Here is a 57102-nt window from a genome sequence, read left to right on the forward strand (position 1 = left end):
GGCGAAACGTTGGATCAAGACGGGCAACACTTGGTACTACGTTATGAGTAATGGTGCTCGTCAGACCGGCTGGCTCTGGTTAGGCGTGTGGTACTACCTCGATCCTGCCAATGCGGGTGCCATGAAGACAGGGTGGTATCAAGATACGAGCAAGCGCTGGTTTTACTCCAACAGCTCTGGCGCTATGTTGGCGAAACGTTGGATCAAGACGGGCAACACTTGGTACTACGTTATGAGTAATGGTGCTCGTCAGACCGGCTGGCTCTCTTTGGGGGTAGCAACGTATTATCTCAACCCTGCTCAAGCGGGAGCGATGGTTGTTGGCGACTTCAAAGTGTCGAATGTATCCTATAGAGCAGATGCCTCGGGCGCTCTTGTAAAGAACGCTTGGGTTAGCATGGGCGGGAACAAATTGGCTTTCGCTGGATCAAATGGAGCTCTCAATTCTGGTGCCGAGCGTACTTCAGACGGAAAGATCATCATTAAAGATTCGTCAGGTAAGATCCGAACAGGATGGATCAATTTCGGCGGATATCGTTTCTTCGCTGATCCCAGTAAGGGCGGTCGTCTTGCAACCGGCTGGACAACGAGCAATGGTAAGAAATACTATTTTGATTCGAACTATGCACCTCATAAAGGTTGGTTGCTTCTCAATGGTCGTTGGTATTACTTTGACAGCGACGGAGCTATGGCGACTGGGTGGCGCAAGGTAGGTGGTAGCTGGTTTTGGCTGCGCTCGTCAGACGGGGTCATGCTGACAGGGAGCCAGTATGTTGATAATGCATGGAATTATTTCTATGCAAATGGTGCATGGGACGCTACCGCGTCATATATGATGCGTCGGGCTCAGGGCATCTCAAGTAACACCGGATGGCTCATTTTGGTAGATACCTCAGCATGTCGAACCACTGTGTTTAGCCGTAGCAGCAATAGCTGGGTCGTTAATCAGACTTGGTCCTGTTCCCCAGGAGCATATGGCACCCCCACGAAGAAGGGGTATTTTACGGTCGGGAGCAGAGGGTATTATTTCGATTCTGGTGCATCACGTTGCTTCTATTGGACCCAGTTCAGCGGCAATTACCTTTTCCATTCGGTGCTCTATGCGCGTACGGCCACACCGCAGTATATACGGGATGGACGGTTGGGTATGAATCTTTCTCATGGGTGCGTGCGATTGGATGTTAACTGTGCAAAATGGATATATGACCGTATTCCTTTCGGCACACGCGTCTATACGTATTAGTACAAAGCCCCTTTTGAGTATGACCGCCGCGCTTTCCTTCGGGAGAGCGCGGTTTGCTTTACGGTAGGGAATCGGGAAAGATTCGCTGCATGACAGAGGGAAAGCGTATGCTACCTTACGTTCCGATATGACGTTGATACGTGTATGCGGCTTGGAAGGAGGCTGTGATGAATTTCTTGATCCGTTGGTTGGTGACTGCTATCGCGGTTGGCGTAGCGGTATGGTTGGTGCCTGGTATTGTCATCATTGGGGGAGATGGTGCATGGGTAGCTATTGCCATTTTCGCGCTCTTCTTGTCGCTCATCGATATCAGCATTAAACCCTTGTTGCAGGTGCTGAGCTTGCCGGTAACGGTTCTTACGTTAGGCATCTTCTATATCGTGGTGAATACGTTCATGCTCTATCTTGCAGCATGGCTCGCGAACGGCATTTTTCAAGTGGGATTCTTTATTGAAGGATTCGGGTGGGCATTTCTTGCGTCCATCATCATCAGCATTGTGTCAGCCCTGCTCAATGGCTTGTTAGGTTCGGAAAAATGATGTTTAAGAGGTGCGACGAAAATGAGATAGGGTCACTGTCACTGCGCTGCTTCTGAATCCATAGAGAGTTGATATGAATGAGCGCGCTTGCAAGTAGAGCATGATGGCCAGTGTTCATGCATCGTTCGCGAACAAACACAATAAAGGTTCCAAAGGCATCAAGGAATGCGGCAGAAATGGTGTCTCAGAAGAGGATTTCATCTCGAAGGTGGACCCTCAGGCGAGAGCTCACCTCATTTCACTCTGACAGGGTCAAGTATAGAAAAGACGAACTCTCGAAACGAGAGTTCGTCTCATATCACTTTGGTGGAGCCGCGGAGAATCGAACTCCGGTCCATACTAGATCCTCCATGAGGCGCTACAAGCTTAGTCTGCGTTCATAATTCGGAATCTCGCGGTTCGCAGACGAACGTTGAGGTTCCTAGTCGGTTCTTTCTTTTCTACACCCATACCGACTACGTGGTGCAGAGCATTCCCCTGAAATGACGTCTTGCTAGAATCGGGGAAATTTCTAGTTTGACGGATGGCTGACTTAAGCAGCCATAGCGGCCGGCATGTAGTAGCCGGTCTTAGCATTGTTAGTTTTGCCAATTAATTTTGACAGTACCCCTGTTTAGCGTGGCGAGGAGACCACGGCTTGCTCCTCATCTCAGACCTACCATGTCGAAACCAGTCGGCCCCTGATGTGTGGACTGCATTCTACGCTCTCTGCACAGCAAGTCAAGCGCAGGGGTCGATCTGTTTCAGTTCTGCGATATCTTCTTGCATCTCGGTTATGTTCTTCCAAAGACGCAGGGGCATGAATTGGCGACGCAATTCAGGATTGTAGCGGGCATCAATGGATACTGCGCGATAGAACGTACGCCATGCTTCTTGCATGGCTACCTCGTTTGCTGAATGATGTGGCAAACGAGATACCAGTTCGGCTGCTGAAATTTGTATGAGATGCTGTTGCGCACCATCCCAAACGCCCGCAATGTTATGCGTTTCGTCGAATATGATAAACGGCTGCACGTTGAACCGTTCTACGAAGTGCCCAAGCACAAGTGGTATGACCGCATGCTTTGGATTAACGTTTGCAAACCATACCTGGATATCATCTCCTTTAAGGTGTTCAAAGCGCGCGAACTGACGCATGCGCTCGCATTCGTTCTCAACGCTCAAAACGGCCTCAAGGAGATCTGCGACCGCAGGATGCGCTCGATTCGAGAGTGCGCGCCTTGCATCGGCGTGTTCGTCTATGGCATAGCGGATGAAACGATAGATGATGTATCCCACACGCGGGTCCGATGAGGTGGATGCTTTCGTAATCTGCCAAAATGTGCGTTTGCCGCAGCGTTTGACAATACCGCGTTGCACGCGGCGCGCGAACATATCGTTTGTGGCAACGTGGTGGATTCGTTGTGAGAGACGTGGCTGTACGAGCTCGGAAGAGATCACATCGCTGGGATGCTCTTTGCGGGCGTACGCTTCAAACACGGCAGAGAGCAGCCCCTCGAGAGAGCCATCGTAGAGATAGGCTACCTCGTCGAAGAGGTCTGTGAGGGGGTTTTGCTGAGCGTCCACTATGACGCCTTCTCAGGAAGGAGCGTGGCGGCCTGTGCGGCATCACTTTGGTCTTCACTAAAGAGGCTCAGCTGTCCTGCAAGAAGCCGATCGGCGCGTCTGCCGTGCCTGCCACCTTCGATGGGCTTCTTAAGCTGCGCCAAAAGCCACTCTCTGCTGAAATCTGCTCCGCTGCCACAGTAGGCACCATTGCAGGTGATGAAGTACCGCGCCCGATTGAAGGCGATACCGATCTTGCGCAGTTCCTGTTCACCCAAGGTGCTTTGACGACGAGCGCTCACGATCAGTTGCGCCCCGCGTACGCCGATGCCAGGAACGCGCAGGAGCATCTCACGTGAGCAGGTGTTCACCTCGACCGGGAACAGATCGAGATGGTTTAAGGCCCAGTTTGCCTTTGGGTCGACGCTTTCTTCAAGAAAAGGATGCTCGGCGTCAATGATCTCGTCCACCTCAAAGCCATAGAATCGAAGCAGCCAATCTGCTTGATAGAGCCTGTGTTCGCGATTGAGTTGGATGCGATCGGTTTGGGGGAGACGGGTATCGGTGACCACGGGTATGTAGGCGCTGAAGAACACTCGCTTCATGTGCATGCCCTTATACAACGACGCCGCTAGATTCAAGATATGGTGATCGGTTTCAGGGGTGGCTCCGATGATCATCTGGGTTGATTGACCGGCGGGAGCGAACGCGCGCGCCGCTCGTTTTGGACGGGCTGCCGATAGATAGGTGGTTTGCCGACGCCTGACCAGTGCGTGCGTTTCAGCATCCTCTGCGATGGAATCGGCAATTTGACGCATGGGAGCCAAGATGGTCCCCTTGCTCTTCTGTGGGCACAGCAACTGCAGGCTTTTCTCGGATGGCAACTCCATGTTCACCGAAAGACGATCGGCAAGCAGCCCCAATTCGGAGACAAGTTCAGGTGAGGTGCCTGGCACCGCTTTCGTGTGGATGTATCCACGAAAGGCGTATTCGTGACGGAGGATGCGCAGCGTTCGTATCATGAGCTCGCTCGTGTCGTCGGGGCTTCCGATGACACCACTGCTGAGAAAAAGCCCTTCGATGCAGTTGCGGCGGTAGAATTCGATAGTCAGATCGGCCAACTCACGAGGTTTGAAGCACACGCGCTGTATGGCAGCATTGCTCGCCCGATTCACGCAGTAGGCGCAATCGTAGATGCAGGTGTTGGTCATGAGCACTTTCAGCAGCGTGACGCATCGCCCATCAGGGGTGAAGCTATGGCAGCAACCGGCGGAGCTTGTAGCACCAAGCTGCCCCCGCTTACCAGCACGTGTTACGCCCGAAGAAGTGCACGCTACATCGTATTTTGCAGCATCAGCGAGCACTTCGAGTTTCTGAGCGATATCCATAACGTACCACAAACATTTGTTCTAGCGAATATATGTTTGTATAGTATCGCGTGAGGGAGAATAGGTCAAGCATGCTCTCTTGATTTGGAAGCCATCCGTGCTCTCCACTGTGCAGCGTTCGGTATGGCACGCGAGAGAGCGTCCTCTTTGGTACCCTATGCATAAGGAGTATCCGAGCGAAGAGCAAGCCCAGAGGGAAAATGCTGCAAATGTTAGAGATCCTGCGGGGTAAGGAGGCGGCCATGGAGGGATATAAGCGCGAGTTCATTGAATTCATGGTAGAGAGCGATGTTTTGAAGTTCGGCGAGTTCACGTTGAAGAGCGGCCGCACCTCGCCATTCTTCATGAACGCAGGAGCCTACGTGACGGGGGAGCAACTGCATCGTCTCGGCTTGTATTATGCACAGGCTATCAACGATCGCTTCGGTCTTGATTTCGATGTGGTGTTCGGACCAGCATATAAAGGCATACCGTTAGCGGTGGTAACAGCTATGGCCCTTCAGGAGCTCTACGGCAAGGAAGTACGGTATTGCTGCAACCGTAAAGAGGTGAAAGACCATGGGGCCGATGCGGGAAACCTGCTCGGGTCCGATTTGCATGATGGCGATCGGGTGGTCATGGTGGAGGATGTGACGACTTCGGGCAAGTCGATCGATGAGACCTATCCGCTCTTGAAAGCCGCCGGTCAGGTCGAGGTGGCAGGCCTTGTTGTATCGCTCAATCGCATGGAGGTTGGCAGAGACGGCGTCAAGACCGCCCAAGAAGAGATCGAGGAACGCTACGGATTCCCGGTAGCATCCATCGTTACCATGGCTGAGGTTGTGGAGTGTCTCTACAATCGCGCCATAGAAGGCCGCACCATCATAGACGACGCGGCCAAAGAGGCGATAGATGCATACTATGCGCGTTATGGCGTGCAGGAATCTTAGCGACGCTTTTTGAGGAAGCTCATCTCTTCCCCGATCTCGGCGAAGGTGTCCTTTAGTTCAGCTGCTACTTGCGCGCCCTCTTTGTAGACGGCGTTGAGGTCGGCCGTGGCTTCTGCCACACCTTCGCGCGTGATCCCAAGATCGAATTCCTCGCCATCGCTTGCGCGTACGACTTTCGTGTCCGGTTCGCCAGCGTCGTCGACCACCTCGTACTCGTCCATATCGACATAGTAGTATTCTTGCTCGTTACCATCTTCGTCGATCAGCACGAACCCTATCTCGTTGTCGTCTTCATCAACAAGATAGGCATGGATGTCTCCGTCTTCGATCTCCATCTCAATGACCTCTTCTTCCAGGTCATGAGCGCTCTCTATATGGTAGCCTTCTGAATTCTCGACACGTGCGGCTTCTTCAGCCGCCATCGTCTCGTCAACCTCATGTGGGTCATAGCCATCGTAGTCAGCTTCGTTTTCGGTGATGAAGCTGTCGAAGGCATGGTATTGGTCGCTTTCCTCGGCGTTTTCGCCAAGCAGCTCATCCATATCGCTGGCCACGTCTTCGATCTCGGTCTCTTCGTCGATCTGTTCAGCCTCGGTCTGACCGACCTCTTCCATCGTTTCTAGCTGCTCATCCATGTTCATGATGACCTCCGCCTCTTGTCGGTATCCGTCAGCGCATCCGATCCTTCAACGCCCGATCTATCTCGCGTTTCACGTCGCGCTCGCGCATGCTGCGACGCTTGTCGTGGAGCTTCTTGCCCCGCGCGAGCGCTATCTCCACTTTCACGAGCCCATGCTTGTTGAAGTAGAGCTTAAGCGGTACGACCGCGAGGCCCTTCTCCTGCGTTTTCTCTGAGAGATATCGTATCTGCTTTTTATGCAGAAGAAGCTTGCGGCGACGGTCCGGATCCACATTCGCAATGTTGCCGTTAGCGAAAGGTGATATATGGAAGTTGGAAAGCCAGACCTCGCCGTTGCGCACGAGGGCAAACGCGTCAGTGAGCTGTGCGTTGTTGTCGCGCAGCGAGCGCACCTCGGTCCCCGTGAGCTGAATGCCCGCCTCAAAGGTTTCGAGGATCTCGTAATCGTGGAACGCGCGGCGGTTCTTCGCGATGGTGGTATCGTCCCTCTTTGTCATGGCAAGCCCTAAAAGCGCGGTCGCAGGATGTTGTCTTCGGGCATGAGCGCTCCGGTATTGCCCGTTTCCACTTCGTGAATGCCGCCCATATCTGGGATGCTCGTCGGGCTCGTGCTCGCTTGCGCTGGCATGGTGGCATGTGCGTTCGCGGCCATGCGCTCCTGCGTTTGCTGCTTAGCCTCCTCGGTACGCGCGATGAGCTCTTTCATCTCAGCTGTGTACTCGACCGAATGCTCGGGTTCCTCCGCTTCAAGAGGATCGTCGTGCAGCAGATCATCATGAGCGGCCTGCTCGAGCGCTTCCTCCTGTTCAAGGGCCACCAACAACGCGTCAAGCTCGTTATCGTCGCTGGCATTCTTCGGGATATACGGATCGCCTTCAGCGCGCAAGAACGAGCGGGGCGCCGTCCCATCGATACCGGGGACGAAGTGGGGCTCTTCTTCCATGTCTAAAGCGAAACGCGCGATCAGGCGTACGGCGTGCTGGATATCGCTGAGCGAGATGACCTCAGTGGGCGTGTGCATGTAGCGCAGCGGTATGGAGATGAGGCCGGTGGGAATGCCGTCGCGCGCCACCTGGATAGCGCGCGCATCGGTGCCCGTGACGCCGGGTTCTGCCTCGAGCTGATAGGGGATGCTCTCTGCCTCTGCGGCAGCAACCAGCCGCTCGAACACGACAGGGTTGATATTGGGGCCGCGAGCGATAACCGGTCCGGCGCCCAGTTTGATATCGCCATACTTCGTCTTATCGATGCCGGGATAATCAGTGGCGTGAGTGACGTCGAAGGCGAGCGCAACATCTGGGTCGATCGAATGGGCGCTGGTGATGGCACCGCGCGTGCCAATTTCTTCCTGCACCGTTATGGCGGCCGTGAAGTCGCCTTTCGAGCGTCCAGCCGTCGCCAACTCTTCCATGACGCGACAGGTAACGAATACGCCCACTTTGTCGTCGAACCCACGCGAAACAGCCAGACCGTGCCCGAATCGCTCGAATCCCACCCCGTAGGTGATCGGATCACCAACATGTATGCGACTTTTCACCTCGTCAGGGGACAGGCCAGTGTCAATGACGAGCTTATCAAGGGGAGTAATGGATTTGCGATCGTCTGGTTCGATCAGATGGATGGGCTTGCGTCCCACCACTCCGCGGATGGTGGCGCCCGCTGCATGGATGTCCATGCGCATGCCCGGCAGTATCGCTGCATCTACTCCGCCGATAGCGGCTACCGAGAGAAATCCTTCATCCGAGATGTAGGTGACCATCAGGCCCACTTCGTCCATGTGCGCTGAGAGCATCAAGGTAGGCCCTGACCCTTGACCATCGAGGGTAGCATGCACCGAGCCCATGGTGTCGGTTTCCACCCAATCGGCTACCTCGGAGAATCTTGCGCGCACGAGTTCGGCCACGCGCTCCTCGCTGCCGGTTGCAGAAGGTGTTTCTACGAGCCGCTTCAAGAACCTGAGTTGCTGCTTTTTCATCGTTTGAATCCTCCTATATCAGGCCGCGCTGTGTGTTGCGTTTGCGTCGTTTGGCTGGTTCACGGAAGTCGAGCTGCTGCTGACCGTCCATCTGGTCGGTGCGGGCGCGCTTGCGATCTATCCGATAGATGCTCCACGAAAGCGCTTCGTTACCGAATTCTTCCAACATGCGCAGACGGGCATCGTGAGCATTCGCCTTAGTGCCCAGCCGCGCATCGCTTGTAAAGGAAAGCATTCCGCTGATGTGGCGGCTATCCGAGTCGAGCGATCTGTAGTAGGCGACGTAGTCGGCCAAGGTGTGGCATCCCTTCTGTTTGTGCATCTTATCAATCTTAGCATTAGCCTTGCTTTGCGGGGATGATGAGGCATTCTTGATGATGGGCTGTAACCACTGCCGAGGCTGGAGGGCGCCCGCCGACGAAAGTGTTCGTCGCACACGAAAGGCACACACAAAGCTACGAGGATTTTTGTACAATACCGTCGTTGTAAACCTATGCTTGAAAGTGCAGTATGGCGAAGCGTTCCAAGGGAAAGCATGCGGCTGGCGCAGCTGACAAGAAATCGGATGTGATGGCCGCAGGGTCCTCTTCATCATCGAGCGCTCCCGTTCAGGGCGGCGAGACAAGCGCAAGCGCGCATGAGGCAGCGAAGGAAAACGATGACGCATCAGCGGATGCGTCTGATGATGCTCCCCAAAACGCACCGGATGATACGCCCGACAAGGCTGCCGAACAACCGATCGAGAGCGTACCTGCTGCGACCGCGCTCGAATCGCAACCAAGTTCTTCTGGCGGTGGCTTGCATAGCGCGGCTGCGGTGCTTGATGGTGTGCCACAAGCGTGCGCGCGTGCGCGCAGGATCGCGATCGTGTGCGCGAGCATCGTTGGGTTTTTCGCTATCATCTATCTTGCTGGCGTCGTGCTGTTTTCCTCTCACTATCTTCCCAACACCTACATTGCAGGTATCAACTTCTCGCTCAAAACGCCCGATGAGATGGCGCAAACCCTTGATGAGACGCTTGATGGATACAGCTTCTCGGTGGTTGGGAAGGGCATGAACTTCACGGTGACCTCGTCTGAGGCTGACCTGTCGTCGGATTCGGTGCAGGTGGCCAAGGATGTGCTCGAGGCCGAAAACCCCTGGAAGTGGCCGCTCGATGTGTTCCAAGCGCGCGACCTGACCAACGCGTTCACCCATTCGATCAGCGCGAGCGGGCTGTCTGATCTGGTGAGCGCGCAACTTGAGGCAGTCAATGCAACGGCGAAGATGCCCGTGAATGCCACCATCGCCTTCGACGAGACGGCGCGGGACTACATGGCGGTGCCCGAGGTCAAGGGAACAGCTATCGATAGCGATCGCTTGTTGGAAACGATCATCTCTGGATTGCTCAATTTCGATAATCGCGTTGTGCTTACGGATGAGGTGCTGATTGAGCCTACCATCTTGGTTGACGATCCACGTATCCAGGTGGCTATCGAAGCTGCCAATGCCTTCGTGAAAGCCGATTTCGATCTGACCATGGCAGATCATCTTGTGACCGAGGTTGACCCGAAGCTAATATCTACCTGGGTGTCGGTGGGTCCTGAGCTTGAGGTCGCTTTCGACGATGCGGCGCTCACCGCATGGGCCTCGGAGATATCGAGCGCATGCAATACGGTGGGCAGCCATCGTTCTTACACGCGGCCTGACGGCAAGGCGGTCAGCGTAGCTGGTGGCACCTATGGATGGAAGGTGGACAATTCCGCTCTGGTCGACCAAGTGGTTGCCGCGGTGAAGGCGGGAAGCACGGAGAATATCGCGATTCCTGTCGTGCAAAGCGGCACTGGGTTTGTTGGCGTGGGCGGTCAAGACTGGGGATCGCGCTATGTGGACGTTGACCTGTCCGAGCAGTACGCGCGCTTCTACGATGGCGGCACCATTATCTGGGAGAGCGCTTTGGTGTCGGGTAATCCGAACAAGGGCAATTCCACGCCACAGGGCGTATGGTCCATGAACGCCAAATCCAGCCCAGCTACGTTAGTGGGACAACGCGGTGACGATGGCGAACCTGAGTACGAGACGCGCGTGCAGTACTGGATGCCGTTCAAAGGCAACTCGGTGGGCTTTCATGATGCGACGTGGCAATCGTCTTTCGGCGGGAGCCGATATCTGACCAACGGCTCGCACGGGTGCGTCAACCTTCCTTATAACGCGGCACAGGCGCTCTATGGCATAATCCAGCGCGGCGATGTTGTCGTGGTGCACAAGTAACCATGGCGCAGAGCGAACGCGCTCCCATCGGAGTGTTCGATTCCGGCTTCGGCGGTTTGACCGTGCTTGCGGAATTGATCGGTCAGATGCCCGGTGAGGATATCATCTTCGTAGGCGATTCAGCGCGTTGCCCATATGGTCCGCGTCAACTTGACGAGGTGCGCGGATTCGTTTTGCAGATCTGCTCCTGGCTTGTTGAGCGCGGATGCAAGCTGATCATCATCGCATGCAATACGGCAACGGCTGCGGGGTTGCAGGCTGCTCAGCGTGCGTTTCCGGTGCCGATTATCGGGGTGGTGGAGCCGGGTGCGCGCGCGGCCGTTCACGCCACGCACAGCCGGGCGGTGGGAGTGATCGCGACGCGCGGCACGGTAGCATCGGGAGCTTATGAGCGGGCCATACATCATCTTGATGCAGGAATCGAGGTTGTCTCGCTTGCGACGCCACCGTTCGTTGAGTTGGTTGAGCAAGGGCTCCAGCACCGCAGCGGCGTTGAGCCTGCGGCGGATGTGGCCGAGCTCTTTCCCTATGCCGCATATGGTTCGTTGGTGCGAGAGACGTTGGCACCTCTGCGAAAGCTTCCGCTGGACACGCTCGTGCTCGGATGCACGCATTATCCCGTCATTCGGCATCTGATCGGTGAGGCCATGGGGCCCGGAGTAACGCTGGTGTCATCTGCGGAGGAAGCGGCGCGGGATGCTCATCAGATACTGCATCGACGGGAAGCCTTAGCGGATGACGCGCAGGTCGCTGTTCGGAGCTTCTTCACGACTGGTGGTGATGTGGCGGATTTCGAGCGGTTCGGTAGCTTGGTGCTGGGTTTTCCGATCGGAGAGGTGCACCACCTCGATCTGCCCGCGTACAGAGAGGATGTCTGATGAAAGTTCTGCTTGCGACCAACAACGCGCACAAGGCCGACGAGATACGCAACGCGCTTGATTTGCCTGGATGGGAGTTCGTCACATTGCGTGAGGCAGGAGTTGATTCCGATCCAGCCGAGGACGCCGATTCGTTCACGGGGAACGCGCGCATCAAGGCGTGGGCGGCCCATGAGGTGTCAGGCGGCATGCCAGTGCTGGCGGACGACTCCGGATTAGAAGTGGATGCGCTCGATGGAGCGCCGGGTGTGCGGTCCGCGCGGTTCGCGGGCGAGGATGCCGATGATGCTGCGAACAACGCGCTCTTGTTGAGCAGGCTTGAAGGCGTGCCCGACGCTCAGCGGCAGGCCCGCTTCGTATGCACGTTGGTGTTCGTTGGCGAAGAGGGCAATGAGGTGTGCGCGACCGGGTCTGTGGAGGGTCGCATTGGTCATGAGGCTCAAGGGGCGGGCGGATTTGGATACGATCCGCTGTTCTTCCCGGACGAGTTTGGGGGCGCCGTCTCATTCGCCGAGGTGCCGCAAGATGAGAAGTCGGCGATATCTCATCGTGGATGCGCGCTTCGCGAGCTCAAGAAGAGTCTCGAAGAGGTATATAATCTGCCTATGCAGTGATCTGCTGCGAATGAGCGTGCGCCTGTGGCTCAACGGATAGAGCATCGGACTTCTAATCCGACGGTTGCAGGTTCGAGTCCTGTCAGGCGCACCATATTCATCAGGCTCAAACGCTGATCGGCTAAAGGTGATCATGTGGATACATTGACCGTGCGCAAGGCAACCAAGGACGACATGGATGCCGTTATGGATTTCTATACGAACATGATCGACGAGATGCAAGGAACCGACTTCGACATTCTTTGGAAGCACGACGAGCATCCCAGCCATGCTTTTCTGCGCGAGTCTGTTGAGCGGGGCTACCTTACCATTGGCATCGCCGATGATGGCTGCATTGCTTGTGCGCTGGTCATCGATCATACGCGCGCACCCGGCTATGAACAGGCACCTTGGCGCATCAAAGCGCCGCTTGAGAGCATCGGGATCGTGCATGCGGTAGCCACGAGGCCCGCCTATCATGGGCGTGGGTTCGCCAAGCAGCTTCTCTCAGAGGCGATCGATGCGGCGCGTGAGGAAGGAATGAAGTCGCTTCAGCTGGATACCTTCGTTGAAAACGTGCGCTCACATGGGCTCTACGAGGGGCTCGGGTTCGTCAATCATGGCGCATGGCCCGTTTTCTACGACGATCTCGGCACGGTCGATCTCGATCTGTTTGAATACGTGCTCTGATCGCCGCATGTGAACGGCATCGGTTCGCTTGAGTGCTCTTCGTATGCTAGAATGCAAGGCGCTTTGCGGGACGTGGCGCAGTCTGGTAGCGCGCCTGCTTTGGGAGCAGGATGTCGCAGGTTCGAATCCTGTCGTCCCGACCACGCACTGTCGAAGAGCCGCCTCGTGCGGCTCTTCTTGCGTGAGCGGCCCAGTAGGAATGCGAGGCGAACGAGACGCCGAACTGCGGTCAGAGACCTGAAGGGATGCTCGCACAAGGGCACGAGCGTACCCTGCGAGCGTCTAGCGAACCTTTCGTTCGGGGATGAGACCCTGGCGATACGCTTCAACCAGGCGCCCGAGTTCATCTGCGCGCTGCTGCAGGCGGATGCCGGTATCGGTGTCAGCCACAAGCGTGCGCTTCTCCACTTGCTCCACGACGCGTCGCGATGAATGGATATCCAGCTCGTCGCGGACAGCAGCGGCGGCAGAGCTGAGCGGCTCGTGGGCTGCGAGCACGAACCCGTACGAATTGGAGATCAGCGTATATCCCGCAATGCCGGTAGTTGGTTGATATGCGCGCGAGAAACCGCCGTCGATGGTGAGCATGCGGCCGTCGCATTTGATGGGATCCTCGCCGTCCTTCGCTTTTACGGGCACATGCCCGCAGATGATGCGCGAACTGGCCGGATCCATGCCGAAATCCTCGAAGATGACGGCCATGGCATCAGGGTCGTCCAGCATCGCGTAGAACGGATTCTTGACCTCTTTGCGCGCCGCTTTGTCTGCGATGAGGTATAGCTCGAAGGTGGCCATCTTGCTCTTCGCGAAGAGAGGAGAGGTAGGGCTCAACCACAGCCACCAGAGCACATCGCGGCTGCGCATGCGTTCGTTCTCATCGGCGCTGAAAAAAGCTGCTCTCACCTGCGCTTCGAGCACATCATAGAGCTCACGACCTTTGTAGGGGCTTCCCCAAACATTCGCTTCTTTGAGAGATCCATCCTCATTCAGGGGGACGGCGGCATGGAAGAGCAGATTGCCGTTCGATATCTTGTAGAGATTGCCGCATTCCAGGAACAGCCGCATATGCCGTTGCAGCTTCTCGCTTGCCATGAACGACTGCTCAAGGCGCTCCATGACCGATGCTTCCTCGGGGGTAAGCCGGTAGGGATCGGTGGGGTCAATGGTGGGAAATACGGTGTCGGTCAGTTCGTATACGACGCCGTCCACCTCTACCGTACCCTGTTCATGGTCGATGCGATGGAGCAGCTTGCGATCTTCAAGGCCGAACCAAGGATGCGCGTCGATCAGCTGCCCTTCCACTTTGAATTGGATGATGGCCATAGCCTTCTGTATCTTGATGCTCACCTCGCGTTGACGCTCGGGGAGATCGGGATCGCCTTTCAGTCCGAACGCCACACAAGGGTCGTCGCGATAAGCACTGGTCGCGAAGGAGGCGAGCGGCAAGATATTGATGCCGTATGCGTCTTCCAGGATGGAGAGGTTTCCGTAGCGCGCGCAGTTGCGCACGACATGCGCGATGCAGCCGCGCTGCCCGAGCGAGGCGCCCATCCATACGATATCGTGATTGCCCCATTGGATATCGAGGCAATGATACTTGGTCAAGGTGTCCATGATGGCATCAGGTGCGGGTCCGCGATCGTAGATATCGCCAACGATATGCAGATGGTCGACGGCAAAGCGCTGGATGAGCTGGCATAGCGCAAGCGCGAAGGCGCGTCCGCGTCCGGCATGTATCGCGGCATCGATGATTGCGCGATGATATGCTGATCGGTTGACGGCATGGTTGTTCTCGGTCATCAGCTCTTCAATGGCATATGCGAACTCAGGCGGAAGGGCCTTCCGCACTTTCGAGCGCGTGTACTTGCCGGAGGCTTGTTTGGCAACAGCGATGAGGCGCTCGATCGTGGTAGCAAGCCATGCGCCCTCATCGTTCGTCTCAGCCAAAAGCAGATCCATTTTTTCTTGAGGATAGTAGATCAGGGTGGCCAACTGACGCTTCTCTTGCGGCGTGAGGGTGTCACCGAAGGCATCGTCGATCTTGAGACGGACCGAACCCGATCCATTGCGCAGCAGATGTGAGAACGCTTCATGCTCGCCATGGATGTCTGAGGCGAACAGTTCGGTGCCTTTGGGCATGTTGAGCACGGCATTCAGGTTGATGATCTCGGCTGAGGCGTCAGCGATGGTGGGGAAGGTTTCGGAGAGCAGTTCTAGATAGCGCAGTTCGCGTTCGTCCATGATTCTCCTTGCGGTTGCTCATCAATGCGATCATTGTAGCGTAGCTGCTCGTTTGTAGCGCACGCCGAGCCGTATCACGCCTGCGCTGCGCCCGGCGTGGGCCTCTCGGTGATGAAGCCCTATGCAGGTGGCCGTTTGCTGCTGGTTGCTGATCTCGATCATGCGGTCACTTCTTGGTCGCCGATCGATTCTATGGTGCTTATTGGTCTGTGCGCGCTCGAAGGAATGAAGTCATAAGGCATCTTGCGCGTAACCAGATAGAAAAGGGCAAGCGGCACTACGCTGTAGCGCAGAAATACCAGCAGGAGGAAGAGCACGAGCGCACGCAGGGCATAGAAGGCAACGCGCATTGCGCCTGTACGCTGTTGCGTTTCGCACGACATACGATAGAACATGCCAGCTGGGGTGCTTCCGTGGTGCTTCCACGGAATGATGATCTCGACGAGCGCAAAGGCGATGATGAAGCAGGCGGCGAACACGATTGCGTTCACATGCTCAAGAAGTGCGCTATCGACAGTATCGCCGAGCACCAACGTGAGACCGATCATGATGACGAGGCGGGGAATCACCGTGCAGATATCTATGATCGCCGCATCGGTCCACAGCGCCACTGCCCTCCGCGCGAATCCCGGCTCATGGGTGATCGGCGGCATCTGCGTTGATCCTTGCAGGATAAGCTTTGTCGCAAGTTGTCCGAGCGCCCAGCCGCCGAGGCCGCCAAGGGTGTTGCAGATGATGTCGTCAACGTCAAAGGTTCTAAACGCATAGGGATACATTCCGAATAGCCCTGTGAGCTGTGCGGTTTCGATGGTGCACGTGACGACAAGGGAGAGCGCCAAGGCCGATGGCAGTTTCAGCTTGAGAAGCGTCTTCGCAATGAATCCGAGCGGCACGAAGAGCACGATGTTGAGAAGAAGCTGAAGGGTTGCACGGAGACCGCCTTGTGCAATATCGGAGATGAAGTTCAACGGGTTGAGGACGGGAGGGATGCCATAGGTGATGCCTGGCCCAGAATCGCCTGAGGGTAGAGGATATAAGGTGAAGCAGACGAGACCTGCGGCGTACAGGATGCTCATATAGACAGCAAGTGTTGCGGTGAGCGGCAGCCAACCATCGCGGCGGTACAAATACAGCAGGATCGGAAGGCTGAGCAGCAACGAGAGCAGCGGCCATACCAACACAGCTATGCTAAAACTTCCGCTAAACGTTGAGATATATCCGTCGATCACCGCGCCCATGACGCACAGGGTATCACAAGAAGCTGCTCACGCTCCCATATGATGGTCGCACGCCCGGAGAAGGTGCTGCATGTTCTCAGCGAGCTTCCGTGCCGTTGTGAGCCCTTCTTCGTCGTGCGCCACATCGCCGGGCATCTGCCCGTATGCGATCGGCCAATAGGAAGAACCGACGACGTACATATCTTGAAGCAGAAAGAAATTGGCGAGCGTATCGAACGTGTTGAGAGCACCGCCTCTTCGCGCAACCGCAAGGCATGCTCCGATCTTTCTGCTCAGAAGCGCCGCTTCTCTATTCATGTCGCACACAACAGCCGCGCGTTCGAGAACGGCTTGCAGCGCTGTGGAGATATTGCCTGTATACACAGGCGATGCCAAGAGGATCCCGTCGGCAGCCTTCATCTTCTCGAACACCTCGCAGAACGCATCGTCGTGATGGATGCAATTCCTCGTGCCGTCGCAGCCCCAACAAGCACGGCATCCGTGAATGTCAGCTCTGGCAAGCTGTACGAGCTCGCATTCGATATCGGCATCCTTCAATGCATCGAAAACGGTATTGATGAGGGTTTCGGTATTACCGCCTATTCGGGCGCTTCCGTTTATCGCAATGACGTTCATCTGGTCTCCTGTTCTCAGCGTGGTCTGCGGGATTTTTGCTCGAAGGTGAGCAGGCAACTGCGCGGTGCGTTCTTGTTCGGACAGTAGGCTATCGTTTGCTGTGCTAGAAGTGAAGCACCTATGCGATATGCCGACCCATGCTCATGCGGTATGAGAGGAACAGTGGAAAGGGGACCAGGGCTGCCCTTCTTGTCTGGTGCTTTCCGAAAAGCCTAGAGAGCGCTCGGCGATGAGTTTTCGATGAGCGCTCTCATCTTCTCTAAGAAAGCGTTTGCAGCACGCGATGGGCGCTGCTCGCGCTTCCATACCAAAAACAAGGAAGCGTTGAGACGGGGGGCAAGGGGGCGAAATGTCAGGCCGCTTCCCGCGGTGGCATCAACGATGCCATCGAGCACAACGGCGTAACCGAGGCCCTCCCGCGCGAAACGAGAGACGTTGTAGGCGAGGTCATACGTTGCAACAACATCGAGTTCGGCCTTTTCCGGACCGAACCACGACATGAGATCGCTGCTCATGGCAGCCCGGTACGGAAGGAGCAAGGGTTTATCGACGATATCGGCGCGCTCGATGCGATTCCTGCGGGCCAAGTCGTCATCTTCTTTCATGAGGATGCCCCAGGTATCTTGAACAGGAAGCCTCAAAAAATCGAATTGAGCGCTGTTGACGCTTGATACGACGAGAAGCCCCAGGTCAACGGCGCCATATTCTAGCTTTTCCAAAACGAAATCGCCGTCTCCGCTGAGCAGACGATACGTGATGTGGGGGTGTTCGCTTTGAAGCCGCTTAGCGGCGCGCGCAAGCAGCGCAACGGCATCGGTCTCGCCGCACGCGATACGTATCTCGCCTGCGATGGCCTTGGTATCGGTGGTGATGTCGCACCGCAGTGACTCCGCGAGGTCTACGATCTCCTGAGCCCGCTCGCGGAATACGCGTCCGTCTTCGGTAAGGGTAACGCGCTTGCCACTGCGATCGAGCAGAGCGACGCCTAGCTCCGCTTCGAGCTCGATCATCTGACGCGAGAGCGGGGGCTGCGTCATGTGGAGCGCTTCGGCCGCTTTCGTGATGCTCCCTTCGCGGGCGATGGCTAAGAAGTATTGCATCGATCGTATATCCATCAGGTGTTCCCTTCGTCTCGGGTTACCGCTGCATTATATATATCAACTTTAAATATGAATATGTACAAAATGCAACCTTGATATATGAAGGTGATGCGTGTAGGCTCTGATACAAAAGCGATCGCGAAAAGGAGGCACCCGTGAAAACGATCACGCGACGGGTTTTCGTGGGCGCGACAGGTGCTTATGCCATGCTGGCGCTTGCGGGCTGTAGCGCTTCTTCGCCACATGAAGACGATACGATCGGTCTCGATGGGGATCTCGCAAATTCCGGACGCACTAAGAGTCATCAGCACCTTCCTTGAGGGCTTCGATCTTTTCGGCAAGACGATCCTGCCGTTTTGCACCTCGCACTCAAGCAGCATGGGATCGAGTGCGGAGAGCTTGCACAGCCTTTGCCATGGTGCAACATGGCTTCTCGGAAAGAGATTCGCTGCCGATTCCTCCGCAGACGAAGTCGCCGATTGGCTTTCTTCATCCGGCATTGCGCTGGATTACTCGAACATGGCATCTGCTGAGTGACAGGATGAAGGTCGGTGCACGCGGGCGTCGTCGGGCGGCGGTGGCTGCTGGTGCCGTGGTTACGAAAGACGTGGCGCCGCGCGCTGCTCTGTGCTCCAGCGATCGACGACGGGCTCATTGCTGGTATGCCACGGGGGAGTACGTGCTATAATCGCATGCGCTGCGGGTGTAGTTCAATGGTAGAACCGGAGCCTTCCAAGCTCCTGACGCGGGTTCGATTCCCGTCACCCGCTCCATTTCCCCTCATCCACCACACCTTTGCACCGGAACATCTCTGCTTCGGGTCGATCCCCGCTGCGCGCTCGTTTTTCGCGTCAGACACCATGTCAGCCAGGTAGAATCTCTTCTCAGAATAGGAAACGCAAGGAAGCGTACGGGAAAGGTTCGCCATGGATATCGATGTTCTCCGATCCACCCTTGGATGCGCAGCCGAGCGAGTGCGGGCGGAAAAGCCGCTCGCTGGTTCGGTCACCAACGGCGTCACGATGGACTTCGTTGCAAACTCCCAGCTTGCGGCCGGGGGTTCAGCGGCCATGGTGTATCTGCCCGATGAGGCGGAACGCCTCGTCAACGTCGGTGGGGCGCTCTATCTGAACATGGGAACGCTGCTCCCGGTCTACGAGCAGACCATCCCCACGGCAGCTGCGGCGGCGCGACGCGCGGGCAAGCCGTGGGTGGTTGACCCGGTGGGCATCGGGATCGGCGCGTTGCGCGCGCGCTTGCTGGCCGACTTGAAAGACGACAAGCCCACCATCATCCGCGGCAATGCGTCAGAGATCATCGCGCTTGCCACTCTGTGGGGGCTTGGGGGCGATGCGGGCACGGGCCCGCTTGGTGTGGATTCGGTCGATGAGGTGGAAGCGGCCCGTGCGGCAGCCGTGGCGCTCGCGCGGTGGACCGGGGGAGCGGTGGCTGTGTCGGGTGTCTGCGACCTTGTGACCAACGGGCAGGTGGTCGCGCGCTGTCAGGGTGGTTCGGCTCTCATGGAGAAGGTCACCGGCTTCGGGTGCTCGCTCGGCGGAGTGACGGCGGTGTATGCTGCCTGTGCCGACCCCTTTGCTGCGGCAACGGCGGCGGTCGTGCTCTATAACATTGCGGGTGCGCGCGCAGCGACCCGTACCACGCTTCCTGCTAGCTTCAAGGTGGCGTTCATCGACGAGCTGGCGGCTGCCATCCCGGCGGATATCGCTGAAGGCCCGCTGACATTGGAAGAGGTGTGAGATGAATGTGCTGGTTGCGGTGGCTATAGCGCCTTTCGGAGTGGGTGATGAACTGGCCGACGAGGTGTCCCAGGCGGTGCGTGTCATCCGCGAGAGCGGGTTGTCGTACAAGGTGGGCTCCATGTTCACCGAGATAGAGGGCGAGTGGGATGCGGTGATGGCGGTGGTGAAGGAGGCCACGTTCGCGCTCGCTGAGAAGGGCATTCGCACGGAGGTCGTCTTGAAGGCGGATCTGCGCCCTGGTTTCACCGATACGATGCACAGCAAAGTGGCGAAGGTGCGAGGCATCTTAGGAGATGATCTGCATGCGTGAGAAGATCGACGTATCCGCGTATCTGGTGATCGGGCCGGAGAACACCTGCGGGCGCCCGATAGGTGACGTGGTCGCGAAGGCGCTTGCTGCTGGTTTCACGTGCGTGCAGGTGCGCTCGAAGGAATGCAGCGCTCGGGAGCTCATGGCGTGCATGGCAGTGGCAGCGCAGGCCATCGCCGATGCTGGGCGCACGGGCACGGTGGCGCTGCTCGTGGATGATCGGTTGGACGTGGTGTTGGCAGCGCGCCATGCGGGCATTGCGGTCGATGGGGTGCACGTGGGCCAGTCTGATATTCCACCAGAGGCGTGCCGGGCGCTGCTCGGTCCCGATGGTGTCGTCGGACTTTCGGCGCGCACCGATGAAATGCTCGAATATGTGCGCACCATGCCGACAGGGCTCGTAGACTACCTGGGCGTGGGCCCGCTGCATGAGACGCAGACCAAGCGCGACTGCGGGCTTGATAGCGCAGGCAACATCATCACCAAGAGCTTTGAGGACATTGCGGAATTGGCTCGGGTGAGCCCGGTGCCATTCGTGGTGGGCGGCGGTGTGAAGCTGGCCGATATCGCACCTCTCAAAGCTGCTGGTGCCGATGGATTCTTCGTGGTATCCGCGGTGTGTGCGGCTGCGGACCCGTATGCGGCAGCAAAGGAACTGACGGATGCTTGGAGTCGTGCCTGAGCGGATGGGTCATGAGCGCGATCGTATGGTATATCGAAGATGATGCTGACGTCGCTGAGCAGGTGAGCGAAGGTCTGCGCAGCGCAGGTTTTCAGGTGCGCGTGTTCTCTCAGGGGCTCGATGCGCGTTCGGCTCTTGCTACGATGACGCCCGATGTTTTGCTCATCGACTGGAATCTCCCCGATGATGCGGGGCCGTCCCTGTGCGCGTGGCAGCGTCGGCGCGATGCGCAGCTGCCCATCATGATGCTCACTGTACGCGATGATCCCGAAGAGGTGGTGGAGGGGCTGCGCAGCGGTGCGGACGACTACGTTACCAAGCCCTTCGCGATGAACGTGCTAGTGGCCCGCATCGAAACGCTTCTGAGACGAGCGCCTGCGCAGACGTCGTTGTTCACGTGCGGCGAAATCGCGCTCGATACCGGGGCGCATATGGTGTCGGTTGGATGCGAATCGGTGGCGCTCACGCCTCTCGAATACGAACTGCTAGCGCTCTTCATGCGGAACAAGGGCCGCATCGTCTCGCGCGATGTCATGCACGCCACTATCTGGGAGGCGCGGGGTGACTACGTGAGCGATAATGCGCTGACCGTTGCTATCAAGCGGCTGCGCGCCAAACTAGGGACGGCGTGTCATCTGAGAACCGTTCGCAGCTTCGGCTACCGATTGGAAGAGCCTCTATGACGATAGCGGTGGTGGGTGCTGCTTGTTTCGGCGTTGCGCTCGGCATCGTCTGTGTCGGTTTGGTTGCCTTGCACCGGCGGCATGCGATGCGCCGACGCATCGACGAACTGACGCGGTACTTGGAGCAGGCAGCTCTCGGCACAGCGCCAGCCCTTTTGCCGACCGGCGAAGATGACCTGTCGCGCTTGCAAGACGAACTGGGCAAGACCGTGATGGCGCTCCAGCGCACTCGGACCGACGCGGTGCAGGTTAAAGACGGCTTCGCGCGCAATCTCGCCTACATCGCGCATCAAACCAAGACCCCCCTTGCGGCGCTCTCGCTTGCTGCCGATCGTCTTGATCCGCACGATCCGATTGCACTCGCAGATGCCGCGCGCACCATTCGCGAGCAAGCCGATCGTTTGAAGGTGCTCTACGACGATCTGCTCGTTATGGCGCGTCTTGATGCGGGTGCATTGAACTTGGTGCGCACGCCTCAGGATGTGTTCACGCTCGTGAGCATCGCAGTAGATACCGTGGAGGAGCTGGCAGACGCGGCATGCGTGTCGTTCGAGATCGTCGAGAGCGGTCCGTGCGAGGTTCTTGCCGACGCGCATTGGACATGCGAGGCGCTTGCGAACATCTTGAAGAACTGCATCGAGCATGCTCCCGCGGGCTCTGCCGTGCGCGTCGAATATACGTCAGGCCCGCTTTTCGTCGAAATACGCATTATCGATGAAGGGCCCGGGTTCGGGATGCATGAAACCGAGCGGGTATTCGATCGCTTCTACACTGGTGCGCGCGCAACGGCGAGCGCAACCGGGTTAGGATTGGCTTTCGCGCGTGAGATCGTGGAGTTGCAGCAGGGTAGCGTGCGGGCTTCATCTTGTTCTGGCGGGGGTGCGTGTTTCGATATTCGGCTCTATCGTCACTGAGATGTCACTTGGGCTAGGTACAGTAGGGCTGTGATGCGATCCGCTCGAAAGGAGACAGCCCATGCCCCTCGCAGAATGCATTGGCGTAGAGAAAACGTACGGTTCCGGTGCGGCGGCGGTTCATGCCTTGCGAGGCGTCGACCTGTCCATTGAGGCTGGTGAATACGTTGCTATCATGGGGGCGTCCGGGTCGGGCAAGTCAACGCTTCTGCATATCATGGGTGGCATTGATGTTCCCACAGCCGGCCAAGCGTTGGTGGATGGCCAAGATGTGTCGACGCTGGATGCGACGCAAGCAGCGCTCTTTCGTCGGCGCAAGGTGGGCATCGTCTATCAGTTCTTCAATCTCGTTCCAACGACGACGGTCAAGCGGAACATCCTCATGCCACTGCTGCTCGATAGGCGGGAGGTCGATCCCCGCTTCTTCACAGAGATCGTAGAGGCGCTTGGCCTCGCGTCGCGCTTGGACGCCATGCCCTCCGAACTTTCTGGCGGGCAACAGCAGCGGGTGGCCATCGCGCGGGCGCTGATCTATCGGCCGATGCTGCTGTTGGCTGACGAGCCAACGGGCAATTTGGATCAGCGTACCTCACGCGAAATCATCGACCTGCTGAAACTGGCGCATCGGTCGTTCCATCAGACCACGGTCATCGTCACGCACGACGAGGCCGTGGCGCTCAAAGCCGATCGCGTCATAGTCATGGAGGACGGCCGCCTTATCTCCGATGAATCGAGGCGGTGAGCACGGTGGGACGATATCTGATGCTTGACATGGTGCGCGGCAATCGCGCATCGAGCGCCACCATAGCCGTCACGGTGGGCGTCAGTTCGCTTCTCTTGGCAATGCTCACCTGCGTGCTCTATAACTTCTTAGCCGATTCTGCGGCGCAGGCTCAGGCGGAAGGGGTTAACTGGATCGCTCAGTTGGGCGATGAGCTTTTGGTGAGCGCTGCGCTGTATAGCGTGGTGCTGTTGCTCGCCTGCGTTGCGCTGGTGCTCATCATCCGCAATGCCTTCGCCGCATCCATGCAAGCACGACTGCACCAGCTCGGGCTCTTGGTCACAGCTGGTGCCACACCGCACCAGGTGCGCTCGATGTTGGTATGCGAAGCGCTGCTCTTGAGCCTTGTGCCCGCTGCGCTCGGCATTGGTCTTGGAACACTGGCAGCGCGTATGTTTGTTGCCGCAGCGAGCGACCTTGCACGTCAGATTGGCGTTGCAGAGAACGTGCCGCTCACGTTCCAGTATCATCCGCTGCTGTTGGCAGCTACCGTTGTGCTCGTGCTCATCACGGTGCTCGTATCGGCGGGGTTGCCAGCGCGCAAACTGTCCCACATCGGGCCGCTTGCCGCCATCGCAGGTGGTCTGGAAGCACCGCAGCAGCCCACGCGCCGTCGTTGGTCTTTGGCATGCGCGTTTGGGATCGAAGGCGAGTTGGCCGCAGACTCCATGCGCCAGCGGCGGGGTGCTCTGCGTTCGGCGTCCCTTGCGCTTGGGCTAGCGTTTCTCGTGCTCGGTCTGTTTCTCTCGTTCATGACGGTATCGCATCTGAGCGTCCAGCAGACCTACTACGAGCGCTATGGAATTGCGTGGGATGCCGTGGTGGATGTACCCGATGCTTCGGCAGCCGATCTGGATGCTCTTGCGCATCGGATCGACGAGCTTGCCGCTTCAACCATGGTCGAGCCATCTGATAAGGGCATGCGTCTGTACCTGCAAGCGCGCGATGGTGCAACGGATTCGCTGTATGAAGCGGTGGTGGGAGCGCTGCGCAGGGCAGGATACGCCGATTTCACGTTCGTGGATATGGCAGCTGACGAGCAGCGCTCGCAAGCGATCTGGGATGGCTATACGATGGTAGCCGGTGGATTTTGTGCCATATTGGCACTGATCGGCATCGCGGGCATCTTCGCGCAGGCGCTCGGCTTTCTGTATCAGCGCCGCCGCGAGTTCGCGCGTCTGCGCTCTCTTGGCATGACCCCTTCAGGCATCTTCAAGATGCTCATGGTCGAAGGTCTTTGCACGATCGTAAGGCCGGTCGTGATGGCTCTGCCGTTTTTGGTGGGTGCTGCTGTTCTGCTTGCATATCTTGCACGTCAGAGTCCCCAGGCGGTTCTTGCTGCGTTCCCTTATGGGATCTTGTTGGGCTATCTCGTGGTTGTCGGGGCGCTTGTGAGCGGCGCATATGCGCTCGGCGCGTTCCGGTTGGTTCGCAGCGACCTCTCTCAGATGCTCAGAGATGATACCTTGATGTGAGGACGCCTTTTCTATCGGTTATGCTGGTGTTCCGCTTTCGTATGGCGGGCCGCCAGCACGTTCGTGCGCACCGCATCGATGCCGACGAGCGCCAAGCCCGCCCAGATGCATCCGAAGCACACCGCGTGTGCCACCGTGAAGGGCTCGCCGTTCACGAGCACGCCGATGATGAGGGCGATGGTGGGGCTGACGTACTGAATGAACCCGAGCAGAACGAGCGGTATCGAGTTCGCTGCCGTTGCGAACAGGATCAACGGCACGGCCGTGATCGCGCCGCCTCCGATGAGCAGGGCCGTTGTCGTCCATCCTGCGGCGTCCCCGGTATCTCCGAGAAAGGCGCAACCGCCGGTCGTGGCAGCAAGAACAACGGCGAAGATCACCGCGAAGGGCATCATGACCGCGCTCTCGACCGCGATCGCCTCAACCGGAGGGTAGCCGCCCTTCTTCTTGACGGCACCGTACAATCCGAAGCTGATCGCCAAGATGATCGAGATCCACGGTATCTCACCGTATCCTGCGATGAAGAGCGAAAGGCCGCCGATGCAGAGCGCCACCGCTATCCATTGCAGCGGCGTCATGCGCTCCTTGAAGATGATGAGGCCGAGCACGATGGATACGAGGGGATTGAGGTAGTAGCCGATAGACGTCTCGACGATGCGGTCCATATCCACGGCGAAGATATACGTACTCCAATTCACCGTGATGAGCATAGCGGCGGGAATGAGGTAGCGCAGTGCGCGCCGGTCCTTCAAAAGCCCGATGAAATCCCATCGTCCGATGAAGCAGATGAGGGCGGTGAAGACGAAGCACCAGATCATGCGCTGCGCGATGATCTCAAACGAGTTGACGTGGTCCAGCAGCTTCCAATACAGGGGGAACAGGCCCCACATGATATAGCAGCAGAATGCCGCGGCGATGCCTCGTCGGGTTCGCGTTCGCAGTGTTTCGGCGTTTACCTCCATGAGGCGATTATCTCATATATGCTTGATGCGGCTCGGTTTTATGGCACCGCCGCACACCATGTGCCGCGCGTGCGGCCCGCCTGTTACGTGCGCTTCGCAGCGACGTTGGGATGTGCGTGCGCTGCGCAGGTATGGAGACGCATGCCGATGGTGGGAAGATGCCGCGGCCGCTGGTATAATGCCGCACTATCGAGTAGATACGTCTTCAATGTGAATCGGAGTATGGCGAATGGATATCCGCGAACAGCTTGAAAAGATATTTAGGGCCGCTATCGATGCGGCTTTGGCCGATGGCTCGCTGGCGCTGGAGGGCGCAGCCCCCGAGCCTTCCCTTGAACGTCCGCGCGATGAAGCGAACGGCGACTGGGCATCCACGGTGGCTATGCGCACGGCGAAGCTGGCGCACACCAGCCCGCGCGAAGTGGCGCAGGCCATCGTCGATCATCTGCCGGACAACGACATGATCCAAGCCGTTGAGATAGCGGGTCCGGGCTTCATCAACATCCGCCTCGCCGATGCGGTGCTGCAAGGCGTGGTGCGCGCCGTGCGCACGGAAGGCGAGAACTATGGGCATGGCACTATCCCTGAGGGTCAGCGCAAGGTCAACCTGGAATACGTTTCCGCCAACCCCACCGGCCCGCTTCATGTGGGGCATGGCCGCTGGGGAGCGCTCGGCGATGCTATGGCGCGCGTGATGCGTCATGCGGGCTACGATGTGTACGAAGAGTTCTACGTGAACGACCACGGCACGCAGATGGATGTGTTCGGCAACTCCGTGGGCGTGCGCTACATGCAGCTGCTCGGCCACGACGTAGAGATGCCCGAGCAGTGTTACGGCGGCAGTTACGTGTCCGATATCGCACAGGGCATCATCGATCGCGAGGGCAACAAGTACGAGAGCCTGACCGATCAGGAGCGCATGGAGGCGTTTCGCGAGATCGCCTATCAGGAGATGCTCGACCTCCAGCATGAGGTGCTCGGGCGCTTGGGCACGACGTTCGATCGCTGGTTTTCCGAGCGGAGCCTGTACGTGGAAGACGAGACAGGCGAGAGTCCGGTCAGCCGCAGCCTGAAGGCCATGGAGGACAAGGGCTACGTCAAGGAAGAGGATGGCGCCATCTGGTTCCGCTCATCGGCGCTCGGCGACGAGAAGGACCGCGTCATGATCAAGGCCAACGGCGAGATGACCTACTTCATGAGCGATGTGGCCTATCACTACGACAAGAAGATGCGCGGATTCGACCACCTGATCAACATTTGGGGCGCCGATCACCATGGGTACGTGAAGCGCTGCGAATGCATGCTGGAGGCCTGGGGATGGCCGGGCGATCTGGAGATCGTGCTCGGGCAGCTGGTGAACCTGTTCCGCGATGGGGAAGCGGTGCGCATGAGCAAGCGCACCGGCGAGATGGTCACGCTCGAAGAGCTGATCGACGAGGTGGGCGTGGACGCTACGCGGTATCTGATGTTGTCGCGCTCGTCCGATCAGCCTATCGACTTCGATATCGAGCAAGCCAAGAAGAAGGACTCATCGAATCCGGTCTATTACGTGCAGTACGCGCACGCCCGCATCTGCTCCATCATCCGCCGGGCCTACGATGCCGCCAACGGTGAGGGGGCCGCAGAAGGGAAGAGCATCGCCGAGTTGGCTTGCGCGGTAGCGCCCGAAGGATGCGATCTGTCTGCGCTCACGAATCCCACCGAGTTGGCGCTCATGCGCAAGATGGCCGATTTCGGCAACTTGATCGCGCTTGCCGCACGAGATCGCGAGCCGTTCCGCCTGACGCATTACGCGCAGGATCTCGCAGCGCTCTTCCACGGGTTCTACACCGAGTGCAAGGTGCTCACCGATGATGCGGCTCTGAGCACGGCGCGCGTGGCGCTCTGCGATGCTACGCGCATCATGCTGGCGCTGACGCTGGGGCTGCTCGGCGTTTCTGCTCCTGAGAAGATGTAGGGAAGTGGTGGGCCCTGCAGGATTCGAACCTGCAACCAAAGGATTATGAGTCCTCTGCTCCACCATTGAGCTAAGGGCCCGAGTGGAAAGTGGAACGCTCCGTGCGAAGCGGAGCGTTTTGCTATTGTAGGGGATGGTGCCATAAGCTGCAAGCGTGTGGCGGGTATGCGCATGCCGAGAAAAGCGGCAGGGCGTCAGGTCCAGGCGACGTGCTGAGCGAAATGAACGGAAGCGCCAGAGCGCACAGAACGCTGACGAGATATCTGAACGTGGAGAAAATGGGGTGGCTGACCGGACTTGAACCGGCGACCTCCAGAGCCACAATCTGGCATTCTAGCCAACTGAACTACAGCCACCATACCAAGTGAGTGGTGCGCCATGAAGGACTCGAACCTTCGACCTTGGGATTAAGAGTCCCCTGCTCTACCAACTAAGCTAATGGCGCACATCAAGAACCAGCGCTTAAAAAGCGCTTTGCTATTGTAGGCGAACACCTCACCCCGCGCAAGGGGTCATTCTCTATCTTTTCTCGACCGCTGTTTTTCGACGTTTCTCGCGCGTGCTCCCGGATCGCCCTGCAGGTAATCGGTGAACGGCGCAAATGTTACTCGAACGAGCCGGGATTATGCAGCAAGGCGTGCTATACTCGGAAGGCTTGTAAAAATGCAAGCGAAATATTGTATCGGCCCCGAGTAATGTAAGTTTCTGTCCAAGACGACTGCTTATTGAAAACGGGGTCCCTCATTTCCGAAAGGGGTCCGTTTTGACCGAGATCAAGAACACGTCAGTCATCCAGTTCGACGACGTATCCGACGACCAGCTCAATGCCATGATCGATGGCACGCTGACCGACTTCGACGAGGGCGACCTGGTTGAGGGCACGGTAGTGAAGCTGGAGCACGATGAGGTGCTCGTGGACATCGGCTTCAAGAGCGAAGGCGTCATTCCGTCGCGCGAACTGTCCATTCGCAAAGATATCGATCCGTCCGAGGTCGTGGGTCTGGGCGATCACATTGAGGCGCTGGTTCTCCAGAAGGAGGACAAGGACGGCCGCCTGATCCTGTCCAAGAAGCGCGCCGAGTACGAGCGCGCATGGAACCGCGTCGAAGAGAAGTTCAAGGCTGGCGAAGTGGTCACCGGCGAGGTCATCGAGGTCGTCAAGGGTGGCCTGATCCTCGATATCGGCCTGCGTGGCTTCCTGCCGGCGTCGCTGGTCGATCTGCGTCGCGTGAAGGATCTCGACATGTACCTCAACACCGAGATCGAAGCGCGCGTCATCGAGATGGACCGCAACCGCAACAACGTGGTGCTCTCCCGCCGTGTGCTGCTCGAAGAGGGCCGCAAGGCCGAGCGCACTGAGATCCTCTCCAAGCTCTCCAAGGGCATGCGCCTCAAGGGCACCGTTTCCAGTATCGTGGACTTCGGTGCATTCGTCGATCTGGGCGGCATCGATGGTTTGGTGCACATCTCCGAGCTGTCCTGGAACCACGTGAACCACCCCAGCGAGGTCGTGAAGGTGGGCGACGAGGTAGAGGTCGAGGTGCTCGACGTCGATCTGCAGCGTGAGCGCATCAGCTTGGGCCTCAAGCAGACCACCGACGATCCGTGGGTGGAGTTGGTCGATAACTATCCGATGGGCACCATCGTCGATGGCACCGTCACCAAGATCGTGCCGTTCGGCGCATTCGTTGAACTGGGCAATTCCATCGAGGGCCTGGTGCATATCTCCGAGATGGCCGCCAAGCACATCGATTCGCCTGCTCAGGTGGTCAAGCAAGGCCAAGATGTGAAGGTGAAGGTCATGGAGATCAACCCCGACCGCCGTCGCATCAGCCTGTCCATGAAGGCTGCCGCCGAAGAGCTTGGCTACGACATCGAGATCGACGAGAGCGTTGTCGTGGAAGATCCTAAGCCGCGCAAGAAAGATGACGAGGCTGAGCAGACCGAGGAAGTCGTGACCGACGCTATCGAAGCAGCTGACCCCGCCGCTGAGGTGACCGAGGTTGATGTGGTGGATACTCCCGAGGCGGAGGCTGTTGTGGTGACCGAAGAGGCGGCTGAGGAGCCTGCTGCTGAATAGCGCGCACGCGCGAGCAAGGAGATGCGGTGAAGAAGATCTTTATCATAGGCGGTATGGGAGCGGGCAAGTCAACAGCGCGCAAGGCGCTGACCGATCAGGGTCTGGCCTATATCGACCTTGATAAGGTGGGACACGACATCCTGAAATGGGAGATCGTCAAAGAAGAACTGGTAGAGGCTTTCGGTGACGATATCCTTGACGAGGATGGTGAAGTGGTCAGGCAGCGTCTGGCCGCCAAGGCCTTTGTCAGTCCGGCGGAGACGCGCAAGCTCAACCGCATCACGATGCCGCGCATCGAAGAGGCATACACCGATATGGTCGACGAGCTGGAAGCGCAAGGGGTAGAGGCGGTCGCCGTGGAGTACTCGGTGTTCAAGAACCGCTCAACATCGCTTGCTTGGTCTGCCGATGCGGTGATCGCGGTGCTCGCGCCCATGGACCTTCGTATTCAGCGCGCGGTGGCTTCCGGTTTTGACGAGGATGACGTGCGTCGACGCATCGCTCAGCAGATCACCGATGCCGATCGCATCGAGGCAGCTGATGTGGTGTTCAACAACGATTCCACAAAAGACGAGTTGTACAACGAGGTCACTACGTGGTGGAAGAACTGTCAGCAGTAAACGTGTTCTCACGCTAAGATGAGACCCGGCGTGCCGCAAGGTGGCGCCGGGTCTTTTGGATTCAGGAGGCACATGTCAACACATCTGCGCAATATCGAGGGCATGGAGATGCCGGGGAAGCTCTCTGTGGACGCAGCCTCAAGCGCCGCGCTTGAGGTGGTCTCTCCCTATGAGCCCTCGGGCGATCAGCCGCAAGCGGTGGCGAAGCTCGCTGACGGGGTTCGGGCTGACCTTCGCTATCAAACGCTTTTGGGCGTGACGGGTTCTGGCAAGACGTTCACGATGGCGAAGGTGATCGAGGAAGTGCAAAAGCCCACTTTGATCATGGCGCCCAATAAGACGCTCGCAGCGCAGTTAGCCGCTGAGCTCAAGGAGTTCTTCCCGAATAACGCCGTGGTGTACTTCGTGAGCTACTACGATTACTACCAACCCGAGGCGTATGTGCCAGCATCGGATACGTTCATCGAGAAGGACGCTTCCATCAACGAGGAGGTGGAGAAGCTGCGCCATGCGGCTACCAGCGCACTGCTGTCGCGGCGCGATGTGATCGTGGTGGCTTCGGTGAGCTGCATCTACGGTATCGGCAGTCCGCAGGACTATGCGGGCATGGCGGTCTTTCTTGATAAAGAGGTGCCCGCCGATCGCGATGAGGTGATCTACGGACTGATCGACATTCAATACGACCGTAACGATTACGAGCTGAAGCGCGGCACCTTCCGCGTGCGCGGAGATGCGCTCGATATCTTTCCGCCCTATGCGGACAATCCCATTCGCGTGGAGTTTTGGGGTGACGAGATCGAGACGATCGAAGAGGTCGACAACGTGACCGGTGAGGTAGTGGCCTCCTACCATGCGGTGCCCATTTGGCCAGCTTCGCATTACGTGACGGCGCGGCCTAAGATGGAGCACGCGCTTGGCACCATTCGCGACGAGCTGCGCGAGCGCTTGGAGCAATTCAACGCTGAGGGCAAGCTGCTCGAGGCGCAGCGGCTCGAAATGCGCACGAATTACGATCTTGAGATGCTGGAAACGATGGGGTTTTGCTCGGGTATCGAAAACTACTCGCGGCATCTGGATGGTCGAGCGCCGGGTGAGCCGCCCTATACGCTGATCGATTACTTCCCTGACGACTTCCTCTGCATCATCGACGAGAGCCACGTGACAGTGCCGCAGATTCGCGGCATGCATGAAGGCGACCGCTCGCGCAAGGTGACCTTGGCCGAGCACGGGTTCCGCCTGCCCTCAGCGCTTGACAATCGCCCGCTGCGCTTCGATGAGTTCGAAGACCGGGTTCCGCAGTTCATCTACGTGAGCGCCACGCCGGGCGATTATGAAGAGAAGGTCAGCCAAGCAACGGTAGAGCAGATCATCCGTCCGACGGGCCTGCTCGACCCCGAGGTGATCTTGCGGCCCATCAAAAGCCAGATCGACGACATCATCGACGAGGCGCGTGAGCGCTCGGCGCGCGATGAGCGCGTGCTCGTGACGACGCTGACGAAGAAGATGGCCGAAGACCTGACGGATCACCTGCTCGATCAGGGCATTCGCGCGCGGTACATGCATTCAGACATCGGCACGTTAGAGCGCGTGGAGATCCTCCGTGAACTGAGGCAAGGCAAGTTCGATGTGCTGGTGGGTATCAATTTGCTGCGCGAGGGGCTCGACCTGCCCGAGGTCAGTCTCGTGGCCATTCTCGATGCCGACAAAGAGGGCTTCCTGCGCAACCATCGCAGCCTCGTGCAGACCATCGGTCGTGCTGCGCGCAACGTGTCGGGTCAGGTCATCATGTATGCCGACAAGGTGACCGATTCCATGAAGCGCGCTATCGACGAGACGCGCCGTCGCCGCGATATCCAGATGGCCTACAACGCCGAACATGGCATCGAGCCGACGACCATTCGCAAGAAGATCAATGACATCATGGATTCTATCGTCGATGAATCGGAGGGGCTCTCCGCTGAGGATATCAATCGTGAGATGGCAGAGCTTTCGCGCGAAGAGGTCATGCGCATGATCATGTCGATGGAAGAGGAGATGCAAGCCGCCTCTGCTGGTATGGATTTTGAAGAGGCTGCTCGCTTGCGCGATCAGGTGGTGCAGCTGCGCACGGCGGTCGAGGATGTCTCAGAGAAGGATGTCCTCGCCGATCTAAAGAAGAGCGCGCGCAAAGGCAGTGCATACGGCAATCGCAAGAATGCCGCTTATGGAAGCAGTCGGCGCAGCTAGGCGGCGCTGGGACGGCGCTCGGCCGTGGGAGGAATGCAGATGATCGACGAGATACACGTTCGCAACCTTGCTCTGATCGATGAGGCGACCATCGTGCCCGCCGAGGGTCTGACGGTGCTGACCGGAGAGACGGGTGCGGGCAAGACAGCGCTGCTGATGGCATGCAAGCTCTTGATGGGGGCGCGCGCGGATCGCACGGCCGTGCGCGAAGGGGAGGCTGAGTCATGCGTGGAAGGGCGGTTCTTCTTCGGCGATGACGAGCATGTCGTCTGCCGCCGAGTGTCCGCCGATGGGCGTTCGCGCGTGCAGCACGATGGGCGCATGGCCAGTGTTGGGGAACTTGCGGAGGTCATCGCTCCCACGATCGATCTATGCAGCCAGCACGACAGCCAAGAGCTCTTGCGGCCCGCGAGTCATCTGCGCATGTTGGATGCATGGGCGCAGACGACCTCTCTTACCCACGCCTACCAGCAGGCCTATGAGCGCGCTCAGGCGGCAGCTGCGCGATTGGATGAGGTGCGCATGGGCGCTCGTGCGAGCGCTGACCAGCTCGATCAGGCATCGTTTATGTTACGCCAGATCGAGGCGGTCTCGCCCGACGTGCAGGAATACGACGAACTGACCGCTGCGCTCAAGAAAGCGGAACATGTTGAGGCGCTCGCGCGCGCAGCGTGCAGCGCCCGCGACGCCGTTTCGGGCGACGGAGGTGCTCTGGACCAGGCAGGGGCGGCCCTTACAGCCCTTGAAGAGGGCGCCCGTGTTGACGAGTCGCTCGACACCATAGCCGATGCCCTTCGCGAGGCGGTCTTTCTGTTGGAGGATGCAGCGCGTGATATCGCGGCGTATGCTGGGGGGATCGAATTCGAGCCTGACGAGCTTGCGCAGATGCAGGAGCGGGTGGCATCTTACCAAGGTCTTTTGCGCGCGTATGGGCCGACGGTGGCAGATGTTCTTGCCAAGGCGGCCGAGGCGCGCGCTCGCATTCAAATGGTAGATGAGAGCGAGCGACTCGAAGCGGAAGCGCAGGCGCAGGTTGAACTGGCTGAAGCTGAATTAGCCGAGTGCGCTCAGGCGTTGAGCGTGGCGCGCGCAGAAGCAGCTTCGGAGTTCGCAGAGAGGATCAGTGCGGTGATGGCGCGCTTGGAGATGGGAAGCGCGGAAGTGTCGTGCACGGTCGAGCCGCAGCCGCGCGCGCAGTGGGGCCCCTCGGGCGGCGATCGGATAGAGCTTGCGTTCCGTCCGGCTCAGAACATGCAGGCGCGGCCGCTTTCGCGCATCGCATCAGGAGGCGAGCTTTCGCGCGTGCTCTTGGCGCTTCATGTGGTGATGGAGGATAAAGACGAGGTGTCCACGCTCGTCTTTGACGAGATAGATGCTGGTGTTGGCGGTGCGACGGCGGTCGCCTTGGCGGAGGTGCTCGCTGAGCTGGCGCAAACCCATCAGGTGCTCGTGGTGACCCATCTTGCTCAGGTCGCCGCCCGTGCGACGAAGCATTATGTGGTGCGGAAGACCGAAAAGCAGGGTGTGGCCCGTACGCAGCTCATCGAGGTGCGCGACCAGGCGCGCGAAGACGAGATCGCTCGCATGCTCTCCGGGGGTGGTACGCAGGCTTCCCTTGCTCATGCGCGCGAGCTTCTCGAGCGCTCAGCGCAGTGATGGGTTGCGTTGATGCGGAAACATGGTATCATCGCTTCCAGCTTGCATATCCGAGAAGGAGATAGCTTGATCAACCTGCATACACATATCCTCGGCGCGGGCGCTGCGGCGTTCGCTGGTGCATGGTGGTGGAACAAGCCCGAATAAGACGGATCATCCAAGCTCTGGCTTTCCTGCATGCAAGCCCTCGGTGATCCGCCGGGGGCTTTTTCATGGGCTTGCACCACGTATGCCAAGATGTGACGGAAAGGAATCATCATGAACGACGAGACGATGCAAGCACAGCCAACCGCCCCGCAAGGCGCTCCGCGCACCAGCGCTCCTGCTGCACCGAAGCGCACCGTGCAGGCGCAGGCAAGCAACGGGCTTTCGGTGCGCGACTTGATTTTGATAGCGGTGCTGCTGGCAGCAGGCGCCGTGTTGAAACTGACCGTGTCCTCATTTCTGAGCTTCGGTGGCATGAAGCCGAACTTCATGATCGCCATGTATTGCCTTGCCATTATCCTGGTGCGTCCCAATGTGGGACAAGCGGCCATTATCGGGTTGCTCACTGGTCTGATCAGCCAGATTCCCATGCTGAACGCAACGCCCTGGGTCAACATCGCATCTGAGACGCTTGGCGCAACGGTGTGCGGGCTCTTGATCCTGATCCCTCTCAAGGTGGGCAAGCTCGATCTGAATCCACTGGTGAGCACCTTCTTGTCCACCCTGGTCTCCGGTTACACCTTCGCTCTTATCGTCGGCCTGATGAATGGTCTGGCCATCGGCGCTATCATGATCACCTACGCCATAATGGTATTCGGCACCGCTTTGGTGAACTGCATCCTGGTGGAGATACTGGCGCTGCCGCTCTCCCGGGTGCTGAAACGCTGATGAGCGTATTGGGACAGACGACAGGAAATCACAGATGCTCTGCCTGAAAGACTTTTCATTCAAATACGCTGAAAGCGATCGGTTCGCCTTGCGCGATATCAATCTGGCAGTGCCGGATGGATGCTTCGTCGGCATCACGGGCGCGGCCGGGTCGGGCAAGTCTACGTTGACGTATGCGATGAACGGCATCATCCCACATTGCTATCCGGGAGATTTCTTCGGAAGCGTCATCGTGGGAAGCCTGGATACCGTTGATGCGAGCCTAACCGATATCTCGCGTCTGGTCGGCAGCGTCTGCCAAGACATCGATTCTCAGATGGTTGCCTCCATCGTGGAAGATGAGGTGCTCTACGGCCTTGAGAACTTCGGTGTGCGCACAGACGAAGTGGAAGTGCGTCTGACCGATGCGCTTGAGGCGATGGGCATTGCCGATCTGCGCACGCGCACCATCGACTCGCTCTCGGGGGGTCAAAAGCAGAAGGTGGCGCTCGCGTCAATTATCGCGTTGCGTCCGAAGGTGCTGCTCTTGGATGAGCCGACCGCTGAACTCGACCCTGCCAGTTCGCTCGCGGTCTTTGAATTGTTACGTGAATACGCTCACCATCATCAGACGACGGTGATCGTGGTGGAGCAGAAGATCGCGCTGCTTGCCGATTTTGCCGACAAGCTGGTCATCGTCGAGAAGGGCCGCATCCGCTTCGATGGCGCGCCCGCAGACGTGCTGGCGCATTCTGAGGAACTGCTCGAGATCGGGGTGAACGTGCCACGGGCGACGAGCTTGGTGAACGGGCTTCGCCAACGCGGGCTCTACCGGGGCAGCGCTGTGCGCGATGTGGATGAGGCCGTGGCGGTATGCGAGGAGGTGCTCGCATGATCGAGTTCAAAGCGGTGAGCGCTAGTTATGACGACGAGATGCCGGTGCTCAAGGACGTCTCCTTCACCATCGACGATGGCGATTTCGTGGCCTTCGTGGGAACGAACGGCGCAGGCAAATCAACCACCATGCGCCTGATGAACGGGTTGTTGAAACCCACGGCAGGCGAGGTGCTGATAGACGGGGTGCCCACCACGCAGCTCAAGACGAGCCAGCTTGCCGCACAGGTGGGATTCCTCTTCCAGAATCCGGATCGACAGATATGCTGCAACACGGTGCGCGATGAGCTGCTGTTCGGCTTTCGGGCGCAAGGGCGCGCTGATGCGCATGCTGAGGCGCGGGTGGATGCAATCATCGAGCAGTTCGGCTTCGATGCGGATGCCGAGCCGTTTCTACTGAACCGAGGAACACGCCAGCTATTGGCCTTGGCTTCCATCATCGTGATGGAGACGCCGTATGTGGTGTTGGACGAACCGACCACTGGTCTTGATTTTCGCGAGTGCGCGAAAGTGATGGACATCATCGCGCAGCTGCATGCGCACGGCACCACGGTGATCATGGTATGCCACGATATGGAAGTGGTTGGCGACTACGCGCAGCGCGTGATCGCCATGACGGCGGGGCGCGTGGTGGCCGATGGACCCACGTTCCAGGTGCTTTGTGATAGGAGCGCGCTTGATGCGACGCACTTGCTCGCACCTCAGATACCTCAAATAAGCATGGCGTTGGTAGAGAACGATCCGGCGCGTGCCGATACGGCGCTCGCGCGTGCGAATACGGTCGATGAGATGCTGGATGCTCTCCAGGCGCAGGAAGGAGCGATGAGCTGTGGCGAAGTTTCTTGAATATGTGCCAGGCGAGAGCTTCCTGCACCGCATGAATCCGGTCGTCAAGGTGCTGTGCGCGCTCTTGATATCCATCTCGTGCTTTTGCACGGGCAATCTGATCTTCCTTGGTGTGGTGCTGGTGATGGATTTTGCGCTGGCGGCCAGTTGCACCATGATGCGCCAAGCAGCAGGATTGGCCAGGGCGATCGCCATCTTCTCCATCCTATTGGCGTTGATCGCGCTTTTGACCACGCCGACCGGCCCGCAGTTGGTGGCGCTGCCGTGGGGCTATCTTGGATGGGGGTCGGTGGTGGCGGCCATCACGGTGGTCGTTCGTTTGGTCGCGTGTGCTATTCCACTGTTCTTGGTGATGTATGTCACGCAGATGAGCGACCTTGCCAATGCCTTCTGCAAGATCGTGCATGTGCCGTACAAATACGCCTTCACGTTCACGAGCGCCGTGCATTTCATCCCGGTGTTCATGAACGATATGTCGGGCATCATGGAAGCGCAGACTGCGCGTGGCGTGGAGTTCGATGGCGGTGCGCTGAAACGGATACGCTTGATGGTTCCCCTCTGCGTGCCGCTGCTCATCAGTAGCGTTCGCAAGACGAATTCGGCGGCCATTGCAGCCGAGGTGCGCGGCTTCAACCTGCGCACCTGCGAGAGCGGCTTCAAGGAATACCCGTTCGCGAGGCTTGATGCGGGAGCGATCGTTGCTTGCGTGGCATTGGTAGCTGCCTCCATCGTGGTGAGCATGCTGGTTCCGCCGCTGTTCTGAACGAAGCGTGAGGCATATCCGGTGTCGATCAAGTTCGCACCCGTACGCTTGTTCCCGTATAATCTCTTCCATGGAACAAGGTATGGATACATTCTCCCATGAGGTGCGCGGGTGGTTCCTCGATATGTTCGAGGCGCCTACGGAGGTGCAGACACGTGCCTGGGACACCATCGCGCAGGGAAGAAACGCCCTGGTCGTGGCACCAACGGGCTCCGGTAAGACGTTCGCAGCGTTCTTGCAGGCCATTGATGCGCTGATGTGCGAGAAAGCGGCCGCGCGTCAGTGGCGGCGCGGGGTGCGCGTGCTGTACGTATCGCCGCTCAAAGCGCTCGGAGCCGATGTGGAGCGCAATCTTGCGGAACCCTTGCGCGATATCGCCGTGCGCACCGGTTGCGATGTGGGCGTGGACGTAGGTGTGCGCACCGGAGATACGACAGCTGCCGAGCGACAGCGTCTCAATCGTCGTCCGCCCGATATTCTGATCACCACGCCCGAATCGCTCTATCTGATGCTGACCTCGCAAGCACGGGAGATGTTCAAAGACCTGCAGACGGTGATCGTGGATGAGATCCATTCTCTTGCTGGCAACAAGCGCGGCGCGCACCTGTCGCTTTCCCTTGAGCGGCTTGACGTGTTCGTGGGCCATCCCGTGCAGCGTGTGGGGCTTTCAGCCACGGTGGAGCCACGCGAGGAAGTGGCCCGGTTTCTCGGGGGTGTGCATGCGGTCGAGGTGATCGCAGCTGATGGGCGCACTGACGCGGATATCAGGATATGCGTCCCGGTGCAGGATATGACGGCTATCCCTCGTTTCGGAGACAACCAGAAGGTCTCCATCTGGCCGTATTTGGAGTCAGCCATCTTAGATGAGGTGCTGCGGCATACCTCGACGATCGTCTTCGTGAACTCGCGCGGGCTTTGCGAGCGTTTGACCGCACATCTCAACGACCGCTACGCTCGCCGCACAGAGGGCGCGCGCGGCAAGGTGTTAGATGCTGAGCTCGCAGGGCCCATCCGCTCAGATATCGGTTCGACCTCTGAGCTTACCGGAGCCAGCGCTCAGATCATCGCGAAGGCGCATCATGGATCGGTTGCGAAGGAGAAGCGCGTCCAGGTGGAGCGCGAACTGAAAACGGGTGCTCTGCGGTGCGTGGTGGCAACTTCAAGCCTGGAACTCGGCATAGATATGGGCGAGGTCGACCTGGTCATCCAGGTGGCACCGCCTCCTTCGGTGTCAAGCGGGTTGCAGCGCATCGGGCGGGCGAATCATCGGGTGGCAGGCAAATCGGAAGGCATCATGTTCCCGCGCGTGCGCACCGAGGTGCTCGATTGTGCCGTAGTGGTAGAAGGCATGGTAGCCGGGCACATCGAACGGACCCATCTCATCAACTGCCCGCTTGACATATTGGCGCAGCAAACGGTGGCCGAGGTGTCTTTGTGCACGGAGGGGCTCTCCGCGGATGAGTGGTTTCAGACGGTAAAGCGCTCGGCATGCTTCACGACGCTTGCACGTTCGGCGTTCGATGCGGTCATCCAGATGCTCTCAGGCGTATTCGCTACCGGTGAGGTAGCTGAATTCGCGCCCCGTATCAGAGTGGAGGGGCCAAGCGGTCTTTTGATGCCGCTTCCGCGCAGCCAACGTTTGGCGGTGAGCGCGGGCGGCACCATTCCCGATCGGGGGCTTTTTCCGGTGATGCTGCCAGAAGGGGATGCTGCGCGAGGGCGAAGGCGCGTCGGGGAGCTTGATGAGGAAATGGTCCACGAATCGCGGGTGGGCGATCGTATCATCTTGGGAACGAGCACCTGGCGCATCATCGAGATCGGGCGCGATCGCGTGTTAGTGGAACCAGCTCCTGGTCAAGCGGCGCGTCTGCCGTTCTGGCACGGCGAGAACGTAGGGCGCAGTTTCGATGCGGGGATGCGACGAGGCGCTTTTGTGCGCCAGCTCGTCCATGAGGATGCAGATGCGGTGGAGACGCGCTTGATCGCCGATGGCTTGGATGCGTTCGCGCGCGATAACCTTCGAGCGCTCGTGGAGCAACAGCGACAGGCAACGGGTGTGCTGCCCGACGACCACACCGTCGTCATCGAGCAGTGCGCTGACGAGCAAGGCGATGAGCGCATCATCATCCATGCGACCTTCGGCAAGCGCGTTTGCGAACCCTGGGCGCTGGCTCTTGCGACGCGCGTGCGCGCGCATTATGGATTTGACCCGCAGGCCATGGCAGCAGATGATGGTATCGTACTGCGCATTCCCGAGGCGCACGACGCTGCGCTCGACAGAGAAGCCTTCCTGTTCGATCCAGACGAGATCGAGCGCATTGTCTGCGATACGGTGGGTTCCACCGCGCTGTTCGCGGCGCGTTTTCGCGAATGTGCGGCGCGGGCGCTTCTGGTCACACCGCATCAGCCGGGTACGCGTGCGCCTCTGTGGCAGCAGCGCATCAAGGGCGGTCAGCTTCTGGAGGCAGCGCGGCGTCAGGGTGATTTCCCTCTTCTGGCCGAGACCGCGCGCGAGTGCTTGCAAGATGTCTACGATCTTCCCTCGTTGCGACAGGTGATGCAAGACGTTGCCGAGGGTTCCCTGCAGGTGCATCTGGTACGCACTCAGACACCATCGCCGTTTGCAGCACCGCTGCTCTTCGGGTATGTGGCTGAGCATCTCTATGAGGGCGATCTGCCGCATGCGGAGCAACGACGGGCGTTGCTCTCGGTAGATGCGGGGCTTTTGCGCGAGCTCTTGGGAGGCGATAAGACCGCGGAGATCCTTGATGAGGTAGTGGTTGCTCGCGTGCAGGCCGAACTGCAACATGAGGTGCCTGGCTACCGGATGCATGGCAGCGAAGGAGCACATGAGCTCTTGCGGCGGCTGGGGCCCCTGTCACGTTGTGCCGTTGCGGCTCGCCTTGCTGCCGACGCATCGGCTGTTCGCGCTCTTGACGGTTCTGATCCTCTTGGTGCGGAGGCGGATGAGGCGGCTTGCAGCGAGGAAGAGGCGCAGCGCATGCTCGACGCATTGGATGCGGCGCATCGAGCGTTCCGGACACGGGTGGGCGTGGCGGAGGTGTGGGTTGCAGCAGAAGATGCTGCCCGACTGAATGCGGTGCTGGGCGTGCGTGGCCCCTCGTGGGCACCGAGCGCTCACGCCGCTGCAGACGGAGACGATCTGCTCGATGGTCTTGTGGCGCGCATAGTGCAAACGAACGTGCTCTCTTCTGCGTCGGGCATTGCTGAGAGCTTTGGAATAGGGGCTGCTTTGGTAGAAGAGAGCCTGTGTCGTCTGGCAGCGCAAGGAAGGGCTAGGCGCGTGTCTGCCCCGGGTGATGCAGCGCAGCTGATGTGGGCTGACCCAGCCGTTTTGCGGCGCGTGCGTGCCCGTTCTCTTGCGGCGGCTCGCAAGGCGGTGGAGCCGGTGAGTCAAGAAGCCTACCTGCGCTTTCTCTTCGATTTGCAGGGCATCGGCGTTGCCTTCGACACGGACAGCCTCGATCGACTGGCGGAGGTTATTGCGCAGTTCGAGGGCGTTGCTCTCCCGGCGTCTCTCTGGGAGTCCGCTGTGTTTCCTGCGCGGGTCAGAGCATATCAGCCTGCCCTGCTCGATGAGTTATTGAGCGAGGGCGAGGTGATATGGGTCGGCGGTACCGATGCGGACGGTCATCGGGTCGTTTCATTCTATCCCGCTGACTCGCCGCTGTGTCCGGTTCGTGCGCCTTGGTATGCGGGCGGTGAGCAGGCGAAGATCGCTGAGGCAGCGTGGCAAGGCGGCGTATCGTCCGATCGCTTCACATTCGTGCGCGCTTCCTGTGCCGGTCAGCACGGTCAGCAGACCAGCGCTCCACCGCCTGCGCCCCGTCGCGCCATGAGTCGCCGATCGATGCGGCGCTATTCCGAGCTGTCCGCTGCGCGTCGGGCAGCGCGCGAGCGGGTGGTTGCCCGCAGCGCCCACGATGCGGCTTTCGCTGGTACCTGGTGGGCGCTTAAGGCGCTGCCAACAAACGATACCATGCGTGCGCTCGAGATGGTCGATTCCCTCTTGGAGCGATTCGGCATCATTGCGCGCGACATCGCGTTAGGGGCAGGAGTGCCAGGCGGTTTGAGCGGCATCTATCCGGTATTGCGAAGTCGGGAAGATGCGGGGGAGCTTTTGCGCGGGGCATTCGTCGAGGGGCTTGGCCCTGCGCAGTTCGCGTTGATGGATTCGATCGAGCGCATCCGCTCCTTCGCAGATGCATCGGATGATGCCACCATCGTTCTCGATGCGGATGATCCGGCGAATCTGTTCGGGGCTGGCCTTGCGTGGCCGGATACGGGCAGTGCGAAACGGCTCGTACGTCGCAGTGGCGCCCTGGTCGTTTTCTGCGATGGTCAGCTGGTCCTCTACGCCAGCGCACACGCTCGCGACCTCATATCCTTCGATGCTGATGAGGCCTTGCTCGTGCGGGCGATTCGTGCTCTTGCAGATGAGCTGCGCGCGCGGCTGCGGCGTCCGGGCGCTCTGCGGGAGCGCATACAGGTGCGCACCTTTGACGGTCAGCCTGTGTTGGATAGTCCTGCTGCTGGCATGTTGGAGGAAGCGGGCTTCGCGCGCAACGGTCTTGAGTTGCGCCTGTACGCGCAGCTTTCCTGAGGCATCTTGCCTGAGCGAAGGCGCGACGCGCGCTGCCGTCTCAGCGCAGCTGTGCGCAGATGCGTGTCAGGATGGCCACCATCTCATCGATATCGGCATCGGTGCAGATGAGCGGAGGGAGAAAGCGCAAGGTCTGTGGTCCGGTCGCATTGATGACCAGTCCCGCCTCCAGCGCGGCATCCACCGCTTGCGGAGCCGAGAGCCCTTCATCGAGATCGACTCCTACCATGAGCCCGCGCCCGCGCACGGCACGTACGCCCGGTATCGTTTCCAGGCGCTGGCGCAAAGACGAGCCACGCTCGTTCACGTTCGCCGCGATGGCTGGATCCGAGAGCTCCCGCAACGTTGCACGCGCAGCTGCCATGGCAAGGTTGCTGCCGCCGAACGTGGAGCCATGCGTGCCTGGTGTCAAAACCTCGCCGAGCTCATCGCGTGCCGCGCAGGCGCCGCAAACCATGCCTGAGGCGATTCCTTTCGCCATCGTGACCACATCGGGTACGATGCGCGCGCTTTGGAAGGCGAAGGCATCGCCGGTACGGTAGATACCGCATTGCACTTCATCGCAGATCAGCAGCGCATCTGCCTCGCTGGTCAAGCGACGCGCCTCTTGCAGAAACTCAACAGTGCAAGGATGCACCCCTGATTCTCCTTGAATGGGCTCGAGCATCATCGCGCATATCTGACCTGAAAAGCGCGCGAAGAGCTCCTGGAGCGCATCTATATCGTTGATGGGGGTGTATACGAACCCTTCTGGAAGAGGCTCGAAGCCATGCTGGAGGCTGCTTTGACCGGTTGCCGTCAAGGTGGTCATGGTGCGCCCGTGGAAGCTCTTCACCAGCGTGACGATCAACGATGGCGCCCTCATCTCTTCGTCGCGCGCCTTTGTTTGCTTGTGTGCATGCAGCCGCGCCAGCTTGATGGCGCATTCGTTGGCTTCGGCGCCCGAGTTCGCGAAGAAGGTCTTCCACGTATGATGGGAGGCCGCGTCAAGCCCTGCGTTGAGCATGTCGCTGAGGCCTCGCGCAACCTGCCCGCGGTTCTCGATATAGAAGTAATTGCTCACATGAATGAGCTGCTCAGCTTGGGATCGAAGAGCGGTAACCACCGCAGGGTGGCAGTGGCCCAAGCTGCACACGCCGATGCCAGAGAGGAAGTCAAGGTAGCACTTGCCAGTGCTGTCGGTGAGATGCATGCCGCTGCCGGAGACGAACTCGACCGGCTTGCGCGCGAAGGTGGGCATCACATATTCGGTTTCTAGCTGTTGTTGCTCATCAAGGCTCGGGGTGCTCATCGATCTGCCTTTCGATTGCGATGTTCGTATCAGTTGCCGGTATGCGTCGTATCTGCGTTCTCGAGCAGTTTCGATGCGAATCGGCCCAGACGTGCTGGATCGAATCCGGAGGCGGGGCCAACGCCGGTGATCATGGTGCCGATCCCCTTGTTGGTGAGGGTCTCGAGCAAAAGCGCGTGCGGGGTAGTGCCGTTGATGATATGCGCTCGTTGCACGCCAGCATCAAGGGCGGTAACGCAGCTTTCCAGCTTCGGGATCATGCCAGTGGATATCTCGCGGGCGGCAACCATGGCTCGCGCCTCATCCGCCGTCATGCGAGCGACGAAGGTGTCCTCGTTGGGGAAGTCCTCGTACAGTCCGTCCACATCGCTCAAGAAGATGATCTTGTGCGCCCCGATGGCAGCGGCGATATGACCTGCTGCAACATCGGCGTTGACGTTGAACCAGCCGCCCTGCGCATCTATCGCCACCGAGGCGATCACCGGGATGTAGTCATCGGCAATGAGGTCTTCGATGAGCTGTTCGTTCACGCGGGTGATACGCCCCACGCGCCCCAAGCGCGCATCGGCTTGCTCGGCTTCCATGATGCCAGCATCAGCGCCGGAGAGTCCAACCCCCATATTGCCGTGGCGGTTCATAGCGCGCACGAGGTCTTGGTTCACTTTGCCCATCAGCACCGTGCGCACCAGTTCCATGGCTTCGTCGCTGGTGACGCGCTGCCCTTCTGCGAACTCCACCGGGAGATTGGCTGTTTCCATGGCAGCGCTGATGGCCTTACCGCCGCCATGCACGATGACCGGATTCACGCCGATGATCTTGAGCAGCACGATATCGGCCATGACCTCAGCGCGCAGCTGCTCGTTGACCATGGCGGCACCGCCGTACTTGATGACGATGGTTTTGCCGGTCACATTCTTGATCCAGGGCATGGCCTCGGAGAGCACTTCTCCTGTTAGGGTGGAAACACCGTGGGGTCTTGTTTGTCGATCGTATTGCATAGCGCTCATTTCGTCAGGGTCAGGAGCGGTAATCCGCATTGATGTCGATGTAGGAATGGGTGAGGTCGCACGTCCAGAGGGTCGCTGCGTGCTCACCGGCGCCCAAATCTGCCTCAAGGACGATCTCGCTGTTCTCGAAACGCTTGCGCGCTTCGGCCTCATCGAAGGGCTGTGCCATGCCTGCACGACAGACGGGAAGCCCCATGATGTCGATATCCACCTTGTGCTGATCGAATCGCGCGCCAGATTTGCCCAACGCTGCGGCGATGCGTCCCCAATTGGCATCGCGACCAGTTACAGCCGTCTTCACGAGGGGAGAGTTCGCCACTGCGCGCGCGGCGACATCGGCCTCATCGGCGCTAGCGGCCCCACGTACGTGTACGGTGACAAGTTTGGATGCCCCTTCACCATCGCGTGCCATAGCGCGCGCAAGGGCAACGCAGACTTGCGTGAGCGCTTTTTGAAACGCCTCGTATGCTGCGCTTCCGACGGAAAAGGGCGCCATGGTGTCTGCTGCGGCTCCCGAGGCCATCAGGATGCACGTGTCGTTCGTGGAGGAATCGGAGTCAACGGTGACCTTGTTGAAGCTTGCTGCTGTGGCCGCATGGAGCGCCTTATGCAAGACGGCGGGTGCGAGGGGAGCGTCGGTCGTCAAAACCGCGATCATGGTCGCCATATCAGGCATGATCATGCCTGATCCCTTCGCCATGCCGCCTACGGTGAACGTGGTGTTCTCAACCTGAAAGGTGACCGCGCATTCCTTCTCTACCGTATCGGTGGTCATGATGGCGCACGCCGCATCGGTACCGCCTTCGCGGGAGAGCTTCGCTGCTGCCTCGGGCACGCCGTGGCGGAAAGGCGTAAGCGGCAGCGGTACGCCGATCACCCCCGTTGAGGCGACCAGAACATCGCGCGGGGGTATTTCGAGATGCTCAGCGACGATCTCGGCTGCCGCCTCAGCCGTGCGCACGCCTTCTTCGCCGGTGGCCGCATTCGCGTTGCCGGAGTTCACGATCACGGCTTGTGCTGTTCCGTAGCTCTCGCCGATGACGCCACCGAGACGATCTCGGCTGACGCGCACTGGTGCCGCGCAAAAGGCGTTGCGCGTGAAGACGGCTGCGGTCGGGCATGGCGCTTGAGCAGCCACGATGGCCATGTCGAGCCGATGGGGGTTTGCGCGAAACCCGGCGTGGATGCCAGCAGCGGTGAATCCTCGAGCAGAGGTCACGCCACCGCCCGCTTTGAACGGAAAACCGAAGGCTGCCGCGTAGGTATCATGCGTTATGCTCATAGTGGTCCTCATACTGCGAGCGCGACGGTATCAAGGCCCGCGCTCTGGTCTTCGCCGAAAATGATGTTCGCGCATTGTACCGCTTGACCAGCAGCACCCTTGCCCAGATTATCAAGAGCGCACACCGCGATGACCGATCGCGCCGCCTCGTGCACGGTCACGCCGATGTGCGCGCGATTGGTGCCCGCGACGCTTCTGGTTTGCGGGAAGGTTCCTGGTGCCAAAACGGTGACGAAGGGGGAATGCGCATAGGCTTCCGCATAGATGCGCACGAGTTCTTCGGTGGTGATGCTGATGGTGGCGCCAAGGGGCATAGTCACCGTTGAGAGCAGCCCGCGGTTCATGGGTGCCAGATGCGGTGTGAAAACCAGCCGATCGCCCAGACCGAGTATCTGAGCTATCTCGGGGGTATGACGATGGGTGCCCACGCCGTAGGCTTGCGCATCCTCGTTGACCGTGCAGAACTGGTTGCGCGCATTGGGGCTTTTGCCTGCGCCGCTGATCCCCGAGATGGCATCGGCTACGACCGCGCCCTGCTCGGCTATCAGGCCTGCCTGCAAAGCGGGAAAGGCTGCAAGCGATGTGGCAGTAGGGTAGCACCCGGCACAGGCGACAAGGGCAGGGCTGCCCTGGTTTCTCTGGGCAGCTGCCCGTGCGAGCTCATCTCCGGTGATCTCAGGCAGTCCGAACGCTGCGCGGGCAAGCAGGTCAGGGTGCGTATGAGCCGTGTCGTACCAGTGTTCGTAGACGGCGGCATCTTTGAGGCGGAAATCAGCGGAGAGGTCGATCACGTTGACCCCGGCATCAAGGAGGGCGGCGGCGCTGTCAAGGGCTGCCGTATGAGGAACCGCGAGAAACACCGCGTCGCAGTGGGCGAGGTCGGGCGTATCGTTGGCGGAGAAGCGCAGGTCGGTCATTCCGGCAAAGGCGGGATAGCGCTCCGCCACAAGCGCTCCCGCATAAGCATCGGAGGTGACCGTGGTCACGCGAAACGTAGGATGAGCGAGAAGAAGGCGTACGAGCTCGATGCCCGCAAATCCTGCTGCCCCTACAACGCCAACCCGGTATTCCATGCTGCTCACCTGCTCACCTTGATCTGTATCACGTTCTGAAGATTATATACGCAACGGACACGCGCCGGGCCTTCTTGCAGGGAGTTCGGTCGCGGTGATGGAGATGGAGCGGCACGCGCGCGGAGATGGTGCGAATGCACTACACTGGAGACGGTATGCTACGGACGGTTTTTTTGAGAAAGTAGGCGGACTATGTCGGGTATAAAGGGTATGACGGGCGTGCGGATGCGTATGGCCATGGTCGCGCTTGCGATGGCGGTGTTGCTCGCTTGTGCGGGATGCGCAGGGTCGCAGACGTCATCTTCAAGCGAGAGTTCATCGGCTTCCAGTGAAGCAGTCGCGCAGGCTACTTCTATCGCGGTGAGCGTATCGGTGACGGGTCCTGCAGACGAGGTCATGCTCGCACCGGCGGTCATCTCTCTCGAAGAGGACAGCACCGCTCTTGAGGCGCTCCAGGCAAGCGGGCTTGATGTGACGGTGACCGAGTCGAGCTTCGGTCCGTTCGTCGAAGCGATAGACGGGGTTGCCGGTGAGGGTTCGGCCGGATGGACCTATACCGTGAACGGAGAGATGCCGCAGGTGTCGGCAGGAAGCTGCGTGGTATCCGATGGTGATGCTGTTGCATGGACCTACGCGGACGCCTCGGACGTCTCGTAGGTAAGGAGCGCGCATGAAGATGCAGAGCGGGCGCGACGCCTTTGAAGCGGCTCAGCAGGTGCGGCGTGCGGTGTTCATGGAAGAGCAGGGGTACCAAAACGAGTTCGACGCGATCGACGAGGACGATCGGTGCGTTCATGTGGCGCTCGTTGAAGGGGGGAATCCGCTCGGGTGTGCTCGTGTGTTTCCCGTAGAGCTGGAGCCCGATTGCGAAACGGCCCCCGGCCGATGGGTGTTTGGCCGTCTTGCGGTTATGCCCCAGGTTCGTAAGGGAGGTCTTGGCTCCGAGTTGCTCGTTGAAAGCGAACGCATCGTTCAGAGCCGGGGCGGCACCGAACTGCATCTGCATGCGCAGTGCCAAGCCCAAGGATTCTACGAGAAGCATGGTTATGTGCCCTATGGGGAGATCGGGTACGATGAGGGGGAGCCGCATCAGTGGATGATGAAGCGGCTCTAGCGCGTTCGTTCGGGTAGAAGCACCTTCTCACCCGACATAGTCGGCATCGATGACCACGTTGTACTCATAGGCGGGATACGCGCTCTTCATACGATCGATGACGCCGGTGCGCACCGCTTCGTTGTCGGCGCGAAACTCTAAGACCAAGTCGAAGGTGACCAGCTTGCGCTGCTCGTCCACGTAGAACCCATGCACTTGCAAAACGTCAGGATAATCCTCGACGATCTCATGGAGCGTGCGGCGCATGGGCTTGTAGCGATCGTGCGGATTGGCCGCATAGACGCCGATGGTGATGATGATACGGAATTCCCTGTACACATCCTCTGAAATGCGCCGTGTGAGCTCGTGTATCTGGGCGGCTCGCATATCGTCGTCCACTTCGATGTGCGCTGCGCCGATCATCTCGTTAGGGCCGAAGTCGTCAAGGATGATATCGTAGGTTCCCAAAACGCCGTCGTAGCTTGAGATGAAGCTCTTGAGTCGAGTACCCAAGCCGTTGTCGCAACGTGCGCCGAGAATGGGACTGACCGCTTCGCGCAAGATGTCGCATCCGCTCTTGAGAACGAACAGCGAAATGATGACGCCGATAGCGCCATCGATGTTCACCTGCCAGATCAACGCGACGAGCGCGGCTACCAGGGTGCCCGCCGTCAGAATAGCATCGTTGTCCGAATCAACGCCGGATGCGCTGAGCGCACTGCTGCGGAGGGTCTTGCCGCGCCGTTTCAGGTAGATGCCGATCCCCACCTTCACCAGGATGCTCGCTATGATGACGATCAGCGTGAACGTGCTGTAGTCAGGATCGGTTGGCCAGATGACCTTCACGGCAGCCTCCCAAAGCGAGATGCCGCCAGCTATCAGGATGATGACGGCGATGGCAAGGGAGGTCATGTACTCCATGCGTCCAAACCCGAAGGGGTACTGGCGCGAGGCTCTGCGAGCGGCCAGTTTCGTGCCTATGATGGTGATGACTGACGAGAGAACGTCGGTAGCGTTGTTCACGGCATCGAGGATGATGGCGATGGAGTGAGCCGCCAGGCCAACGAGCAGCTTGAAGGCGACGAGCACCACATTGCCGACAATGCCGACGATGCTCGCCTGCACGATGTTGCTCTCACGCCTTTTCGCGTTACGAGAGATGTCCTGTGCTTGCTCCATGTGCTGCTCCTTGCGCATTGCGTAGATCGAAGCGATGTCGTGCTTCCTCTACCGTGCCTCTCTATTGTGCCGCAAAGCGCTTTGCGGGAAGCGCTGCGATCGCATCTGATATGCTGATGTTGACGAGATGCTCTTGAAGTGCGAAGAGGCGGTGGGAGTATGGATGAGGGCAGTGGATGCGCTCATGCGGCGCCGAAGGTGTTCGTAGTGGAAGATGATGCGGCCTTGCTCGATGGGCTCGAGCGGCTCTTGCGCCTGCAAGGCTTCGCGGTCGAGCACTGCGTTTCTTTTTCAGAAGCGGCAGCTGAGGTGCTCGCGGCAGAGGTGGACTGCGTCGTGCTCGATCTGCGGCTGCCCGATGCTGACGGCTTGCAGATCTGCCGCGATATCCGCGCGGTCTCCAAGGTTCCGATCATCATGTTGACCTCATCGGAGAGCGAATTCGACGAGGTGATGGCGTTCGGCCTGGGCGCAGATGACTTCGTGACCAAGCCGTACCGCCCAGCAACCCTGCTCGCGCGCATCCAGAGCGTGCTGCGTCGTCAGGCAACCACTGGCACGCCCGTTCTGGAGCATGCAGGCGTGCGGTTGGATATGGCGTCGGGCGTCGTGTCGTATGAAGGCGCCTCGCGGGAGCTCTCGCGCAACGAGCAGCGCATCTTGCAACTGCTGTTGCGCAATGTCGGCAGCGTAGTGAGCCGCCAGCAGATCATGGCCGATCTTTGGGAAACCGATGAATTCGTTGACGATAACACGCTCACGGTCAATGTGAACCGTCTGCGCAAGGCGTTGAACGCTATCGGAGCGCCGGAGGATTTCGTCAAGACGCGCCGCGGGATGGGATATTCGGTATGAGCGAAGCAGATGCTCCACGATTCACCTTCAGGGGATACCTTGCTGAGCGCTGGATCGCTTTGGTAGCGCTCGCTGTCTGCGAAGGTGGAATTGCGGCCATGGGCACCATCATGGGGTTGACCCGCGATGGGTCCGCCGCTTTGTGCGTGTTCGTCGGGCTTGTCGCGGCAAGCGTGCTCGTGCTCGACTTCATACGCCGCCGCCATTTCTGGAAGCAAGCTTCGGTCATGCTCGAGATGATGGATGAGACGAACCAGATGCAATCGTTTCTCGATGAGCCGGGGTTTCTCGAGGGCAGAATAGCGTATGCGATAGCCGAGCGCATGGGGGACTGCGGGCACGCTGAGATGCAGAGCGTCCAGCTCGAAGCAGCTGGCTATCGGGATTACATCGAACTGTGGATACATGAGGCTAAGACCCCTATCGCGGCGGCAAAGCTGATCCTTTCGCGCATGCAAGGGGAAGAGAGCGATGCGCTCTCGCGTGAGGTGGAGCGCATCGAGGATGAGGTGGAACAGGCGCTCTATTATGCCCGGTCGACCTCTGTGCGCAGCGATTATGCCATTCGCGAGGTCAACTTAGGCGAAGCGGTGCGCGAAGCATGCAAGCGCCATGCTCGGTTCCTGATCGAGCGGCAAGCTATTCCAAGCATACGCATTCCCACTGATGCGACCGTGCTCGCCGATCGGCCGTGGCTCGTATTCATGGTGGGACAGGTGGTGGTCAATGCGGCCCAATATGGCGCGCATACCATCTCGTTCGTGAGCACCGAAGAGGGCGTGGGCACCTCGCGCGAGCACACCGTGCTCGAGGTGGCCGATGATGGATGCGGCATTCCCGCTGAAGACGTACCGCGCGTCTTCGATCGCGGTTTTACGGGCCGCAATGGGCGTGCTCGTGGCAGTGCGACCGGCATGGGGTTGTATCTGGTCGCCAGCATGTGCGAGCAGCTTGGGGTGGGCGTGCGCCTTGCTAGCGAAGAGGGCATTGGCACGCGCGTTATCTTCACGTTTCCGCACGATCGTCGTCGCGCACACGTGACAGGGATGTAAGCCAGCTGTAAGCCGATTCGATGGCAGCCCGCAGGCGCAGAGCGCATAGTGGCAACATCGGATCGAAGGAGGAAATCATGGCAGAAACGGTAGCTCAGCCTCAGGGCATGCATGCGGCATCAGCGACAGCGTTGGCGGTGCGCCAGCTCAGGAAATCCTACGGCACGCGCGACTCTATCACCAATGCGCTCGATGGGGTGAGCTTCGATGTGGAATCCGGCGAGTTCGTCGGTATCATGGGGCCGAGCGGCTCGGGTAAGACCACGCTGCTCAACTGCGTATCCACGATCGACAAGGCAACGAGCGGCCAGATTGTCGTGGGCGGTCAGAACATCATGGGCATGCGTCGCGCCGCTCTTGCGAAGTTTCGACGCGAGCAGCTGGGCTTCATCTTCCAAGATTTCAACCTTCTTGAAACGTTGACCGCGTTCGAGAACATCGCCTTATCGTTGACGATCAAACATGTGTCGCCCGCAAAGATCAGTCAGCGCGTCGAGCAGGTAGCGGCAAGCCTCGGTGTGACGCAGGTGCTCCAAAAATACCCTCACCAGATGTCCGGTGGCCAGAAGCAGCGTGTGGCGGCGGCGCGCGCGATCGTGGGCGACCCTAAGCTCATTTTGGCCGACGAGCCAACAGGCGCGCTTGATTCGCGCTCGGCCACCGTGTTGCTTGAGACGCTGGAGATGATGAATGAGCGCATGGGGGCCACCATCATGATGGTCACGCATGATTCGTTCGCGGCATCCTTCGCAAGCCGCGTGCTCTTCATCAAAGATGGCAAGCTTTTCAATGAGATACGCCGGGGCAATGCGACGCGCAGCGAGTTCTTCCAGCGCATCGTCGAGGTGGTGAGCTTCTTGAGCGGAGAGGCGATGGAGGCAGTTGAGACGGTGGAGGCAGTTGGGGTTGAGAACCGTTCGGCAACAGCTTAGATGAGCCAGTCAACAGCTCAGCTAGATCTCCATATGCGCGGGAGCGAGGGCCTATCCTGAAGGGGCAGGTGGCGTGCGTGCGCGTGCGCGAACCGGAGAACATCAGGATCGGAGGCACATCATGAGAAAAGAAGCCATCAGAGAGTTGTCGCAGCGAGTGCATTTCAGCAGTGGATTCGATGCGAAGCGGTTCAAGCAGGCGAGTGGTCCATCCGTTTCTATCTATATGCCTATCCAGCATGCCGAGCGCGAAGAGCGTCGCGACGAGTGGAACCGTATCGAATTCAAAGATCTGACGAAGCAGGCGCGCGTGCAACTGGCGGAGCGTTTTCCCGATGCGCGGCAGTATGCGGGCATCATGGAGCTTCTTGACTACATTCTCGACCATGGGGATCTGTCGCTGTGGCTTGAGGCTGACAAATCGTTAGGCTTTCTCGTCAACAACGATGAAGCTGACGTCTTCAACATGGATGTAGCGGTCGATCCGCTCTCGATCGTGGACGATCATTTCTACATGGGGCCGCTCATGCAGAATGCGGAGCACGATCGCGTGGCATACAAGTTCTTGTTGCTCAATGCCGATTTCTTCAGCGTGCTCGATGGTGACGAGCAGCAGGTGCGCTACGAGCAGCTTCCTGACGAGATAAAGCAGTATTTCGCCGAGATGTTCCCTGCGACGTTCAATGGCGACACCTCAGTGCTTGATTACTATAGCCTTGAGGGCCATGAGTCGCCGTATCACGACCACCGCTCCCGCAATGATGTGAAGAAAGAGGAAGCGGAGAAGTTCTTCCGCGCGGTGGATAAGGCCATGTGCGCCATGACCGAAGGCGATGACACGCCGGTGATCCTCGTGACGCTGCCGGAGCACGAGCATGCGTTCCGCGAGATCGCCACGTTCAAGACGCTGTTGCCACAGGGCATCAACAAGGATCCGCGCACGCTTTCGGGCACCCAGTTGGTGAAGATGGCATGCGAGGTTCTCGGGGAGTAGAAGGCGGTGCACGGCGTTCGGGCAGCTTGGCGTAGAGGGCTGCCTGATGGTAGGCGATGGCAGGAGGCTTTACGAGAAGCCTTGAGTCGTCGCTTCTTGAGAAGATGCTCTGGATGTAAGAAGGCCGGACCGCCTCGTGGCTCGGCCTTCTTTTGCGGAGGTATCGTTGTGCGATGCCTCAGATGAACGAGGTTGGGATGCTAGCGCGCAAAGGGGGTAGGGGCCATGAGCTTGGCGCTGCCTCTCCGGGAAGAGGGCCCGCGGTCATGCGTGTCATCGATTTCGATGTGCGCGAGCATGGCGGCCACCGCATCGCAGCCATCAGTGCCAGCGCATTTCTTTGCGCAATGGGCGCAGCCTCCCGACGCTTCGTTACCGTCACCGCAGTCGCACATGCCGCGTTTGACGAGTCGTCGTACGGCAAGAACCGCTGCGGCAAGGATGCCAGCTAGCAAGATGACAGTAGAGGGCGTCATGGTCAGTTCGAGCATCCGTATCCCTTCCTTTGAAGCTAGGCAGCGGTGTGAGCGTCGAGCGTTGCCTGGGCCTTCCGGTTTTCATCCTTGTTGTACTTTGGCATGGGCCTGAACAGCTGGAAGAGCATGCCGACCAGCAGCAGGATCGCAATAACGGTCCAGACGTTGAACATAACATCGCCGGTGATGAGACCGCCCAGCTGATAGATGATGAGCGCCACCACCCAAGCAAAGGCTGTCATATAGCCAATAGCAGCCCAGGTCCATTTGGCGGAGCGCATCTGATTGCGGATGGCGCCCATGGCGGCAAAGCATGGTGCGCACAGCAGATTGAAGGCGCAAAATGCCATGATCGCAACGCTGGTGCCGCCCATCATGGTGGCAAACGACATCCAGATGGTGGGGTCGTCTTCACCCACTTCACCAAGGCTGGTGATGATGCCGACCGTGGCTACCACGTTTTCCTTCGCTACCAGGCCCGTGATGGAGGTGACGGTACCCTCCCAGTTACCGAAGCCCAGCGGTGCGAAGATCCAGGCGAGTCCGTTGCCGAGGCCAGCCATCAGGCTGTATTGAATGTAGTCGTCCATCTCGGTGTCAAGAAGTCCGAACGCGCCCTCGTACACACCGAATTGCAACAAGAACCAAATGACGATGGATGAAAGGAAGATGATCGTGCCGGCCTTCACGAGGTAGGCCTTCACGCGCTCCCACATGGACAGCAGAACGTTTTTCACCGTGGGCAGGTGATAGGCGGGTAGCTCCATGATGAACGGTGCCGCGTCACCTGCGAAAGCACGCAGTTTTTTGAGCATGATGCAGCTGATGATGATGGCGGCCAGCCCGAGGAAATAAAAGAGGGGAGCGACCCACCAGGTGCCTTCGTAGAAGCTTCCAGCCAGCGCGCCGAACACGAGCGCGATGATGGGCAGCTTCGCGCCGCAGGGGATCATGGTGGTGGTCATCACCGTCATGCGGCGGTCCTTCTCGTTCTCGATGGTCTTGGTGGCCATGACCGCAGGTACGCCGCAGCCGCTGGCGATGAGCATAGGGATGAACGATTTGCCCGACAGGCCGAAGCGACGGAAGATGCGGTCCATGATGAACGCTACGCGCGCCATGTATCCGCAGCCCTCCAGAATGCCGAGCAGGATGAACAGGATGATCAGCTGGGGGACGAATCCGATCACCGCGCCGACACCGGCAAGGATGCCGTCGATGATGAGGCTTTGCAGCCACGGTGCGCAGTCGATGGCGGTAAGCCATTCTTCGACCACCACGGGGATGCCGGGATGCCACAGACCGAACTCAGCTGGGTCGGGTTCCTCGGCGCTCACTGCCTTGAGGAAGGTGGCGGCGTTGACGGTCTCTTCGGTCACTTCGCCGGTGTCCTCGTCCTCCACTTCCATGGTGCCCATGATACCTGCGGCGCGCGCGTCATCCATGAACGCATCGAAACCCTCTTCGGCTTGCGCGTATGCGGCAAGATCGGCGCTCTCGGCATCTTCGGCGGGCTCTTCTAGGGCAAGGAACGCCTCAGCGGGCTCAATGTCAAGACCGTCTTCTTCGGCGGCCTCAAGGTAGGCGCCGATCATCTCTTGCTGAGCCTCGAAATCACCGGTGGCTTCATCGTATTCTTCGGTGTTGGTGTAGAGCCAGCCATCGCCGAACAGGCCGTCATTGGCCCAATCGGTCGCAATGGTGCCGACCGTGGAGACGCTGATGAAGTACACCAGAAACATCACCACGATGAAGATAGGGATGCCCAGCACGCGGTTGGTGACGATGCGGTCGATCTTTTGGGTGGTGGTCATGCCGCGTGTCGTGCGCTTCACGCAGGTGGTGCACATATTGCTGATCGCATCGTAACGCTCGTTGGTGATGATGGACTCAGTGTCGTCGTCCATGACCGTCTCGAGCGTGGCGCGTATCACAGCGATCTTCGAGAGGTCTTCGGCGGGCAGCTGGAGCTTGTCTGTGGTGAGTTGTTCGCCTTCGAGCAGCTTGATGGCCGTCCAGCGCATCTCGCGTGCAGGGACGCGGTCGCCTATGATGTCGATCACCTTGTTCAGCGATGCTTCCACATCATCAGCGAAGCGCATCTTGGTGGCGGGCACCTTGTCAGCATCTGCCAGCTCACGCGCTTTGGCGACCACCTCTTCGGTGCCGCGACTCTTGAGCGCCGAGAGGGGCATGACCGGGCATCCTAGATCTTCGGAGAGCTGGTCGATGTCGATCTGGTCACCGTTCTTCTCGACAAGATCCATCATATTGAGCGCTATGACGCACGGCAGCCCCAAATCGAGTATCTGCGTGGTCAGGTAGAGGTTGCGCTCCAGATTGGTGGCATCGACAATATTGATGACGGCATCGGGGGCGTCGCTCATCAAGTAGTCGCGCGTGACGATCTCTTCAGGTGTGTAGGGGGACAACGAATAGACGCCCGGCAAGTCCGTGATCGTTACATCCTTGTCGCGTCGGTAGGTGCCCTCTTTCTTGCTGACGGTGACACCGGGCCAATTCCCGGTGTATTGATTTGTGCCGGTCAGATCGTTGAACAGCGTTGTTTTGCCGCAGTTCGGATTGCCGGCGAGCGCGATGCGTATCGCCATAGTGCTTAGTTCCCTTCTGAATCCCCTAAGTTAGCTTTAGTTAACTTGCTTTCAAAAAAATAGCCGTTCAGTCCACGAGCACATGCTCTGCTTCGGCCTTGCGCAGTGATACCTCGGTGCCGCGCACGGTGACCTCAATGGGATCTCCTAAAGGTGCCACCTTGCGCACGAGCACAGGGGTCCCCTTGGTGAGCCCCATGTCCATGATGCGGCGGCGCAGCGCCCCTTCGCCCATCAAGCGGCGTACCGTGGCGGTTTCGCCAATGGGTACCTCACGTAGCGTTTTTCCTTGGTCGGTCATAGTCCTCCTTGCGTGTTCTTCTAACCGGCGATGATCTTGGAAGCCGCAGACCGGTCCAGCGCCACCTGCGCGCCTTTGACCTCAACGATCAGGTTTCCCGACAGCTTGTTGACCACGCGCACCGGCGCACCTGCGACGAAACCCAGGTTTTCCAGATGATGGTGGATCTCGTCGTTGCCGCGCACCTTGATCACGCGAGCCTGCTCGCCTGCTTGCAAAAAGGTGAGGGGCATCTGATGGGCGGCGTGCCCTTTGGGCTGCGCGGTGAACGCTGCGTCTTCGACGGCCATCGCACTGTGCATGTCATACCTCCGATACTGAAGTTAGCCTCAGCAAACAAAGCGACTATAGCACTCGGAATTTTGGTTTGCAACCGTGGTTAACTTTTTCGATCGACTCTTGTCGTAGGCGGTCTGAACGGCGCAGAGGCTTCAAAGGAACTGCCATAGTGGAGGTAGGTGCGCTCGCTGAGCGTGATACGGCATGCGCACAGAATGCAAGGACGGAAGCGAGGGATTCGGGTGGACAGCGCGGCGCTGGAGGTGCCGAAGAAGGGCAGCGGTGGCGCATCTGATGTTTTTTCTCCACAAGATATTGCGTTTTCCGCTATCATAAGAGACTATTTCCGCTGGAGATGAGCGCTTCGGTGCTTGTGCGGCGCATCGCAACGGAGAATACGCGCGGAAGCATTTCAACGGAGAAGCCAGAAAGGGACTACGGGACATTTTGGTACTGAACCTCTTGAAAAAAGGCTCGTATGCATGCATGTCTATCGTGTTGGCGTTCTCTCTGAGCGTCTTCGCGGTTATCCCCTCCTACGCTGAGACCGAAAACGAAGCGGTGCTCAATGAGGCTCAGCAGCGTCTCGATCAGATCTCTACCGAATATGAAGCATTGAGCGCTGAGATCAACGAAATGCAGACGCAGATCGACGAGTTGGCGGTGCAGGTGCTCGATGCGCAGCAAGCCATGATGGAAGGGCGCGCGGCGTTAGGCTCCACGGTGC

Annotated in this window: 53 protein-coding genes, 6 tRNA genes and 1 other RNA gene (1 of these 60 only partly in view); 36 read left to right on the plus strand and 24 right to left on the minus strand. The window is 59.0% G+C overall.

Translation table 11 applies throughout. The annotated features are described in order from the left end of the window. Both NFR19_RS01090 and NFR19_RS01095 read left to right on the plus strand, forming a co-directional pair. The coding region (locus NFR19_RS01090) for a L,D-transpeptidase family protein (RefSeq protein WP_251211936.1) at positions 1–1243 on the plus strand (1243 nt) is incomplete at its 5' end. A gap of 167 nt (positions 1244–1410) precedes the next feature. Next, the gene (locus NFR19_RS01095; protein WP_251211937.1) at positions 1411–1782 is read left to right on the plus strand and encodes a phage holin family protein; all 372 of its coding nucleotides are present in this window, start codon (positions 1411–1413) and stop codon (positions 1780–1782) included. Between the two features lie 304 nt (positions 1783–2086). Here NFR19_RS01095 and ssrA read toward each other — a convergent pair. The 3 genes from ssrA to NFR19_RS01110 form a co-directional block, all read right to left on the minus strand. After that, positions 2087–2463, minus strand: a transfer-messenger RNA (tmRNA) gene (gene ssrA, locus NFR19_RS01100). A gap of 39 nt (positions 2464–2502) precedes the next feature. After that, a complete protein-coding gene (locus NFR19_RS01105; RefSeq protein WP_285813419.1) occupies positions 2503–3348 on the minus strand; it encodes a TIGR03915 family putative DNA repair protein in 846 nt (281 codons plus the stop codon). Further along, positions 3348–4715: a putative DNA modification/repair radical SAM protein gene (locus NFR19_RS01110; RefSeq protein WP_251211939.1), complete on the minus strand. Its 1368-nt coding sequence runs from the start codon at positions 4713–4715 to the stop codon at positions 3348–3350. Before NFR19_RS01110 ends, NFR19_RS01105 begins: the two co-directional genes overlap by 1 nt. Positions 4716–4957: 242 nt before the next feature. On the opposite strand from NFR19_RS01110, the gene pyrE reads away from it, so the two are divergent. Beyond that, positions 4958–5644 (plus strand): orotate phosphoribosyltransferase, encoded by a 687-nt coding sequence (gene pyrE, locus NFR19_RS01115; protein ID WP_251211940.1) that lies wholly within the window; start codon positions 4958–4960, stop codon positions 5642–5644. Here pyrE and NFR19_RS01120 read toward each other — a convergent pair. The 4 genes from NFR19_RS01120 to NFR19_RS01135 are packed head-to-tail and all read right to left on the minus strand — an operon-like array spanning position 5641 to position 8554. Beyond that, a complete protein-coding gene (locus NFR19_RS01120) occupies positions 5641–6285 on the minus strand; it encodes a hypothetical protein (RefSeq protein WP_251211941.1) in 645 nt (214 codons plus the stop codon). The two genes, pyrE and NFR19_RS01120, sit on opposite strands and share 4 nt — an antisense overlap. A 28-nt stretch (positions 6286–6313) precedes the next feature. Then, positions 6314–6781: an SsrA-binding protein SmpB gene (smpB, locus tag NFR19_RS01125; protein WP_251211942.1), complete on the minus strand. Its 468-nt coding sequence runs from the start codon at positions 6779–6781 to the stop codon at positions 6314–6316. 8 nt (positions 6782–6789) lie between these two features. Further along, positions 6790–8259 (minus strand): M42 family metallopeptidase, encoded by a 1470-nt coding sequence (locus tag NFR19_RS01130; RefSeq protein ID WP_251211943.1) that lies wholly within the window; start codon positions 8257–8259, stop codon positions 6790–6792. Positions 8260–8272: 13 nt separating this feature from the next. After that, a complete protein-coding gene (locus NFR19_RS01135; RefSeq protein WP_251211944.1) occupies positions 8273–8554 on the minus strand; it encodes a hypothetical protein in 282 nt (93 codons plus the stop codon). A 215-nt stretch (positions 8555–8769) separates the two neighbouring features. Between NFR19_RS01135 and NFR19_RS01140 the strand changes: the two genes are divergently transcribed. The 6 genes from NFR19_RS01140 (at position 8770) to NFR19_RS01165 (ending at position 12813) form a co-directional block, all read left to right on the plus strand. After that, complete coding sequence (locus tag NFR19_RS01140) at positions 8770–10509, plus strand: L,D-transpeptidase family protein (RefSeq protein ID WP_251211945.1); 1740 nt, start codon at positions 8770–8772, stop codon at positions 10507–10509. Between the two features lie 2 nt (positions 10510–10511). Beyond that, the gene (gene murI, locus NFR19_RS01145) at positions 10512–11387 is read left to right on the plus strand and encodes a glutamate racemase (RefSeq protein ID WP_251211946.1); all 876 of its coding nucleotides are present in this window, start codon (positions 10512–10514) and stop codon (positions 11385–11387) included. Then, the gene (gene rdgB / locus NFR19_RS01150) at positions 11384–12001 is read left to right on the plus strand and encodes an RdgB/HAM1 family non-canonical purine NTP pyrophosphatase (RefSeq protein WP_251212043.1); all 618 of its coding nucleotides are present in this window, start codon (positions 11384–11386) and stop codon (positions 11999–12001) included. The genes murI and rdgB overlap by 4 nt, the downstream gene beginning before the upstream one ends. 18 nt (positions 12002–12019) lie before the next feature. Beyond that, a tRNA-Arg gene (locus NFR19_RS01155) sits at positions 12020–12095 on the plus strand. Positions 12096–12136: 41 nt separating this feature from the next. Further along, positions 12137–12670 (plus strand): GNAT family N-acetyltransferase, encoded by a 534-nt coding sequence (locus NFR19_RS01160; protein WP_251211947.1) that lies wholly within the window; start codon positions 12137–12139, stop codon positions 12668–12670. Between the two features lie 66 nt (positions 12671–12736). Beyond that, positions 12737–12813: transfer RNA gene (locus NFR19_RS01165), tRNA-Pro, on the plus strand. A 139-nt stretch (positions 12814–12952) separates the two neighbouring features. On the opposite strand, the gene NFR19_RS01170 is transcribed toward NFR19_RS01165, so the two are convergent. The 5 genes from NFR19_RS01170 to NFR19_RS01185 form a co-directional block, all read right to left on the minus strand. Next, positions 12953–14911, minus strand: a complete 1959-nt coding sequence (locus NFR19_RS01170) for a fructose-1,6-bisphosphatase (RefSeq protein WP_251211948.1) — start codon at positions 14909–14911, stop codon at positions 12953–12955. Between the two features lie 30 nt (positions 14912–14941). Then, on the minus strand, positions 14942–15073 hold the full coding sequence (locus NFR19_RS08900) for a hypothetical protein (protein WP_285813420.1): 132 nt from the start codon (positions 15071–15073) through the stop codon (positions 14942–14944). Beyond that, positions 15070–16149 (minus strand): VanZ family protein, encoded by a 1080-nt coding sequence (locus tag NFR19_RS01175; protein WP_251211949.1) that lies wholly within the window; start codon positions 16147–16149, stop codon positions 15070–15072. Before NFR19_RS01175 ends, NFR19_RS08900 begins: the two co-directional genes overlap by 4 nt. Positions 16150–16176: 27 nt before the next feature. Next, positions 16177–16764, minus strand: coding sequence for a flavodoxin family protein (locus NFR19_RS08955; RefSeq protein ID WP_432762711.1), 588 nt, complete (start codon positions 16762–16764; stop codon positions 16177–16179). A gap of 212 nt (positions 16765–16976) precedes the next feature. After that, positions 16977–17879, minus strand: coding sequence for a LysR family transcriptional regulator (locus NFR19_RS01185; RefSeq protein WP_251211951.1), 903 nt, complete (start codon positions 17877–17879; stop codon positions 16977–16979). 252 nt (positions 17880–18131) lie between these two features. Here NFR19_RS01185 and NFR19_RS01190 point away from each other — a divergent pair, with 252 nt between their 5' ends. The 9 genes from NFR19_RS01190 (at position 18132) to NFR19_RS01230 (ending at position 24469) form a co-directional block, all read left to right on the plus strand. Then, positions 18132–18401, plus strand: a complete 270-nt coding sequence (locus NFR19_RS01190; RefSeq protein WP_251211952.1) for a flavodoxin — start codon at positions 18132–18134, stop codon at positions 18399–18401. 162 nt (positions 18402–18563) lie between these two features. Then, positions 18564–18637 (plus strand) — tRNA-Gly (locus tag NFR19_RS01195). Positions 18638–18790: 153 nt separating this feature from the next. Further along, on the plus strand, positions 18791–19621 hold the full coding sequence (thiM, locus tag NFR19_RS01200; protein ID WP_251211953.1) for a hydroxyethylthiazole kinase: 831 nt from the start codon (positions 18791–18793) through the stop codon (positions 19619–19621). Between the two features lies 1 nt (position 19622). Next, positions 19623–19934, plus strand: a complete 312-nt coding sequence (locus tag NFR19_RS01205; RefSeq protein ID WP_251211954.1) for a thiamine-binding protein — start codon at positions 19623–19625, stop codon at positions 19932–19934. Further along, positions 19927–20616 carry a thiamine phosphate synthase gene (locus NFR19_RS01210; protein WP_251211955.1) on the plus strand — a complete coding sequence of 230 codons (690 nt, stop codon included), beginning with the start codon at positions 19927–19929 and terminating at the stop codon, positions 20614–20616. The genes NFR19_RS01205 and NFR19_RS01210 overlap by 8 nt, the downstream gene beginning before the upstream one ends. 11 nt (positions 20617–20627) lie before the next feature. Continuing rightward, positions 20628–21299, plus strand: a complete 672-nt coding sequence (locus NFR19_RS01215; RefSeq protein WP_251211956.1) for a response regulator transcription factor — start codon at positions 20628–20630, stop codon at positions 21297–21299. Continuing rightward, a complete protein-coding gene (locus tag NFR19_RS01220; RefSeq protein ID WP_251211957.1) occupies positions 21296–22213 on the plus strand; it encodes a sensor histidine kinase in 918 nt (305 codons plus the stop codon). The genes NFR19_RS01215 and NFR19_RS01220 overlap by 4 nt, the downstream gene beginning before the upstream one ends. A 61-nt stretch (positions 22214–22274) precedes the next feature. After that, positions 22275–22955 (plus strand): ABC transporter ATP-binding protein, encoded by a 681-nt coding sequence (locus NFR19_RS01225; protein ID WP_251211958.1) that lies wholly within the window; start codon positions 22275–22277, stop codon positions 22953–22955. 5 nt (positions 22956–22960) lie between these two features. Next, the gene (locus NFR19_RS01230; protein WP_251211959.1) at positions 22961–24469 is read left to right on the plus strand and encodes an ABC transporter permease; all 1509 of its coding nucleotides are present in this window, start codon (positions 22961–22963) and stop codon (positions 24467–24469) included. A gap of 11 nt (positions 24470–24480) precedes the next feature. On the opposite strand, the gene rarD is transcribed toward NFR19_RS01230, so the two are convergent. Continuing rightward, the gene (gene rarD, locus NFR19_RS01235) at positions 24481–25431 is read right to left on the minus strand and encodes an EamA family transporter RarD (RefSeq protein ID WP_251211960.1); all 951 of its coding nucleotides are present in this window, start codon (positions 25429–25431) and stop codon (positions 24481–24483) included. A 229-nt stretch (positions 25432–25660) separates the two neighbouring features. Here rarD and argS point away from each other — a divergent pair, with 229 nt between their 5' ends. Beyond that, a complete protein-coding gene (argS, locus tag NFR19_RS01240; RefSeq protein ID WP_251211961.1) occupies positions 25661–27388 on the plus strand; it encodes an arginine--tRNA ligase in 1728 nt (575 codons plus the stop codon). A 5-nt stretch (positions 27389–27393) separates the two neighbouring features. Here argS and NFR19_RS01245 read toward each other — a convergent pair. From NFR19_RS01245 to NFR19_RS01255, 3 genes are all read right to left on the minus strand, one after another. Beyond that, a tRNA-Ile gene (locus NFR19_RS01245) sits at positions 27394–27468 on the minus strand. Positions 27469–27667: 199 nt separating this feature from the next. Continuing rightward, positions 27668–27744 (minus strand) — tRNA-His (locus NFR19_RS01250). Between the two features lie 13 nt (positions 27745–27757). Further along, positions 27758–27833: transfer RNA gene (locus NFR19_RS01255), tRNA-Lys, on the minus strand. 318 nt (positions 27834–28151) lie between these two features. On the opposite strand from NFR19_RS01255, the gene rpsA reads away from it, so the two are divergent. From rpsA to NFR19_RS01300, 9 genes are all read left to right on the plus strand, one after another. Continuing rightward, entirely contained in the window at positions 28152–29468 is a 1317-nt protein-coding gene (rpsA, locus tag NFR19_RS01260; RefSeq protein WP_251211962.1) for a 30S ribosomal protein S1, read from the plus strand. 26 nt (positions 29469–29494) lie between these two features. After that, on the plus strand, positions 29495–30088 hold the full coding sequence (gene coaE, locus NFR19_RS01265; RefSeq protein ID WP_251211963.1) for a dephospho-CoA kinase: 594 nt from the start codon (positions 29495–29497) through the stop codon (positions 30086–30088). Positions 30089–30160: 72 nt separating this feature from the next. Next, on the plus strand, positions 30161–32314 hold the full coding sequence (uvrB, locus tag NFR19_RS01270; RefSeq protein WP_285813421.1) for an excinuclease ABC subunit UvrB: 2154 nt from the start codon (positions 30161–30163) through the stop codon (positions 32312–32314). 39 nt (positions 32315–32353) lie between these two features. After that, positions 32354–33970, plus strand: coding sequence for a DNA repair protein RecN (gene recN, locus NFR19_RS01275; protein ID WP_251211964.1), 1617 nt, complete (start codon positions 32354–32356; stop codon positions 33968–33970). Between the two features lie 258 nt (positions 33971–34228). Then, positions 34229–34843, plus strand: a complete 615-nt coding sequence (locus NFR19_RS01280; protein WP_251211965.1) for a hypothetical protein — start codon at positions 34229–34231, stop codon at positions 34841–34843. Positions 34844–34877: 34 nt separating this feature from the next. Next, entirely contained in the window at positions 34878–35717 is an 840-nt protein-coding gene (locus tag NFR19_RS01285; protein ID WP_251211966.1) for an energy-coupling factor ABC transporter ATP-binding protein, read from the plus strand. Beyond that, complete coding sequence (locus NFR19_RS01290; RefSeq protein ID WP_251211967.1) at positions 35714–36562, plus strand: energy-coupling factor ABC transporter ATP-binding protein; 849 nt, start codon at positions 35714–35716, stop codon at positions 36560–36562. The genes NFR19_RS01285 and NFR19_RS01290 overlap by 4 nt, the downstream gene beginning before the upstream one ends. Further along, entirely contained in the window at positions 36546–37325 is a 780-nt protein-coding gene (locus tag NFR19_RS01295) for an energy-coupling factor transporter transmembrane component T family protein (RefSeq protein WP_251211968.1), read from the plus strand. Before NFR19_RS01290 ends, NFR19_RS01295 begins: the two co-directional genes overlap by 17 nt. An 82-nt stretch (positions 37326–37407) precedes the next feature. Continuing rightward, complete coding sequence (locus NFR19_RS01300) at positions 37408–41949, plus strand: DEAD/DEAH box helicase (protein WP_251211969.1); 4542 nt, start codon at positions 37408–37410, stop codon at positions 41947–41949. A gap of 40 nt (positions 41950–41989) precedes the next feature. On the opposite strand, the gene NFR19_RS01305 is transcribed toward NFR19_RS01300, so the two are convergent. The 4 genes from NFR19_RS01305 to argC are packed head-to-tail and all read right to left on the minus strand — an operon-like array spanning position 41990 to position 46602. Next, a complete protein-coding gene (locus NFR19_RS01305; protein ID WP_251211970.1) occupies positions 41990–43240 on the minus strand; it encodes an aspartate aminotransferase family protein in 1251 nt (416 codons plus the stop codon). Between the two features lie 29 nt (positions 43241–43269). After that, positions 43270–44238 (minus strand): acetylglutamate kinase, encoded by a 969-nt coding sequence (gene argB / locus NFR19_RS01310; RefSeq protein ID WP_251211971.1) that lies wholly within the window; start codon positions 44236–44238, stop codon positions 43270–43272. A gap of 19 nt (positions 44239–44257) precedes the next feature. Then, positions 44258–45529: a bifunctional glutamate N-acetyltransferase/amino-acid acetyltransferase ArgJ gene (argJ, locus tag NFR19_RS01315; protein ID WP_251211972.1), complete on the minus strand. Its 1272-nt coding sequence runs from the start codon at positions 45527–45529 to the stop codon at positions 44258–44260. Between the two features lie 8 nt (positions 45530–45537). Beyond that, positions 45538–46602, minus strand: coding sequence for an N-acetyl-gamma-glutamyl-phosphate reductase (argC, locus tag NFR19_RS01320; protein WP_251212045.1), 1065 nt, complete (start codon positions 46600–46602; stop codon positions 45538–45540). A gap of 192 nt (positions 46603–46794) precedes the next feature. On the opposite strand from argC, the gene NFR19_RS01325 reads away from it, so the two are divergent. After that, the gene (locus tag NFR19_RS01325; protein WP_251211973.1) at positions 46795–47259 is read left to right on the plus strand and encodes a DUF4430 domain-containing protein; all 465 of its coding nucleotides are present in this window, start codon (positions 46795–46797) and stop codon (positions 47257–47259) included. A gap of 13 nt (positions 47260–47272) precedes the next feature. Then, positions 47273–47716: a GNAT family N-acetyltransferase gene (locus NFR19_RS01330; RefSeq protein WP_251211974.1), complete on the plus strand. Its 444-nt coding sequence runs from the start codon at positions 47273–47275 to the stop codon at positions 47714–47716. Positions 47717–47743: 27 nt separating this feature from the next. On the opposite strand, the gene NFR19_RS01335 is transcribed toward NFR19_RS01330, so the two are convergent. After that, on the minus strand, positions 47744–48874 hold the full coding sequence (locus NFR19_RS01335) for a cation diffusion facilitator family transporter (protein ID WP_251211975.1): 1131 nt from the start codon (positions 48872–48874) through the stop codon (positions 47744–47746). A gap of 159 nt (positions 48875–49033) precedes the next feature. Here NFR19_RS01335 and NFR19_RS01340 point away from each other — a divergent pair, with 159 nt between their 5' ends. From NFR19_RS01340 to NFR19_RS01360, 5 genes are all read left to right on the plus strand, one after another. After that, positions 49034–49729, plus strand: coding sequence for a response regulator transcription factor (locus tag NFR19_RS01340; protein WP_251211976.1), 696 nt, complete (start codon positions 49034–49036; stop codon positions 49727–49729). After that, a complete protein-coding gene (locus NFR19_RS01345; RefSeq protein ID WP_251211977.1) occupies positions 49726–50781 on the plus strand; it encodes a sensor histidine kinase in 1056 nt (351 codons plus the stop codon). The genes NFR19_RS01340 and NFR19_RS01345 overlap by 4 nt, the downstream gene beginning before the upstream one ends. 77 nt (positions 50782–50858) lie before the next feature. Beyond that, entirely contained in the window at positions 50859–51713 is an 855-nt protein-coding gene (locus NFR19_RS01350; RefSeq protein WP_285813422.1) for an ABC transporter ATP-binding protein, read from the plus strand. Between the two features lie 121 nt (positions 51714–51834). Next, positions 51835–52707, plus strand: a complete 873-nt coding sequence (locus NFR19_RS01355) for a baeRF8 domain-containing protein (protein WP_251211978.1) — start codon at positions 51835–51837, stop codon at positions 52705–52707. 197 nt (positions 52708–52904) lie between these two features. Beyond that, complete coding sequence (locus NFR19_RS01360) at positions 52905–53159, plus strand: hypothetical protein (RefSeq protein ID WP_251211979.1); 255 nt, start codon at positions 52905–52907, stop codon at positions 53157–53159. A 59-nt stretch (positions 53160–53218) separates the two neighbouring features. Here NFR19_RS01360 and feoB read toward each other — a convergent pair whose 3' ends face one another. The 3 genes from feoB to NFR19_RS01375 all read right to left on the minus strand — a co-directional run bounded on the left by feoB (position 53219) and on the right by NFR19_RS01375 (position 56398). Continuing rightward, the gene (feoB, locus tag NFR19_RS01365) at positions 53219–55795 is read right to left on the minus strand and encodes a ferrous iron transporter B (RefSeq protein ID WP_251211980.1); all 2577 of its coding nucleotides are present in this window, start codon (positions 55793–55795) and stop codon (positions 53219–53221) included. A gap of 67 nt (positions 55796–55862) precedes the next feature. Beyond that, entirely contained in the window at positions 55863–56096 is a 234-nt protein-coding gene (locus NFR19_RS01370) for a FeoA family protein (protein WP_251211981.1), read from the minus strand. 20 nt (positions 56097–56116) lie between these two features. Continuing rightward, the gene (locus tag NFR19_RS01375) at positions 56117–56398 is read right to left on the minus strand and encodes a FeoA family protein (RefSeq protein WP_251211982.1); all 282 of its coding nucleotides are present in this window, start codon (positions 56396–56398) and stop codon (positions 56117–56119) included. Positions 56399–56861: 463 nt separating this feature from the next. Between NFR19_RS01375 and NFR19_RS01380 the strand changes: the two genes are divergently transcribed. Then, positions 56862–57102, plus strand: the beginning of a protein-coding gene (locus tag NFR19_RS01380) for a coiled-coil domain-containing protein (RefSeq protein WP_251211983.1). It continues 785 nt past the right edge of the window; the window shows 241 of its 1026 coding nt (coding positions 1–241); it begins with the start codon at positions 56862–56864; its stop codon lies off the right edge, out of view.

The sequence above is a fragment of the Adlercreutzia murintestinalis genome (assembly GCF_943192905.1).
Taxonomy (GTDB): domain Bacteria; phylum Actinomycetota; class Coriobacteriia; order Coriobacteriales; family Eggerthellaceae; genus Adlercreutzia_A; species Adlercreutzia_A murintestinalis.

Bases quoted from the DNA above. Each gene is read 5' to 3' on its own strand.
- argJ (WP_251211972.1), bottom strand. From the start codon at position 45,529: ATGAGCATAACGCATGATACCTACGCGGCAGCCTTCGGTTTTCCGTTC.
- NFR19_RS01350 (WP_285813422.1), top strand. From the start codon at position 50,859: ATGGCAGAAACGGTAGCTCAGCCTCAGGGCATGCATGCGGCATCAGCG.
- NFR19_RS01325 (WP_251211973.1), top strand. From the start codon at position 46,795: ATGTCGGGTATAAAGGGTATGACGGGCGTGCGGATGCGTATGGCCATG.
- NFR19_RS01355 (WP_251211978.1), top strand. From the start codon at position 51,835: ATGAGAAAAGAAGCCATCAGAGAGTTGTCGCAGCGAGTGCATTTCAGC.
- argB (WP_251211971.1), bottom strand. From the start codon at position 44,238: ATGCAATACGATCGACAAACAAGACCCCACGGTGTTTCCACCCTAACA.
- NFR19_RS01095 (WP_251211937.1), top strand. From the start codon at position 1,411: ATGAATTTCTTGATCCGTTGGTTGGTGACTGCTATCGCGGTTGGCGTA.
- argC (WP_251212045.1), bottom strand. From the start codon at position 46,602: ATGGAATACCGGGTTGGCGTTGTAGGGGCAGCAGGATTTGCGGGCATC.
- NFR19_RS01130 (WP_251211943.1), bottom strand. From the start codon at position 8,259: ATGAAAAAGCAGCAACTCAGGTTCTTGAAGCGGCTCGTAGAAACACCT.
- NFR19_RS01330 (WP_251211974.1), top strand. From the start codon at position 47,273: ATGAAGATGCAGAGCGGGCGCGACGCCTTTGAAGCGGCTCAGCAGGTG.
- NFR19_RS01210 (WP_251211955.1), top strand. From the start codon at position 19,927: ATGCGTGAGAAGATCGACGTATCCGCGTATCTGGTGATCGGGCCGGAG.
- NFR19_RS01110 (WP_251211939.1), bottom strand. From the start codon at position 4,715: ATGGATATCGCTCAGAAACTCGAAGTGCTCGCTGATGCTGCAAAATAC.
- NFR19_RS01345 (WP_251211977.1), top strand. From the start codon at position 49,726: ATGAGCGAAGCAGATGCTCCACGATTCACCTTCAGGGGATACCTTGCT.
- NFR19_RS01370 (WP_251211981.1), bottom strand. From the start codon at position 56,096: ATGACCGACCAAGGAAAAACGCTACGTGAGGTACCCATTGGCGAAACC.
- NFR19_RS01215 (WP_251211956.1), top strand. From the start codon at position 20,628: ATGAGCGCGATCGTATGGTATATCGAAGATGATGCTGACGTCGCTGAG.
- NFR19_RS08900 (WP_285813420.1), bottom strand. From the start codon at position 15,073: ATGATCGAGATCAGCAACCAGCAGCAAACGGCCACCTGCATAGGGCTT.
- recN (WP_251211964.1), top strand. From the start codon at position 32,354: ATGATCGACGAGATACACGTTCGCAACCTTGCTCTGATCGATGAGGCG.
- NFR19_RS01360 (WP_251211979.1), top strand. From the start codon at position 52,905: ATGCTAGCGCGCAAAGGGGGTAGGGGCCATGAGCTTGGCGCTGCCTCT.
- NFR19_RS01340 (WP_251211976.1), top strand. From the start codon at position 49,034: ATGGATGAGGGCAGTGGATGCGCTCATGCGGCGCCGAAGGTGTTCGTA.
- NFR19_RS01225 (WP_251211958.1), top strand. From the start codon at position 22,275: ATGCCCCTCGCAGAATGCATTGGCGTAGAGAAAACGTACGGTTCCGGT.
- NFR19_RS01175 (WP_251211949.1), bottom strand. From the start codon at position 16,149: ATGGGCGCGGTGATCGACGGATATATCTCAACGTTTAGCGGAAGTTTT.
- NFR19_RS01120 (WP_251211941.1), bottom strand. From the start codon at position 6,285: ATGAACATGGATGAGCAGCTAGAAACGATGGAAGAGGTCGGTCAGACC.
- NFR19_RS01140 (WP_251211945.1), top strand. From the start codon at position 8,770: ATGGCGAAGCGTTCCAAGGGAAAGCATGCGGCTGGCGCAGCTGACAAG.
- NFR19_RS01190 (WP_251211952.1), top strand. From the start codon at position 18,132: ATGGGGATCTCGCAAATTCCGGACGCACTAAGAGTCATCAGCACCTTC.
- thiM (WP_251211953.1), top strand. From the start codon at position 18,791: ATGGATATCGATGTTCTCCGATCCACCCTTGGATGCGCAGCCGAGCGA.
- smpB (WP_251211942.1), bottom strand. From the start codon at position 6,781: ATGACAAAGAGGGACGATACCACCATCGCGAAGAACCGCCGCGCGTTC.
- NFR19_RS01305 (WP_251211970.1), bottom strand. From the start codon at position 43,240: ATGAGCACCCCGAGCCTTGATGAGCAACAACAGCTAGAAACCGAATAT.
- NFR19_RS01280 (WP_251211965.1), top strand. From the start codon at position 34,229: ATGAACGACGAGACGATGCAAGCACAGCCAACCGCCCCGCAAGGCGCT.
- pyrE (WP_251211940.1), top strand. From the start codon at position 4,958: ATGGAGGGATATAAGCGCGAGTTCATTGAATTCATGGTAGAGAGCGAT.
- NFR19_RS08955 (WP_432762711.1), bottom strand. From the start codon at position 16,764: ATGAACGTCATTGCGATAAACGGAAGCGCCCGAATAGGCGGTAATACC.
- NFR19_RS01185 (WP_251211951.1), bottom strand. From the start codon at position 17,879: ATGGATATACGATCGATGCAATACTTCTTAGCCATCGCCCGCGAAGGG.
- NFR19_RS01375 (WP_251211982.1), bottom strand. From the start codon at position 56,398: ATGCACAGTGCGATGGCCGTCGAAGACGCAGCGTTCACCGCGCAGCCC.
- argS (WP_251211961.1), top strand. From the start codon at position 25,661: ATGGATATCCGCGAACAGCTTGAAAAGATATTTAGGGCCGCTATCGAT.
- murI (WP_251211946.1), top strand. From the start codon at position 10,512: ATGGCGCAGAGCGAACGCGCTCCCATCGGAGTGTTCGATTCCGGCTTC.
- NFR19_RS01290 (WP_251211967.1), top strand. From the start codon at position 35,714: ATGATCGAGTTCAAAGCGGTGAGCGCTAGTTATGACGACGAGATGCCG.
- NFR19_RS01220 (WP_251211957.1), top strand. From the start codon at position 21,296: ATGACGATAGCGGTGGTGGGTGCTGCTTGTTTCGGCGTTGCGCTCGGC.
- NFR19_RS01170 (WP_251211948.1), bottom strand. From the start codon at position 14,911: ATGGACGAACGCGAACTGCGCTATCTAGAACTGCTCTCCGAAACCTTC.
- NFR19_RS01335 (WP_251211975.1), bottom strand. From the start codon at position 48,874: ATGGAGCAAGCACAGGACATCTCTCGTAACGCGAAAAGGCGTGAGAGC.
- NFR19_RS01205 (WP_251211954.1), top strand. From the start codon at position 19,623: ATGAATGTGCTGGTTGCGGTGGCTATAGCGCCTTTCGGAGTGGGTGAT.
- NFR19_RS01285 (WP_251211966.1), top strand. From the start codon at position 34,878: ATGCTCTGCCTGAAAGACTTTTCATTCAAATACGCTGAAAGCGATCGG.
- NFR19_RS01300 (WP_251211969.1), top strand. From the start codon at position 37,408: ATGGATACATTCTCCCATGAGGTGCGCGGGTGGTTCCTCGATATGTTC.
- feoB (WP_251211980.1), bottom strand. From the start codon at position 55,795: ATGGCGATACGCATCGCGCTCGCCGGCAATCCGAACTGCGGCAAAACA.
- uvrB (WP_285813421.1), top strand. From the start codon at position 30,161: ATGTCAACACATCTGCGCAATATCGAGGGCATGGAGATGCCGGGGAAG.
- rarD (WP_251211960.1), bottom strand. From the start codon at position 25,431: ATGGAGGTAAACGCCGAAACACTGCGAACGCGAACCCGACGAGGCATC.